Consider the following 57671-nt stretch of genomic DNA (forward strand, 5'->3'; position numbering starts at 1 on the left):
AGGATCAAAGGTTTCAACTTACTGACCCTGGTAGTCAATAATGTTGAGTTCAAGGATGGAGAACAGGTAAGGGATCAATCAGATAGGAATGCCGCCTGATCCCATACACCAGATTTGACAATAACTCTTAAATTACAGACCTCTTAGCTACTTACATTTAACCTCGACAGCCCTCAGAATTATTTATAAAACCATCAATTCAGCTTATTCCATAAATCACAATCCAACCGGTTTTCTTGCTCAACCTTAGAGAAAAACTCTTCACCTAGTTGTTTTTTAACTTCAACGATTTTTTGATCCAGATTTTTCTTACCACCCCTTGAAACATTCTTTTCTATAGGCTGAAGTTTAATATCATCAAACCCATTACTTTTTAATAGCGTCTCTAGCTTCTCTAAAGACTCAGAATAGCGTTCTACAACACCAACAAACGGAAGTTTCTCTATTGCCAGCCGAGCCCTGTAGCCTTCATCACCCACTTTCTCCCCAAACATTGTTGCTAAGCGGTGTGCGTGAAAATCTCTACACTGACGATCATTCACCAGCGACAGACGTGTTTCAATATAGCCCTTTAACGTAGTATTACGGGCTAATACAGGACCAAAACCATCACCACCCTGTTTTCTTTCGAAAGAGTACGCAGATGCTATTCTGTCGATCGGATGGCGTATAAAGATAACAGGAATTATCTTTATGCCCTCGATCTCAGGAACCGGAAAAATAGCGGTATGTGAAGAAAAACACTTTGCCTGAGGGTTATCGATAATCCATTGCTTTAACTGCTCGCGGTTTAAGGCAGGCTGAGCAGGAAACTCTTTTGTTACCCATTCACCATCTTCTTCACTGAAATTTTCCTTAAAGGCAGCATCCAGTGATGTGCCTGCATTTTTGAAAAGATGGTAATGCAAAATAACAGTCTTCATCTTATCCTCCTACTGCCGGATAGTTTCAATCTACATAATCTCATTTAGTTGAATAAATACCAACACTAGAAAAAATATCTTTAAACACTTTTTTACCATGTTCAAATGAATATTTCTCGGCCACTAGTGTATGACTGTTTTCTGCAAATTTATTCCACAAAAGCTGATCGTCATATAATCTGATAATTGCATCCACCCACTCCTGCGGCTCCTGGGCGATCAGGGTGCTGATACCGTGAGTCAGCCCCGTCCCCTCAGCAGCCACCTCGGTTAATACCGTTGGCAGGCCATACGCCATAGATTCCAGTACTTTACCTTTGATGCCCGCACCGGAAAGCAGTGGCGCAATAAACACCCGATGATCGTGATAGACACCATCCAGAGACTCCGCAAAGCCAACCATCCTGACATTATCGGTTTCCATCTCTTTATAGGCTTCCGGCATATTGCTGCCATAGACATAGAGCGTTATATCAGGTCGTTGCTTTGCTAACAGCGGCATAATGTCATTGACAAGATACTCTACCGCTTCGCCATTAGGGGTATGATTAAAGCCCCCCAAAAAGGCGATGCCATTGCGTTCATCAAACTCAGGGCCCTTTGGTTTCTGCTCAAGAACCCAGGGGGTGATATGCAGCTTGTCAGCTTCTAAAATATGACTGGTTATCACTGCATGTTCTGTCGCGTTATAGCATAGAATTGCATCAACCTGTCGACATACAGACAACTCCTGTTCACGTGTATTCAGTGCTTTTTCTAACAGCAACTGATCTTTTTCACCCTTTAATGCCGCCCGCATCTCCCGTAAGAAATGCAGATCGGCGTTATTGAAAATAATTTTTGCCCGGGAGTTTTCACGGATATAGGGGATGTAGTCTTTGGCAATATGATAGCGGGTAATATAGACCGCATCCATCTCCTGCAGACGTGTTTCAAGCACATGATTGACGCTGACATAAAATGGTGCGTAAAGTACTTCAATCCCCATCTTCTGCAACTCAAGGGTGTATTTACCAAAGTGCGCCAGATTCGCGGGCACAAAGGTAACTTTAAACCCGAGCGACTGAATCAGTTTCATCTCCTGAATAGCCGCATAACTACCTGCATCTTTATTTGGCATCGGAGATGCGTAATCAATCACCAGAATACGCTGATCGACATTCCTGTCCTTTTCAATTTTTAAATTCTCAAAACCGGGTGTCCCATTGTTTCGATATGCCTTAAACCACTTCTGGCGGAACGTCTTTTCATTGATCACCTGATAGCGCTTCAATCCCTTTGTTACATCTGTTCCATGGCTTTGCCCTTCAAAGTGGACAACAACGGAGTGGGGGGTATAGACCGTTTTATACCCCGCTTCTCTGACTTTAAAAGCAAGATCGGTATCTTCGTAGTAACAGGGCACCAGCTCTTCGCTGAACAGGCCTACCTCTTGCCATATTGTGCTGCGAATACACATTGCGGCACCGGTCAGGTAATCGACCTCTCGGGTGTAGTTGAATTCCGGTGTCATCGGGTTTTCATTGCGTCCGACATTCCATGGCTGGCCATTTTCCCAAACAATCCCCCCGGCCTCCTGTAAGGTGCCATCCAGGTTCAGTAATTTCGAACCTGTCATGCCAATAGTCGCATCCTGCTCCATTTTGCTGACAAGCTCATCGATCCAGAATGAGGTTACTTCTGTATCATTATTCAGAAAAATAAGGTATTCACCACGGGCTTTTTCACTGGCACGGTTACAACTTTTAAGGAAACGCAAATTTTCCGGATTTCGTGAAACAATCAGGTTTTCGATGATCCCCTCTGCTTCGGATGTTTTATCCGTTGAGCAATCATCAGCCAGAATCACCTCGTAAGAGGTTTTATTATACGCAAGCGCTATCGAAGCGATGCAGTGATAGGTCAGCTCAAACTTATTGTAGGCAGGAACGATAATGGATACGCGGGGATTATCAAATTCAGGCAGACTAAATACGGGATACCGGTCTCTTTTTTCATAGCCTTCAACCACCACTTTATGCGTGGTTAGCAGGTTCTCTACAGTGTTAGTGCCTGAACCCTCAGCCATCACTTCAAGCTGAAAATGTAACGATTCGTATCGGCTATCTGCCTGTTGGGGCATCGATAAAAAACCGGGTTTATTAAAACTCTCTTTGAGGTATTGCCAGGGGGTCTGAATAGCATGACAGGCAACCATCTCTGTTCCCAAAAGATTGGGAACACCGGTCATGCCAACTTTATAAAGTTTAGATCGCCCATCCTGCAAGCTTAACGGGATTGGCAGACGCACCTCAAAAATAGTTTGATCGGTTTCAATCAGGGTATGATTTATTAATTTATCTTCATTAAAGAGATTAATCTCTTTCTTTCCTATTGGGTTGCGGGACTGTAGCCGGATAACAATATGCCCATGCTCTTCACCCAATATTTTTGCAAAAATACGCTCACCATTCAGAGGAAAAACTTTCGCATCTTTAGTCACAGGCTTACCCGTTTCTGCATCAACAATTAACAGGCCTACCTCTTTTTTATCAATAGCCCAATCATCTGCCACATCGATCCGAAAACCATGTTTGCCTGATCCATACCCGGCCTTTTCAAGATCTGCACGATAAATATTTGCGATGCCTGATCCAATCACCCGATCATCACAAACAACATGAACAGATAATGGGGCTTCTGTATCTTCAATATTAACGCCCCAACCACTTACCGTTCCATTTTCAAACAGATCAATATTCCCTTGCAAAGGGTCTATTTTTTTCTCTTTAATTCCGACAGTTGCAATTGAAGTATCTTCCATGCTTTTCATAAAATATAACTCTAACCCATTCAACTAAAATATGACTTATCAGACTATTTCCCGAAAATACTTTACAGAAAATTAAACATCGACCTGACTTACTAATGCCTTACAAAAAAAGATTCAAACTAATCGTCAAAAACAGCACTTTGAATTATTCATATACACATCCCGCAATCCTTAGCTTCATAAACTTTTCCCAGGCCAATCTGCAAACAGCAGGAGTAGTCTTTACACTTGGCTCTCTTCAGTGCAGACATTCTCACCGCCCGCCGATCATACAATATATTAACTGCCAGTTCACTTATCCTGCTCATTATCGACATTCTCCAGGAGACTGTGTCTGCCTTTCTGGCTTCAGTTTTTTTAAAAGACAATCCGCTGTTATCAAACAGCAACGAACATCGCAGCAGCACAACCCTACTGATCAAAAATCAGGCAGTTCTGATCATTGATAAATTCCTTCCAAGTCTAACAGCATTTACTGGTATTTTTGATACACTATCTCACTGACCTGGAGGGGCAAACTTCCCATTTTGAAAGACTGACTCAAACACTCAAATCGCAGCAAGGCAAGAGTATGAACAGCTAATGCGCTTCTGTAGAATATGGTTGCCCCCATTAATAATTCGCTTAAACCACCCCAAGAAAACAGACCTCCAATGCCAAAAAAAATCGATACAGCGTCCCCTTCGCAACACACACCCATGATGCAGCAGTATCTTAAGATCAAGGCTGAACATCCGGATCAACTGGTGTTCTATCGGATGGGGGATTTCTATGAGCTGTTTTTTGAGGATGCGAAGAAAGCGTCTCAGTTGCTGGATATCTCTCTGACCGCCAGAGGCAAGTCTGCCGGGGAGCCAATTCCGATGGCGGGGATCCCTTACCACTCAGCTGATGGTTATATTGCAAAAATTGTCCGGGCGGGTGAGTCGGTGGCGATCTGCGAGCAGGTGGGAGACCCTGCCACCAGTAAGGGGCCGGTTGAGCGGAAGGTGATGCGTATTGTCACGCCCGGCACATTGAGCGATGAGGCGCTGCTGGATGAGCGCCGCGACAGCCTGCTGATTGCGGTCAATACCGATCTGCAGCGTTACGGTATTGCAATTGTCGATATCAGCACCGGGCGTTTCAGTTTGCTTGAGGTCACCGGTGAAGAAGCACTTCATGGAGAACTGGAGCGTATCAAGCCCGCCGAGATTCTGTTCAATGATGGCCACAACCTTGCCAGCCAGTTGCAGGGATATAAAGGACTCCGCCCGCAAGCCCCCTGGAACTTTGAACGCGAAACCGCTGAACGTCTGCTGTGCCAGCAGTTTCAGACCAAAGACCTGACCGGCTTTGGCTGCGATCACCTGCCGGTGGCGCTCGGCGCTGCGGGCTGCCTGCTGCAATACGCAAAGGACACCCAGCGCACCGCACTGCCGCATATTCGCCGTTTGCTGTTGGAACAGCGGGACGAAAGCGTGATTCTCGATGCCGCAACCCGTAAAAATCTGGAGATCGATACCAATCTGGCAGGTGGACGGGAAAACACTCTGGCCGCAGTGATCGATAAAACCGCCACCCCGATGGGCAGCCGTATGCTCAGACGCTGGCTTAACCGACCTCTGCGCTGCCGTAATACCCTGCAATCCCGGCAGGCTGCATTACAGTGGCTGATCAGTGACTATCGTTTTGAACAGCTGTCTCCTGCGCTAAAACAGATTGGTGATATCGAGCGGGTATTAGCCCGGGTCGCCCTGCGTTCTGCCCGCCCCCGTGATCTGGAACGTTTAAAGAGCGCATTTCAGGTATTACCTGAGCTGCAGGAGTATCTGGCTGCCACACAACCCGCCCTGCTCAAAGCGCTGGCACAAACCGCCGGCACCTTCCCGGATCTTTGTGACCTGCTCAACCGGGCAGTCATTGAGAACCCGCCCGTGGTTATCCGTGATGGCGGCGTGATCGCCACCGGTTACGATGCTGAGCTGGACGAGTTGCGCGGGCTCAGCGAAAACGCCGGCGACTATCTGGTACAACTGGAAACCCGTGAACGGGAGCGCACCGGTATTCCAACCCTTAAAGTCGGTTATAACCGGGTGCATGGCTATTTTATCGAGATAGGCAAAGCGCAGAAAGCCGAGGTGCCTGCTGACTATATCCGTCGCCAGACCCTGAAAAATGCAGAGCGCTATATTACCCCGGAACTGAAAGAGTTTGAGGACAAGGCCCTGAGTGCGAAAAGCCGGGCACTAACCCGCGAAAAAGCCCTCTATGAAGCCCTGGTTGAGACACTCGCGGAGCAACTGGCCCAGCTGCAGGACAGCGCTGCAGCGCTGGCAGAGCTGGATGTTCTGTGCAACCTTGCCGAACGTGCCGACAGTCTGGACTATGTTGCACCAACCCTGGCCGATGAGCCGCAAATTCAGATCGCTGGCGGGCGCCACCCGGTGGTGGAAGATGTACTGGATGATCCGTTCGTTGCCAACGATCTGAATCTATCGCCCGAACGGCAGATGCTGATTATCACCGGCCCTAACATGGGCGGTAAATCCACCTATATGCGTCAGGCAGCCCTGATTACACTGCTGGCCCATATCGGCAGTTATGTGCCCGCTCAGAGTGCGACCATCGGTCTGGTTGATCGGATATTCACCCGTATGGGGTCGTCCGATGATCTGGCCGGGGGCCGTTCGACCTTTATGGTTGAGATGACTGAAACGGCCAATATTCTGCATAACGCCACCGAACAGAGTCTGGTGCTGATGGATGAGGTCGGCCGCGGCACCAGCACCTTCGACGGTTTATCCCTGGCCTGGTCTGCAGCGGAATATCTGGCCAATGAAGTGAAGGCGATGACCCTGTTTGCCACCCACTATTTTGAGCTGACGGTACTGCCGGAACTCTGTCAGGGGGTGTTCAATGTTCATCTGACTGCGATGGAACACCAGGACCATATCGTCTTTATGCATGAGGTTCAGGAGGGGCCAGCCAGTCAGAGCTATGGTTTACAGGTGGCTCAACTGGCAGGCGTGCCCGCCAATGTCATCAGCCGGGCACGGCAGAAACTGATTCAGCTGGAAGAGGATACCGGGCAGACGGAACAACGACGCCAGCCGCCGCCAGTACAGGATGATCTGTTTGTCGCACCACGACCCCACCCGGCGCTGGTGCAGCTGCAAACACTGGAGCCGGACAACCTGACACCCCGTGAGGCACTGGATCTGATCTACAGCCTGAAAAAAGCAGCTGAGCGTAGCTAAACCGCCGGCCTGGGGTAACACACAGACAAAAAACGGGCGAGTCGCCCGTTTTTTTTCTGCTCGCGCTGACGATCAGCCTTTCAGCAGATCTTCTCCGCTCAGACCATTACGCTCTACGATTTCACGCAGCTTGCGCAACGCTTCAACCTGTATCTGGCGTACCCGCTCGCGGGTCAGGCCGATCTCTTTACCCACCTCTTCCAGCGTGCTCATCTCATAGCCTCTGAGGCCAAAGCGCCGTGACAGCACCTCAGCATGTTTTTCCGGCAGCATGCTGAGCCAGCCTTCCAGGTTTCCGCTGATGTTTGATTTTTGCAGCAAGGTTTCCGGGTCGGATGACTCCTCATCGGCAATCGTATCCAGCAACATCTTGTCGGAGTCTTTACCCACCGGCACGTCGATAGAGCTGACACGTTCATTCAGACCAAACATCTTCTCGACATTTTCAACCGGCTTATCAACGGCAGCTGCTATTTCATCAACGGTTGGCTCATGATCAAGCTTCTGCGCCAGTTCACGGGCGGCACGCAGATAAACATTCAGCTCTTTCACCACATGGATGGGCAAACGGATGGTGCGGGTCTGATTCATAATCGCCCGCTCTATGGTTTGTCTGATCCACCAGGTGGCATAGGTTGAGAAACGAAAGCCTCTCTCCGGGTCAAACTTTTCAACCGCCCTGATCAGACCGAGGTTACCCTCTTCGATCAGATCCAGCAGTGTCAGGCCACGGTTAATATAACGGCGGGCAATTTTCACCACCAGCCGCAGATTACTTTCGATCATCCGCTTGCGCGAGGCTTCATCACCCTTCAGCGCCCGGCGGGAGAAGTACACCTCCTCCTCCGCGGTCAGCAGCGGTGAGAAACCTATCTCATTCAGATATAACTGTGTTGCATCCAGTGTTTTAGCATTCAGCAGGTCATTATGGGCCATACTTCCCTTGCCCCGTCCACTGTTGAGAAACTCTGGCTCGTCGTCGGCAACATCATCAAGATCGGTCTCGGCATCGTCCATGTCGACAGACACCGTATCCAGATCCTGATCACTATTTTCAACATTTCCCATTTCTTTCTTCCCGAGTAACCTGTTGTTTTATAGATTGTTATCAGTTACTGCATAGTGACAATTGTTATGTATTCATCTTTTACGCGGCAGATACATCATTGGATCCACAGGCTGTCCATCCCTGCGTATCTCAAAATGCAGCATTGTTCGGGCGGCTCCACTATTACCAATTTCAGCAATTTTGTCACCTATTTTTACCTTATCATTTTCTTTCACCAGAATGCGACTGTTATGCGCATAAGCACTGAGAAATTTCTGATTATGATGAATAATAACAAGATTGCCATAGCCTAATAAGCCACTTCCGGCATACACCACTTTGCCCGATTCAGCAGCGAACACCGGCTCCCCCTTACTGCCTGCAAAGTTGATCCCTTTATTGATAGTGCCTTTATTACTAAACCGGTCAATAATCTTGCCTGACGCCGGCCAACGCCAGTTCAAAGTCCGGTCAGCGACCGGTTCAACCATTTTTTTTACAACCGCGGGCGCGGCTTTGGGGGTGCTTTTCTGAGTCGCTGGCGCGGGAGGTGAAACCCTTTTTTCCGCCGCTACCGCTTTAACCGGCTGAGCCGATTTTACAGGGGTCGCAGAGGAGGCAGGTTTAGCAACCGCGACGACCTGCTGCGGCCCCTTTGTATGCGGGGGCGTCTCTTTAAGTTCGAGAAGCTGGCCCGGGAAGATCTCATAGCGATCACTGATACCGTTAGTGCGGGCCAACTGCCTGAAATCAAGACCATAGCGAAACGCAATGGAATAGAGCGTATCTCCCCGACGTACCCGATACTGACCGGGACGCGTCTGGGTGCTGACCACTTTAACCGGGTGGCGGCCACTGATTGAACGTTCATCCACCGGCGTGTAGAGACTGGTTGAGCTGCAGGCAGACAGCATCAGCACCACAGCAAACAGTGCTGGGGCTGAGAGTATATCTGCAACTGCTCTCACCATAGTCTATCCCTTAGCGGCCTGATAACGCTCCATAACCACAACAATAACAATACCCACCAGGGTTAACCCTAGCGCCCAGAACATAAACGCCGACTGACCAGTAATGCTTTCAAAATTCCAGGGAAGAACATTATCCTGCAACAACGGCACCTGCTCACCATGCTGGTTGATTGTATAAGACAGGGTGTATTTCCAGGGCCAGACTTTATTCAGCGAGCCGAACATAAAGCCGGCCAGCAAGGCCAGGGTCACCTGCCGGTGATGGCTGAACATCCAGCTGAGCAATCGGGAAAAGCTCATGATACCAACCACACAGCCAACCACAAACAGGCCGATCAGTTGAAAATCAGCACCTTTCACGGCCGCCAGAATATGGGCATACATCCCCAGCAGCAACAGGATAAAGCTACCGGAGATACCAGGCAGGATCATTGCACAGATAGCAACAGCGCCGGACAGAAACACCATCAGCGCCGAAGGCTCAACACTCACCGGAGCGATGCTGGTAATGATATAGGCCACAATAGAGCCGATGATAAAGCTGGAGATCAGATTCATATCCCACCGCTCAATATGACTCATCACCAGCCATACAGAGGCCAGAATCAGGCCAAAAAAGAAGGCCCACAGCAGAACCGGATAGTTGGCCAGCAGAAACAACACCGCTCCGGCAATCGTGGCGATACTGGTGACAATGCCCGCCAGCAGTACCAACAGAAAGCTGCCATTCACCTGTTTCCAGAACGCCCCAGGGCCACGCTGAAACAACACCCGGACCGCCCCCGGATTGAAGCTCTTGATAGTATTGATCAGCTCTTCATATATACCGGTTATAAAAGCGATGGTGCCACCAGACACGCCAGGGACCACATCCGCCGCCCCCATCATGACACCCTTAAAAAACAGCCCAAGATACTCCCGGGTCGTACGCGTTGTATTCATTTAATATCCCGTCACATCCATCAATTCAGCGTATCGTTCCGCTTAACAGGGGGACAAACTTAACCCCTTCAAGTACTGTTGTTTCATACTCTGTTTCTGTGACCCGGATAACCAGCTTTAGTTGCTGATTTTGCGTGCCTCCCACCGGAATCACTAACCGCCCCCCCACGGACAGCTGAGCGAGCAGCTCTGGCGGCACCTCCTCCGGCGCGGCAGTGACCATGATGCCATCAAATGGTCCGCGATCAGCCCAGCCCATGCCGCCATCGCTGTGTCTCAGGGAGACATTCCGGATTTTGAGCAGGGCAAAACGCTGCCGGGCTTTGTCCTGTAACGGTTTAATCCGTTCGACACTGAACACCTTATCAACCAGCTGTGCCAACACGGTAGTCTGATACCCTGATCCGGTACCCACCTCGAGCACTTTTTCCAGGGGGCCTGCGGCCAGCAGAATTTCCGTCATACGGGCCACAATATAGGGCTGCGAGATCGTCTGGTTAAAGCCGATAGGCAGCGCAGTATCTTCATAGGCCCGATGGGACAGCGCCTCGTCGATAAAAATATGCCGGGGGGTGTTGCCCATAATATCCAGCACCTGCTGATCATTGATCCCCTGCTCTTTCAGCCGCTGCACCAGCCTGCTGCGGGTCCGCTGGGAGGTCATCCCGATCCCCTGCAACTGCAACTTATTCACTCTAAATCCTCAAGCCAGTTACTTAGATTATCCATGCCTGAATACTGAGTCATATCGATATTCAGCGGGGTTATTGACACATAGCCTGCTTTCACCGCATAAAAATCGGTGCCCGGACCACAGTCCGCTGCAACCCCCGCACCCGCAATCCAGAAACGCCGCGTGCCGCGGGGATCGATCGATTCGACCGGCGCATCTGCCACCACCCGATGCCCCAGACGGGTGACATGGATCCCTTTGAGCTGATCCAGTGGCAGATCCGGCACGTTGACATTCAACACGGTTCGGGGGGCCAGCACCAGACTCTGGATGTCCCGGATCAACTGACGCACCACTTCGGCAGCCGTGTCATAGTTCACCGGGTTACTGCCCGCCAGAGAAACCGCGATAGGCGGCAGATGTAGATGACGCCCTTCCATGGCTGCTGCGACCGTGCCCGAATAGAGCACATCATCGCCCAGATTAGAGCCGCAGTTAATGCCCGAGATCACCATATCGGGGGGTTCATGATAGATACCACCAATGCCCAGATGAACACAATCGGTCGGCGTACCATTGATACCGATAAAACCGTTCTGATGGTGGTGTGCTTCGAGGGGACGATCCAGCGTCAATGAGTTACTGGCTCCGCTGCGGTTGCGGTCCGGTGCGACCACTGCCAGCTCTGAGTCCTGAGCCAGAATACGCGCCAGTGCTTCCAGGCCCGGGGCGTACACCCCATCATCATTGGAGAGTAATAATCGCATCATTCAGACTCCGGTTCCGGTTGCCCTGATGCAGATGACACCTGTGCCAGCTCCCGCAGCACACTGGTGGCAAAGCTGCCGGCGGGAAGATTAAAGGCCAGGACAAACTGATCATCGGCTTCCTGTTCAATGGTCAGATTCGCTGGCATCAGCCGGGTTGAACGGCGCTCCTGATTCAGCCCCAGCCGCTCAAGTCCCTCCAGTTGCTCCTGCCAGGGGGTTAACTGCGCGATCTCCCAGGCGGCCGCTTCTGCGGTACAGATTGAGCGACCACGGCCCCACATCGCCGCTGTCAGATGCAGGTCAGCAGATTGCAGGCGACTCAGGATAGTGTCATCCTGCGGATCAAAGGGGAAGCAACTCTGGCTGCCATTGATCATCAGCACATCACCGGGCATCGGTTGCGAGAAGATCGCCTGGGCGATGCGCTGAGACACCAACTGATTAAACATATAGGAACGCACCGCTGAGATATACAGCCCTTTCTTGTGTCGCTGCCGCTCTTTCAGCTTCCCGGCGATCAGTAGTGCCCCCTTGTGAAGATTTCCCTGATGGTGCCCGAATCGCTGCTCACCAAAATAGTTGGGCACGCCGGCACGGATCTGTTCCGCCCGCCGGAGCAGTTCCACCGGTTCACTGACCTGACGCAGACGAATCTCAAACCGGTTGCCGTTAAGGCTGCCCAGCCGCAACTTACGGGTATGCTTAACCGCTTTAAGCACTTTAATCGTCTCGGTTTCAAACAGCGACCAGGTCAGCGGAGCACGCCCTGGCAGATGCACACTAAACCACTGTTCGGTCACCGCATGGCGATCTTTTTTGCCGGCGTAGCCAACCTCTTTAGGACTGACCTGGCAAAAGTGCGCCAGTTGCCGGGCTACCCAGTCAGTATTTTCACCGGTTTTACGGATATAGAGAAACACATGATCGCCGCTGCCTTCAGGCTCAAAAGAGAGATCTTCTGTTACCCTGAAATCATCGGCTTCGGTTCGGATAACCGCACGACTGGCAGGCTCACCGTAGAGATAGTTTAACTCGTTTGGAAAGTTCATTAACGCTAGGATTTCCGTTACTGACCGCTATCGGCCGGTGGCTTACCTGGCAACGCCGGAACCAGTTGAAAGAAGGATTCATCCTCTTTCACCATGCCCAGTTGATTTCGGGCCCGCTCTTCCAGTGCCTCCAGTCCCTGCTTGAGATCCTGGACCTCAGCATCTAACTGATGGTTACGACTCACCAGAAGATCATTTTCCGCCCGTTGCCGCTTGATCTCCTGCTGCAACGCCTGCACTTCGCCCAGGTTCGCTTCGCCAAACCACAGCCGGTACTGCAGCCCGATCAGACAGATCAGCAGCAACAACATAATCGAACGAAATAAACTCAGGCGAAACACAGTCCGACAGCACTCTTACTCTTTATATAGTCAAAAAAGGGGGCGTTAAGCCCCCTTAGTATTCCACAGATCGGTTAAAAATTAACCCTGACCCTTAATTTCTGACAAACCGTTATACACAGCAGCTGCGCCCAGTTCCTCCTCAATGCGCAGCAGACGGTTGTATTTGGCAACACGGTCTGAACGACACAGAGAGCCGGTCTTGATCTGACCCGCCGCAGTACCGACCGCCAGGTCAGCGATTGTGGTGTCTTCAGTTTCACCTGAACGGTGGGAGATCACCGCTGTGAAGCCGGCATCCTTGGCCATCTTGATCGCATCCAGGGTCTCAGACAGAGAACCGATCTGGTTAAATTTAATCAGGATGGAGTTACCAATACTCTGCTCGATACCCCGGCTGAGGATCTTAGTGTTGGTGACAAACAGATCGTCACCCACCAGCTGAATTTTATCACCGATCTTCTTAGTCAGGTACGCCCAGCCATCCCAGTCAGACTCATCCAGGCCATCCTCAATAGAAACAATCGGGTAGTTCTCTGTCAGTGCTGCCAGATAGTCACTAAAGCCTTCGGCATCGAATACTTTGCCTTCACCGGACAGGTCATACTTGCCATCTTTATAGAATTCAGACGCCGCACAGTCGAGCGCCAGAGTGACATCTTTACCCAGCTCGTATCCTGCATTGGAGATCGCTTCTTTGATCACCACCAGCGCTTCTTCGTTAGATGCCAGGTTGGGGGCAAAACCACCCTCATCACCGACAGCCGTACTCAGACCCCGGGCTTTCAATACCGCCTTCAGGGCATGGAAAATTTCAGCACCGCAACGCAGACCGTCAGAGAATCGGGTGAAGTTAACCGGCTGAACCATAAACTCCTGGATATCAACGTTGTTATCCGCGTGCTCACCACCGTTGAGGATATTCATCATCGGTACTGGCAGAGAGTACTGACCCGCAGTACCGTTAATCTCAGCAATATGCGCGTAAAGAGGGATACCTTTAACAATCGCAGCCGCTTTCGCCGCTGCCAGAGACACCGCCAGGATAGCGTTCGCACCCAGGTTCTCTTTATTCTCGGTACCATCCAGCTCCAGCATCCGGTTATCCAGAGCACGCTGATCGGTGACATCCATACCGGTCAGTGCTTCACGGATAACACCGTTCACAGCAGCAACTGCTTTCAGCACACCTTTCCCCAGATAGCGGCTCTTATCCCCATCACGCAACTCAAGGGCTTCGCGGGACCCGGTAGAGGCACCGGACGGTGCGCAGGCAGAACCGATTACACCGGAGTCCAGAATAACATCGGCTTCAACGGTTGGGTTACCACGGGAATCGAGAACTTCACGGGCTTTAATGTCAGCAATCTGTGCCATTGGCTAAACTCCAAAAATTATTTCTATTCTTTATTTCTCAAGGTCCTGATAGGCCAGGGAGGCTTCAATAAAGCCTGTAAACAATCCATGACCATCCCTTGGGGTAGAGGTAAACTCAGGGTGGAACTGACAGGCCACAAACCACGGATGATCCGGTGCCTCCACAACCTCAACCAGCTCTCCATCAACAGAGCGACCTGAGATAATCAGCCCCGCTTCTTCAAGCTGAGGAACATAGTTGTTGTTAACTTCATAACGATGACGATGACGCTCTTTGATCTCGGTTGCCCCATAGGCCTGATAAGCCCGGGTGCCCTCTTTGAGGGTACAGACCTGCGCCCCAAGGCGCATAGTACCGCCCAGATCATCGGTATAACCACGAATCTCTCTGGCACCCTCTTCGGTCATCCATTCGGTGATCAGACCCACCAGCGGAGAGGCCGCATTGGCATCAAACTCAGTACTGCTGGCATCGGTGATACCGGCAACGTGGCGGGCATATTCAATAACGGCCACCTGCATTCCCAGACAGATTCCCAGATATGGAACTTTGTTTTCCCGGGCGTATTTGACGGCTGCAATTTTGCCCTCTACACCACGCTCACCAAAACCACCCGGCACCAGAATGGCGGAGACATCTTCCAGCAGGCCGATACCATCGCGCTCGATCTGTTCTGAGTCGATATATTTAATATTGACTTTGGTGCGCAGCGAAATACCGGCATGGGAGATCGCTTCGATCAGCGATTTATAGGCGTCCAGCAACTCCATATATTTACCCACCATCGCAATGGTCACTTCACGATGAGGGTTCAGTTTGGCATCGGACACCCGGTCCCACTCAGTCAGATCGGCAGGCGGGCAATCCAGGTTAAACTGTTCGATGACGATCTGATCCAGCTTTTGCTCGCTGAGCATTCTTGGAATCTTGTAAATACAGTCAGCATCCGGCAACGAGATAACTGCCCGTTCTTCAACGTTGGTAAACAGGGAAAGTTTACGACGCGAGGACACCGGCAGCGCAAAGTCAGAGCGGCACACCAGAATATCAGGCTGAATACCGATAGAGCGCAGCTCTTTTACCGAGTGCTGGGAAGGCTTGGTCTTAATCTCACCGGCAGTGGCGATATAAGGCACCAGTGTCAGGTGCATAAACATCGCCCGGCGGGCACCCAGCTCAACTTTCAGCTGTCGCACCGCTTCCATAAACGGCAGCGATTCAATATCGCCCACGGTGCCACCGATCTCAACCAGTGCGATATCGGCATCACCGGCACCTTCGAGTACCCGGCGCTTGATCTCATCGGTAATATGCGGAATCACCTGAACGGTACCGCCGAGATAGTCACCGCGACGCTCTTTACGCAGCACATGCTGATAGACACGCCCGGCAGTAAAGTTGTTGCGCTTGGACATGGTGGTGCGGATAAAGCGCTCGTAGTGCCCCAGGTCCAGGTCGGTTTCTGCACCATCTTCGGTAACAAATACCTCACCATGCTGGATTGGGCTCATTGTCCCCGGATCAACGTTAATGTACGGATCCAGTTTCAGCATGGTGACTTTCAGCCCCCGGGCCTCAAGGATAGCTGCGAGTGATGCGGATGCGATGCCTTTCCCTAATGAGGAAACAACACCACCTGTGACGAAAATATATCGCGTCATGAGGAACCTGTATCTGGTCGTGAAAAGTGAGTCGAGCTGTTCCGAAAACAGCTACTAAAGATGGGGCTACAGGGTATCAGAATCACCCCGTGCAGACAATGCAGTTGGCAGCCATTTGAGTGCAAAACCGCTGCCTTTTTTTTCACTTTGCCAGCCCTCACAGATGCAGATTCCCGGCAACGCGACAATCTCATCGTCAACCACACATACCGGCCATGAGCTTCGCTGCCAGGCAGGAATATGATGCTCCTGAAATAATTTTTTCAAACTGCATGAACCACCCCGCCCGACGGGCCTGCAGCGATCCCCATCAGAACGGTTGCGCAGAGTCACACCAGTCAGACTTTTTAACCCGCCCGGGGCTTGACTGCGAACCACTTGCAGCACTCCCTGAGCGGTCTGCACGCTCTCTTCACTGAGTGACCGGTTGCCCCAATCAATGTCGGCCTGCTCCGGCTGCAGAACAATATCGCCCTGATAGCGCCGCACCTGAAACGCCCCCAACTGAACAACCGGCTGGCGGTCATGCGCCGCCGCAATCAGCTGCATAACACTCTGTATCTGCCGCTCGCCAATGGAGACTCCGGCCCTGAGACACCAGAAGCGCAGCAGATTTGCTCTTCGCGACCGGCTCAGGTCCAGCAGTGCCTGACACTCCAGCCCTTCACCAGAACCGACACTATGAAGATCAATCTCTGCCAGATCCCTGTGCAGTTGTTCAGCGTCTCGGAGATACCCCGCAGTATCCGCCCAGCGACGGGAAAAACCGGGCCAGCGGGTCTGCAACAAAGGCAGCACCTTATGTCTGAGGTAGTTGCGATCGTAGCTAAGATCGCTATTACTGGGATCGTCAATCCACTGCAGCTGTTGCGCCTGAGCCCAACTATGCAACTCCTGTCGGGTGATATTCAATAGCGGCCGGTAAAGCTCGGCCTGCCCCAGCCTGCGGCTATCGGGCATACCGGCCAGCCCTCGCACCCCCGCCCCCCGCAGTAAACGGAACAGCATGGTTTCCGCCTGGTCATCCAGATGGTGGGCCAGCAACAGGCAATCACCGGGCTGCAGCAACTGCCCGAATAGCTGATATCGGGCATTACGGGCAGCCTGCTCCAGACTGGAGCCCTCATCAACAACTACTTTATGACTGACAAAAGAGAGCTTCAGCGAGCCGGCAAGACGCCCACAAAAGTCGCTCCATTGCGCTGACTGAGACTGCAACTGGTGATCAATATTAACCACCAGCAGTTGCTCCGCGGGCACTGACCTGGCCGCCAGATGGAGCAGCACCACCGAATCCAGCCCACCACTCAGGCCAACCACCCAGCGGGTTACCCTGCTGCGCCGGTCTTTAAGCTGCTGATCGAAGTAGGACTGAAGATCTTTCATATCGGTTTTCTATCATTGCCCTGGCTCATGACTGACAGGCAAAAAAAACCGCCGGTGTCGCCGGCGGTTGCTGTATTACTGGCTAATGCCGTAGGACATAAGTCGCTGGTAGCGTCGCTCCAGCAAATCGTCCTGCTCAATATCTGACAATCGCTCCAGCGTCTCCAGCAGATGTTTCTTGAGGTTAGCTGCCATCAGCGCGTGATCCCGGTGAGCACCACCCAGAGGCTCATCAACAATCTGATCCACCAGCCCCAGCGCGTGCAGACGATCCGATGTCAGCCCCATCGCCCGGGCGGCATCGGGCGCTTTATCAGCGCTTTTCCACAGAATAGATGCACAGCCTTCCGGAGAGATAACAGAGTAGGTGGAGTATTGCAGCATCATCAATTCATCACAGACACCGATCGCCAGGGCCCCACCGGAACCGCCTTCGCCTACCACAGTGGCAACAATCGGCGTATTCAGTCGGGACATTGCCGCCAGGTTGAATGCGATCGCTTCAGACTGACCCCGCTCCTCAGCATCGATACCGGGATAGGCTCCGGGGGTATCAATAAAGGTAAGGATCGGCATCTTAAAACGTTCGGCCATCTCCATCAGACGCAGCGCTTTACGATAGCCCTCAGGACGCGGCATGCCGAAGTTGCGACGCACCTTTTCCTTCACTTCACGGCCTTTCTGATGGCCAATCACCATCACCGGACGCCCTTCCAGACGCGCAATACCACCCACCAGAGCCCGGTCATCTGCAAAGTGACGGTCACCGTGAATCTCTTCAAACTCGTCGAAAATCAGCTTAACGTAATCCAGAGTGTAAGGACGCTGCGGGTGACGGGCGATCTGGGAGATCTGCCATTCGCTCAGGTCGCTGAACAGGGATTTGGTCAGCGTGCGGCTTTTTGCCTGCAACTTTGAGATCTCTTCCTCAATGTTCAGTTCATTGTCATCGCCAACCAGACGCAGCTCTTCAATCTTGGCTTCCAGGTCTGCAATTGGCTGTTCGAAATCCAGATAGTTGGGATTCATGTATTGATATTCCGTAAGTTTGCTTCGTTCCGGCCGGGACGCAGTAGCAACTAAAGATCAGCCGACGATAAAAATTGGCCTAATTCTACCCTGTGTGGAGACTAAGAACCACCCTGATCAGTAGCGAATTCTGACTGCATCTCCGCCAAACTGGTCTTTCAGCTTGAGCAACAACTCGTCGCTGGGTTTCACCTGCCACGCCTCACCAAGACAGAGCGTTGCAGAGGCATTATCGCTGCTGTAACGCAACGCCACCGGCATATTCACATCACCTTTATGGGCCTGAAGCAGCTCGCCAAAGGATTTCAAAGGCCGCTCTTTCAACTGCGAGCTATCGCAGTCGATCTCAATCTGACGACCATACCGGGCGCGGCACTGGGTTATATCCACAACCTTATTACCCCGCACCTTGAGTTTATCGGTGCCGGAATAACTATCGATGGTAATCTCGCCTTCGATCAGCAGTATCGCATCCTTGTTGAGCATGGTGCGGTATTCGTCATACGCTTCACCGAACAGCGAGACCTCAATTCTTGAGGTGCGGTCATCCAGCGTGACAAAACAGAGCGAGTCCCCTTTTTTGGTTTTCTTCACCCGCACGTCCACCACCAGGCCCAGCATTTTCTGCTGCTGACCCCGCTGAGGCACCAGCTCTACGATCCGCCGGGAGATAAAGTTAGGCAGTTCCGCCTCATACTCATCGATCGGATGTCCGGTTACATAGAGCCCCAGAGTATCCTTTTCTCCCTGCAGACGCTCCTTATCGGTCCAGCTCCTGAGCTTCATATATTCTGCATAGGGATCACGGGGCTGTTCAGCTTCAACCTCACCAAAGAGGTCAAACATGCCCGCGCTCTGATTACGCTCGGACTGATCTGCTGCCTTCAGCGCTTCACCGATGGAGGCCCACAGCTGGGCACGATCCGGCCCCAGATGATCCAGCGCACCCGAGCGGACTAACGCTTCCAGCACCCGCTTATTAAGCTTTTTACTGCCGACACGCTTGCAGAAATCAAAGATATCGCTGAAGTGGCCACCCTGATTTCGCGCCTCGACAATCGCTTCAATGGGGCCTTCACCGACGCCTTTAATCGCCCCCAGACCGTATACAATCTCACCCTTATCATTCACGGTGAACATGTACTCGCCCCAGTTAACATCCGGCAACACCAGCGGCAACTTCATGGTGCGACACTCTTCGATAAAGATCACCACCTTATCGGTGTTCTGCATATCAGAGGAGAGTACCGCGGCCATGAATGGCGCAGGGTAGTGTGCTTTCAGCCAGGCGGTCTGATAGGAAACCAAAGCATAGGCAGCGGAGTGTGATTTGTTGAAACCGTAACCGGCGAACTTCTCTACCAGGTCAAAGATATTGCCGGCCAGATCCCGGTCGATACCATTAGTTTCACAGCCATCCAGGAATACCGCCCGCTGTTTAGCCATCTCTTCGGGTTTCTTCTTACCCATTGCCCGGCGCAACATATCCGCGCCACCGAGGGTATAACCTGCCATCACCTGGGCGATCTGCATGACCTGTTCCTGATACAGGATGATGCCGTAGGTCGGCTCCAGTACCGGTTGCAGAATATCCAGTTGATAATCGGCGTGGGGATAGGCCAGCTCTGCCTGCCCATGCTTACGCAGGATAAAGTCGTCCACCATCCCCGACTGCAGCGGGCCGGGCCGGAACAGCGCCACCAGCGCGACAATATCTTCAAAACGGTCAGGTTTCAGGCGTCGGACCAGATCCTTCATACCACTGGATTCCAGCTGGAATACTGCGGTGGTTTCTGCAGATTGCAGCAGATTAAAGGTGGCTCTGTCCTCCAGATCGATCAGCGCAATATCGAGAGGTTCTTCACCGTTCCTGGCGCGGATCCGGTCGATGGTTTTCACCGCCCAGTCGACGATTGTCAGTGTTCGCAGCCCGAGGAAGTCGAACTTAACCAGCCCGGCTTCCTCCACATCGCTCTTATCAAACTGAGTTACCAGGCCGTGACCAAACTCATCACAGTAGGTGGCCGAGAAATCGGTCAGTTTAGTCGGGGCAATCACCACACCACCGGCGTGTTTACCCACGTTACGGGTCAGTCCCTCCAGCTTGAGGGCCATCTCCATGATCTCCTGAGCCTCTTCACTGGAGTCGACAAACTCCTTCATCAGGGGCTCTTCCGCCATCGCCCGGCTCAGGGTAATACCCACCTCAAAGGGGATCAGCTTGGACAAACGGTCGGCCAGACCAAAGGCTTTACCCTGCACCCGGGCAACATCCCGCACCACCGCCTTAGCCGCCATAGTACCGAAGGTGACAATCTGCGATACCGCATCCCGACCATAAGTTTCAGCCACATAGTCGATAACCCGGTCACGGTTATCCATACAAAAGTCGATATCGAAGTCGGGCATCGATACCCGCTCCGGGTTGAGGAAACGTTCGAACAGCAGGTCGTACTCCAGCGGATCAAGGTCGGTAATCTTCTGCGCATAGGCGACCAGAGAACCAGCACCTGAACCCCGGCCTGGGCCCACCGGCACACCGTTATCCTTACCCCACTGAATAAAGTCCATAACGATCAGGAAGTAACCGGGAAAACCCATCTGGGTGATAATATCCAGTTCGAATCTCAGCCGCTCTTCGTATGGCCTGCGCTTCTCGGCATAATCCGGATCATTTTTATCCAGCAAAATATCCAGACGCTCTTCCAGCCCCTTCCAGGACACCTCGGCAAAAAACTGATCCATGGTCATCCCATCCGGGATGGGATATTTCGGCAGATAGTAGGTGCCCAGATCCAGCTCTACATTACAGCGCTTGGCGATCTCTACAGTGTTGCTAATCGCAGAGGGGATATCACTGAACAGCTCAGCCATCTCTTCGGCGGTGCGCAGATACTGCTGTTCGCTGTAGTATTTTGGTCGGTGAGGGTCTTCCAGAGTTCGCCCCTGGTTGATACACACCCGCACTTCATGTGCTTCAAAATCCTCCGGCTTGAGGAACATCACCTCATTGGTGGCAACCAGTGGGCAACCCGTCTCATGGGCCAGTTGGACCGAGGCATGGACACAGTTTTCATCACCCGGGCGTCCGGTACGCTGAATTTCCAGGTAGAAACGATCAGGAAATATTGCTTGCCACTGTTCCACTACGGCCCGGGCAGAATCATTGTCCGCCAGCGCCCGTCCCACTTCCCCATCTTTTGCGCCCGAAAGCGCGATAACTCCCTCGGCGCGCTCAGCGATCCAGCTTTTTTTCAGTAACGCCCGTTCAGGCTGAATGTTCTGACCTTTCTCATAGGCCAGGGAGATCAGCTCCATCAGATTGCGGTAGCCTTTCTCATTCATGGCTAGCAGCGTCATCCGATGGGGAGTTGCCTCCGGATCGGTCTCATTTTCGATCCAGATATCTGCGCCAAAAATCGGCTTTATTCCCGCCCCGGTAGTCGCTTTAAAGAATTTAACCAGCGCAAACAGGTTGACCTGATCGGTAATAGCGATAGCGGGGATCTGCTGATCTTTCGCAACACTCACCAGCTCTTTAATGCGCACCAGTCCATCAACCAGTGAATACTCAGTGTGCAGTCGAAGATGTACAAATGCCGGGTCTGTCATTTCAGCTCATTTATTCAGTGATAATTGTGGGTTAAAGCAACTCTGCTACGGGCCTGAAGCTGCGCCGGTGTTCCGGCAATGGGCCCAGCAGACGCAACCGTTCCATATGCAGCGCGGTCGGATAGCCCTTATGGCGGGCAAAACCATAATCCGGGTAACGCTGATCCAGCTCCGCCATCTCCCGGTCACGGTAAACCTTAGCCAGAATCGATGCAGCGCTGATAGCGGGCTCTTTGAGATCACCTTTGATAATCGCTTCAGACGCACAGGGTAAACCCGGCGGACAACGATTACCATCGATCAGGGCAAGCTCAGGCACAACACTCAGTTGAGTTACCGCCCTTTGCATCGCCAGCATCGTGGCATGGAGGATATTCAGTTCATCGATCTCCGCCGGGGTTGCCCAGGCAATTGACCAGGCCAGCGCCCGTTCCTGAATCAGCGGAAACAGCTGCTCCCGCTTCTTTTCGCTTAGCTTTTTGGAATCTGTCAGGCCATCGACAGGCCTGGCAGGGTCAAGGATAACCGCTGCGGCAACCACATTACCAATCAATGGCCCCCGCCCCACCTCATCGACGCCCGCGACCAGTCGTCCGGCAGAGAAATCAAACCCCAGCGTTTCCACTCAGCCTCCCTTTGGATTGCAGCAAGCGGACAATCGCATCGGCCGCTTTTTTACTGGCATCCTGACGCAGTTGCAGGTGAATCTCATAAAAACGCTGTTTCAGCGCACTCTGTTCTTCGCTATCGAACAACGCCTGCTCAATGGCCGGCCCCAGTATTTCGGGGCGCACATCCTTCTGCAGAATCTCAGGAACCAGAGGCGCATCTGCCAGCAGATTAGGCAGAGAGATATACTGACTGCTGAGCAAACGGGAGATAATCATATAGGTGAGCGGTGCCATCCGGTAAGCCACCACCATTGGCTTTTTCAACAGTAACGCTTCAAGGGTCGCGGTACCCGATGCGATCAGCACCGCATCCGCAGCAGTCAGCACCTCCCGGGAACGTTTCAGTACCAGTTTGATCGGCAGATCACTATAACTGCGGTCGAGCAGCGCTCTGAGGTGATCGTAACGCTGCTGATTAGCTGCCGGCATTACAAAGACCAGATCAGAGTTGCGCTTCAGTAACCAGCGAGCCGTATCGAGAAAGGGTTCAGCCAGATATTTCAGCTCACCACCACGGCTGCCGGGCATCAGCGCGACAATCTGTTGCTCAAACGGCAGACCCAGGTCTGCCCTGGCAGTTGCCTGATCCGGTTCAAGAGGGATCATGTTTGCCAGAGGATGGCCGACAAATTCTACGGGCATCGCATGTTGCTGATAAAACTTCGCTTCAAACGGAAACAGCGTCAGCATCAGATCGGTGGTTTTGAGGATTTTAAATACCCGTTTACTGCGCCAGGCCCAAACCGACGGACTGACATAATGGACCGTTGGAATACCGGCAAGACGCAACTTGCCTTCAAGATTGAGGGTAAAATCCGGGGCATCAATTCCGATAAAGATATCCGGGCGCTGCTGAGAAAAGTGCGCCACCAGTGATCTGCGGATCCTTAGCAGCTCCCGCAGCCGACCCAGCACCTCAACCAGCCCCATCACCGACAATTTCTCCATAGGATAAAGGCTGCGGCACCCCTCAGCCTGCATCAGCTCACCACCGATGCCTTCGATCTCAATCTCAGGAAAACGTTGTTGCAGTTCTGCCAGCAGCCCGGCACCCAGAATATCTCCCGATGCCTCTCCTGCTACGATACCGATGCGCAGGGTAGCCATACCCTAGCGAATGATGCCCCGACTGGAGGCTTTGAGTGAGTCCGACAACAGCTGAAGCTCGGGAGTTTCAGCCACCAGAGGATCGAGCTGAGCAATCGCCTGCTCCAGCTTCAGCCCCTGACGGTAGATAATCTTATAAGCACGCTTGATATTCTGAATAGCCCCGGCAGAGAACCCCCGCCGCCTCAGGCCTTCGGCATTAATACCGTGCGGCTGAGCGCTATTGCCATTAGACATTACAAAAGCAGGAATATCTTTCAGCACCACACTGCCGGCACCACACATACTGTGAGAACCGATCAGACAAAACTGATGCACCGCGGTGAAACCACCCAGAATAATGTAATCACCCAGATGGACATGCCCGGCCAGGGCACAGTTATTCGCCAGAATATTCTGGTCACCGACAATGCAGTCGTGCGCCACGTGAACATTCGCCATAAACAGATTATGGCTGCCAATCACGGTAATGCTATTGTCCTGGATGGTACCCCGGTGAACCGTACAGCCTTCACGGAAGACGTTATGATCCCCGATCAGCAGCTCTGTTGGCTCACCGTTATACTTTTTATCCTGGCAGTCTTCACCAATACTGGCGAACTGATAGATATGATTATGTGAACCGATTTTCGTCGGCCCCTTGATAACCACGTGAGAATGGATTTTAGTCCCGGGACCGACCTCTACATCGGGGCCGATAAAGGTCCAGGGCCCCACCTCAACATCATCGGCCAGCCGGGCCGACGGATCTATAATGGCGCTGGAGTGGATCAACTTTAAACCTTTCTATCTGCACAAAGAATAGTTGCTGAGCTTGCCAGCTCTCCATCAACTGTAGCACGAACATCGAATTTCCAGATACCCCGCTTTTCAGAAACGATGGTAGCTTCCAGCTGCAGTCTGTCACCTGGCACTACCGGCCGCTTGAAGCGGACCTTATCGGAACCAACAAAATAGTATATTGATCCATCCTGCGGGGTTTTATCCATGGTTTTAAAGCCGAGAATTCCGGCAGCCTGCGCCATCGCTTCAACGATAAGCACCCCCGGCATGACCGGGTGGTCCGGGAAGTGACCATTAAAGAAGTCTTCATTCACGGTAACGTTCTTATAAGCGACGATCGATTCACCAGGTACCAACTCCACCACCCGGTCTACCAGGAGGAAAGGGTAACGGTGAGGTAAATATTTGCGGATCTCTTTTACATCCATCATCATTCAGGCTGACCTTCAGTATGCTGCTTTACAATATTTTCTAAACACTTAACCCGACGAGACAGTTCATCCAACTGACGAAATCTCACCACATTACGTTTCCATTGCTGATGGGGTTCCATCACCGTACCGGAAGAGAAGACACCCGGCTGCAATATAGATTTACTGACCAGTGTCATCGCCGTGATATGGGTACCATCAGCGATCGTCAAATGCCCGGCAATGCCAACACCACCAGCGATAGTACAATTTTTCCCTATCCGGGCGCTACCTGCGATCGCTGTACAGGCGGCAATTGCCGTATTATCGCCGATATTGACGTTGTGACCGACCTGTATCTGGTTATCCAGTATCACGCCATCACCAATCACCGTATCATCCAGCGCGCCCCGGTCGACTGTCGTGCCGGCACCAATTTCGACCCGGTCACCCACTCGAACACTGCCCAACTGATAAATCTTAATCCATTCGCCATTATCGCTGGCAAAACCGAAACCATCGGCACCGATCACTGCACCACTGTGGATCACACACGACGCACCTAGCCGGACCTCATGATAGAGGGTCACATTGGCTGCAATACGGGTATTCTCTCCGATCACGCAGTTGCTACCGATGACACTATTTGCACCAATCGCCACTCCAGAACCGATCTGCGCACCGTCGGCGATAACCGCATTTGCGCCGATGGTCAGGTGATCACCCAGCAACGCAGTAGGACTGATCTGCGCCGCAGGACTAATTCCGCTGCCGGTCTCTGACAGGCCACAAAACAGCGCAGTGGCTCTGGCATAGGCTATATATGGGTCGGCAACTACCAGCGCAATACCGGCCACAGCATCACGATGCTCAGCCCGCACCAACACAGCACCAGCCCTGCAAGCAGAGAGCTGATGCTGATAACGACCACTGTGTAAAAATGACAGCTGATGCTCTGTTGCCGATTGCAGTGTTCCTATGCCTTCGATCAGGCGATCAGAGTCAACAGGCTCAGCCTCTAACAGAATGGCCAGTTGCGATACGGTAAAAGGAGGATGAACCATCGACCGCTTACTGCTTATCCAGCAGCTCTACAACCTTGGCGGTAATATCCAGCTCTGGCTTGACATAGTAAGTAGCCTCTTTGCTGACGATCATATCATAGTCCCCTGACCCAATCAGATCATCAATCACAGCATCCAGTTTCGGCCGCATCTGTTTCAGGAACTCTTCGTCACGCTGACGCTGCTTCTGCTGCAGCGCCTGCCCCAGGCGCTGGTATTCACCATAGGCTTTCTGAAACTGTACCCGCTGCTGATCCTGCACCTCTTTCGACTGAGTATCCTGGCCCTTTTTGATCTCATCCTGAATCTTTTTTACCTGGGCTTTGAGGTCTGACAACTGTTTCTGTTCACTGCTAAACTCTGAACTCAGTTTATCACGATAGGCTTGAGCCGCTTTGCTGTTCATAAGAGCCTGCTGCACACTGAGGGCCGCCACTTTTTCAGCCATGGCATTGAAGCTGAACACCAGCCCTACGATAAGTATCAGTGATCGAAACATAGTCATTCTCCTTAGAAGGTTCGTCCAAGAGCAAATTCAAAGAACCGCTCGTCATCTGTATCTTTAGCATTCAACGCCTTAGACAGGGCAATAGAGATCGGCCCGATTGGCGTCAGCCAGCTAAACCCGAAACCAGTAGTGAAACGCAGCTCATCCAGTTTGATGCCATTATCACAACCTGAATTTCCGACAGGACACTCCGTGAGGTAGACATTACCGGCATCAGCAAACAACAGTGTCCGCATCGAACTGGAGTCTTTTATAAAAGGAACAGGGAAGATCAGCTCGGCGCTCATATCAAGCGCCACATTGCCACCGAACGGATCATCTTTAGAATCACGAGGGCCCAGGGAGTTGGAGTCAAACCCACGAACAGAACTGAGACCACCGCTGTAATAGTTTTTAAAGAAAGGGTATTCGTTGTCGCCCAGTTTTCCGGCGAAGGCGATGCGTCCACGCACAGCTCCGATCAACCCCTCGTTGTCTTCGCTCAATGGGTAATAGATGCGTCCCTTATACTGCTCTTTATGGTAGGAGAGATCGCTACCGGGAATGCCTATCTCTATCGAAGCACTCTGCGAATACCCCTCGGTAGGGAAAATCTTCCGGTTCAGATGGTTATCACTCCAGCTAAGCTGGACGTTGAAAATATTAAAGCTGTCGCCTTCCAAATCTATATAGTCTGTTACTTCCTGTGAAACATCGTTCGAAGGCTTAACTTTGATCCCTTCATAGTTCAGACCGAAGTTGAGGCGCTGATAATCATCCATGGGATAACCGAAGTTAACCCCGGCCCCCAGGGTATCGGTGGAGTAGTTACTGACGTTCTCCTCGTCATAGTTGGTTTCGCGGGAGAAGATGTTATAGCCCCGACTAACACCATCAACGGTATAATAAGGCTCGACATAACTGAACTTGTATTCGGTAATCGTATCACTCTGAGTGATACCAAAGCCGACACTGTTACCAGACCCCAGAAAGTTATCCTGCTCGACACTCAGGTTGAGAATCGCGCCGCTGGTCTGGGAGAAACCGACACTGGCAGAGAAGTTACCGGTATTGTCTTCAATAACACTGTATTCCAGATCCACCTGATCATCGGTACCGGGTACCGGTGCGGTTTCCACATTTACATCTTTAAAATAACCGGTCTGCGCAATACGCTGTTTGGAGCGTTCGATGGCAGCAGAAGACACCAGACCACCTTCCATCTGCGACATGGAGCGGCGGGCTACCACATCTGCGGTTTTTGTATTCCCTTTTATCGAGATGCGGCGCACATAGGTCAGCTTACCCGGGGCGATAAAAAACTGCAGATTAACGGTATTATCATCATTAATCTTAGGCACCGGGCTGACATTGGCAAACAGATAGCCTTTATCGCCCAGCTTACGGACCAGCGCATCCTGAGACTCGGTCATTTCGCGGCGGGAGAAGGTAGCCCCCTTAGCGATGGTGATCGTATCCAGCAACTCCTGTTCATCCAGCACCAGATCACCGGCAACAGCCACATCGCCAACGGAAAACTTCTCACCCTCGGTCACACTGACCGTGATGAAGACGTGTTTCTTATCCGGTGACAACGAAACCTGAGAGGAATCGATAGTAAAGTTGATATAGCCCCGATCCAGATAATAGGAACGCAGACGTTCCAGATCGCCGGCCAGTTTTTCCCGCGCGTATTTATCAGAGTCACTGAAAAAGTCCCAGAACCCGGGCAGCTTGAGAGAAAACTCATCTTTCAGTTCCTCATCGCTGAACACCGTATTGCCAACGATATTGACATGCTGGATGGTCGCTACCTTGCCTTCCTTGATATCAATATTCAGCGCCACACGATTTTCAGACAGTGGCTCTACCTCTGCTTCTATCGCCGCACCATAGCGCCCCTGTCCCGCATACATGCGCAGCAGATCCTGACGAATTTTTTCCAGGGTTGCCCGCTTAAAGACATCGCCCTCACGCAGGCCGTTTTGCTTCAACCCCTCCAGCAACGCGTCATCTTCAAGCACCTTATTCCCTTCCAGGCGTATCAGACTGACAGCGGGACGCTCCTGAACCCTGACGATCAGCACATTACCATCACGGGCGATGCGGATATCATCAAAATAACCGGTGCGAAATACCCTTCGGGTCGCCTCGGCAATCTCGCTCTGATCGACATTCTGCCCCGAGTCGATATCAAGGTTTCGCAGCACCAGGCCGGGTTCCACCCGTTGCAGCCCTTCCAGGCGCACATCTTCCACAGTGAATGATTGCGCACTAACAACCGCTGAAAACAGTGCCAGGGAAAAGAGAAGTCCGATTCTGATCTTCATGAACTGGTTCTTATATTGGATAGAAAATTTAAAGTCGCATTAGATCATTAAAAATAGCGACGCCCATAAGCGAAAACAAAACTGCCATTCCGATTCTTAAGCCAATCATCTGCACCTTCTCAGAGACTGGCCGCCCCCGTAGAAGCTCTACTGAATAATACAGCAGATGCCCACCATCCAGCATGGGGATTGGCAACAGGTTAAGAATACCGAGACTGATACTCAGGTATGCCAGAAATCCGGCAAACGCCTCTACGCCCGAAGCCGCAGAAGCGCCTGCCACTTTAGCAATGGTTATCGGTCCACTCAAGTTTTTTACCGACAGAACCCCTTCCAGCATCTTCCAGATTGAATCGAGGGTGAGGCTGATCATCTGCCAGGTTTGTGAAAACGCTCTGCCAATCGATTCGACAACACCGTAACGCACCTGACGTAACATTTCGGGCGGCCATTTAACCGGCATAACCCCCGCGCCAACATAGCCGACCACACCCTCTGCTTCAGACTTTTCATCCGGAGTAACCGTTATACTGAATCGCTGTCCCTCACGCTGCAGCTCCAGTTCAAGTGCCCGACCGGGATTCTCACGAATAATATCGACCAGTTGCCCCCACTCAGTCACTGGCTGATTATCAATTGCGACAACCCGGTCACCCACAAGCAGGCCCGCTTTTGCTGCCGCACCTGCCTCCACCACTTGCCCAATAACAGCAGGATGAACCGGCCGATAGGGCTGAATACCCAGTGCCGACAGAGGGCTTTGCGTTTCCGGATTAAAATGCCAGTCAATCAGGCTCAACTGATAGCCCTGCGGCTGACCGCTGAGCCCCTTCCGGGCCGTCAACGGAACAGATATCGATTCACCGATATAGGTTGCCATCGCCAGATTAATCTCATCCCAGGAATGGATTTTTCGCCCGGCTATGGTGAGAATCTCATCGCCCGGTTGCAACCCGGCCCGCTCCGCCACACTACCGGCGGCAATACTACCGATGACGGGTGCTACTTTTTCAACACCTGAAACCAGCATCGCCCAGTATACGATCACTGCAAACAGAAGATTGACCACAGGGCCTGCCGCCACGATGGCGATGCGCTGCAGAACAGGTTTGCGATTGAACGCCTGATCCAGAAGTTCAGGCTCAACTTCGGTTTCACGTTCATCCAGCATCGACACATAACCGCCGAGAGGAATCATAGCAATCACATATTCCGTATCGCGACGATCACGCCAACTGACCAGTGGCTTACCGAAGCCGACAGAGAAACGTAAAACTTTGACGCCACAACGTCTGGCCACCCAGAAGTGGCCATATTCATGGATGGTTACCAGAATCCCCAGGGTAACAATCAGTGCCAGTACCGTATTTATAATTTCCATCATTCCTCAGAATCAGCCAATCGCTAACAGCTGCAGCCCCACGACAAACACCGGTGCAGCTGCGGTAATACTGTCGATACGATCCAGTATCCCCCCATGACCGGGCAGCAAGCGACTGCTATCTTTAATGCCCCGATGCCGCTTGAGCATACTTTCAAACAGATCACCCAGCACCGAGGCCAACCCGGCAATCATCGCCATCAGCAACAGATAGACTCCGGTTAGCAGATCAAGTTCAAGATAGAAAACAAAACAGAGTGATATCAGGGCACAGGAGGCCAGCCCGCCCCACAAACCCGCCCTGGTTTTACCGGGACTGACATTGGGAGCCAGCTTAGCACGCCCCCAGGTTTTACCGGCGAAATATGCACCGATATCAGCCCCCCAGACCAGCAACAACAGCATCAGCAACAACACCCCACCTCTGGGTAGATGATGCAGACTGACCAGCGCCATCCAGCTGGAGGTTAACACCAGAATACCGATCAGCGCCCGCTGCCAGGTAGCTTGCCAGCCTTTCGCGGAGGGGTATTGCACAACCCAGTAGGCAGCGAGCCCCCAGAAGATCACGGCGACAGGAAGAACCCCGCCAAAGAGTGCATCCGGCGAATAATAATTAAGGGTAGCCATCAGGGCTGCAATAAGAGAGGTATATGCAAAGCGCACAGCAGGTGCAGCCAGAGCAGACAGATTAGCCCACTCCCAGGCAGCCAAAAGAATAATCGCCGCTACAAACAGTTTAAACACTTCAAAGCTGGAGAGGAAAAGCCCCGCCAAAACCAACGGTGCCAGCAGGACAGCGGTCCAGACCCTCTCTTTAAGCATTATCAGCCTCTATCTGTTCACTGGTTTTACCAAAGCGACGCTCCCGGGTTGCATAGCTTTGAATCGCAGCACCCAGAGCATTTTTGTCGAAATCAGGCCACAGCAGATCACTGAAAAAATACTCACTGTAAGCCATCTGCCAGATCAGGAAGTTACTGATGCGCTGCTCCCCGGCGGTGCGGATACACAGATCAGGGGGCGGCAGATCACTCAGACACACCATCGAGCCAAGCAGCTCGGCATCGAGATGCTCCGGGGTAAACTGCCCGTCAACACAACCCTGTGCAAAGCGTTTCGCCGCCTGAACAATATCCCACCGTCCCCCGTAGTTGGCAGCCACATTGACGATCAGCCCTGTATTAGCAGCGGTCAGCAGCTCAGCTTTATCAATCTTCTTCTGCAACGAACTGCTGAAGCGACTCTTATCACCGATAACCCGCAAACGGATATTGTGCTTATGAAGTTTCTTCACCTCGCGATCAAGCGCCAGGGCAAATAACTCCATTAACCCTTTTACTTCGAGCGGGGGGCGCTGCCAGTTCTCACTACTGAAAGCAAACAGCGTCAGCACTTCCACGCCCAGTTCAGCGCACCCCTGTACCACACTGCGGACGCTTTCTACACCGGCCCGGTGACCCGCCAGACTACCTTTTCCATGCTTTTTCGCCCACCGGTTATTGCCATCCATAATGATCGCAATATGTCGCGGGACAGACTTCCCCACAGGCAGACTGAGCTGTAATTTTTCCGACATATCAGACGCCAGCGACATCCCTACAGGAGCCACCGGCTATTCCCTATTAAATTTCCATCAGGTCCGCTTCTTTATCCTGAAGCAGTTGGTCAACCTCAGCAATAAATTTATCAGTCAGCTTCTGAATCTGATCTTCACCACGGCGGGCATCGTCTTCAGTGATCTCTTTTTCTTTCAGCAGATCTTTAATATCACCATTGGCATCGCGACGGATATTACGAATCGATACACGACCACTTTCAGCTTCCTGACGTGCCTGACGGATATACCCTTTACGGGTTTCTTCGGTCAGTGCTGGCATTGGCACACGAATCACTGCGCCTGCTGTAGAAGGGTTCAGGCCCAGATCAGACTTCATAATCGCCTTTTCAATATCGGGAACAAGATTGGACTCCCATGGGGAGATCGACAGCGTCCGACCATCCTCAACACTGATATTGGCTACCTGACTCAGCGGCACAGCTGAACCGTAATAATTCACATGTACGGTTTCCAGAATACTCGGATGCGCCCGACCTGTTCGGATCTTCTTCAGGTTTGTGGCCAGAGCTTCCAGACTTTTACCCATTCGATTCTGGGCATCCTGAGCGATCTCATTCAGCATATATATCTCCTACCGTCTCATTATTATCGATGACGGTTCCCTCGTCGCTACCAACAATCAGGTTGGCTAACGCACCTGGTTTGTTCATATTGAAAACCCTGACCGGCATATCATGGTCACGGGCCAGACAGATTGCAGTCAGATCCATGACACCCAGCTGCTTATCCAGCGCTTCATCAAAAGTCAGATGCAGATAGCGCTTGGCAGAAGGGTCTTTCATTGGATCTGCGGTATACACACCATCAACCTTGGTGGCTTTTATTACCACATCAGCATCGATCTCGATGCCCCGCAGACATGCGGCAGAGTCAGTAGTAAAAAACGGGTTACCGGTACCCGCAGAAAAAATCACAACATCACCCTGATTCAGGTAACGGACCGCATTACGGCGATCATAATCATCCACCACACCGCGCATCGGTATAGCAGACATCACCCGGGTAGCAATATTACAACGTTCCAGGGCATCACGCATCGCTAATGCATTCATCACCGTTGCCAGCATCCCCATGTGGTCTCCGGTCACCCGGTCAAGGCCCGCTGCACTCAGCGCTGCACCACGGAACAGGTTACCACCACCAATAACCATACCGACCTGAACACCTATACCGACCAGTTGACCTATCTCCAGCGCCATCCGGTTCAGCACCTTAGGATCGATGCCGAAATTTGCTTCACCCATCAGGGCTTCGCCACTTAATTTGAGCAGTATACGTTTGTATTTGGAATGTTTATTTGAGGCAGGCATCGGTATCGTCTCCACCCGGACTGAGTTCGCACCAGTGTAACAAGAAAGAAATAGATTGCGCACCCAGAACAGGCGCGCAATCTGCGCAGGATCAGTGTTTAACCTTTCAACTGCTCAGCAACTTCAGCAGCGAAGTCTTTATGCTCGACCTCGACACCTTCACCTACTGCAATGCGGATGAAAGATGCAACAGAAGCGCCCGCATCCTTAACCAGCTGACCCACTTTAACATCGGGGTTTTTAACGAATGGCTGTTCAACCAGGCTGTTTTCAGCCAGGAACTTGTTGATACGCCCAACAACCATCTTTTCTGCGATCTCTGCAGGCTTGCTGGCCATATCAGGCTGAGCCAGAATGATCTCTTTCTCTTTCGCAACCACTTCAGCAGGCATATCTTCTTTGCTAACCACTTGAGGGTTAACCGCAGTCACATGCATTGCGACATCTTTAGCCAGCTCAGCATCGCCACCGTTCAGAGCAACAATTGCCGCCAGGGTACCCGTACCATGAACGTAAGCTGCTACTGTTTCACCTTCAACAATGAAGGCACGACGTACACCGATATTCTCACCGATCTTCTGCACCAGCGCATCACGAACATCAGTCAGCTCACCAGCCATCAGTGCGGCAACGTCTGTCTGCTTATCAGCAAAAGCCTTTTCCAGAACCGTTTGAGTGAAGGCCAGGAAGTTGTCATCACGGGCTGCAAAGTCAGTTTCAGAGTTAACTTCAACTGCAACGGCATAGCTGCTGTCATCAGCAACTTTAACCGCAACAACACCCTCAGCTGCAGTACGACCAGCCTTTTTAGCCGCTTTCATACCTGATGCTTTGCGCAGCTCTTCGATCGCCTTATCCACATCGCCATCAGCAGCAGCCAGCGCTTTCTTACACTCCATCATACCCAGACCGGTACGATCGCGCAGTTCTTTTACCTGCTTAGCGGAGAAGTTTGCCATTTGGTTTTACCCCATTAACAATCTATTGATTCAAATTCAAAAAAAGGGGAGCAACTCAGCTCCCCCTCCCGCGTGTCTGAATAGTCTATCCAAACCGCTTGACAGTCTGATTACTCAGCAGCAGCGTCGTCTTCAACTTCAACGAATTCGCTCTTGTCACCAGCATTAACTTCCGCGCCTTCAGAGCATGCATCAGCAACCGCTTTAACGTAGATCTGAATTGCACGCAGGGCATCGTCGTTACCCGGAATAACGTAGTCAACACCATCAGGGTTGCTGTTAGTATCAACGATACCAATGACAGGGATACCCAGCTTGTTAGCTTCATTGATAGCGATGCGTTCGTGATCAACGTCAACCACAAACAGCGCGTCTGGCAGACCACCCATATCCTTAATACCACCGATAGACAGCTCCAGCTTTTCCATCTCACGCTGACGCATCAGCGCTTCTTTCTTGGTCAGCTGAGCGAAAGTACCATCCTGGCTCTGTGCTTCAAGATCACGGAAACGACGGATAGACTGACGGATAGTCTTGTAGTTAGTCAGCATACCACCCAACCAGCGGTGGTTAACGTACGGCATATTCGCACGAATTGCTTCTTCTTTGATGGTCTTGCTGGCAGCACGCTTAGTACCAACGAACAGAATTTTGTTCTTGTTGACAGCCATGCCTTTAACAACATCCAGCGCACCATTCAGTGCTGGCAGGGTGTGTTCCAGGTTGATGATATGAATCTTGTTACGGGCACCAAAAATGTATTTACCCATTTTCGGATTCCAGTAACGGGTCTGGTGACCGAAGTGAACACCTGCTTTAAGCAGGTCACGCATTGTAACTTTTGCCATTATATTTTCCTAAGTATCAGGGTTAGACGTCCATGCACCCCAGCCCCCAACCGCAAGCGGCACCCAAGGGGATGTGTCGGTAACATGTGTGGATTTATGAAACCTGCGTTTGCAAACCCTGCGGATTCAGAAACTCAAATTTCGAGCGCGATTTTATACCATAAACGCCCCCTGTTTTGAAGTATGAATTACAATCTATTTATTCGCAGTGTTTTGTTCTTGGTCGGTAAATTCGCTACAATCCACTGATATCTTCTTACGCCCCAAAGGCTTACAAATATAAGGGTTTATATGAGTATCACGATTAAAACGCCGGAAGAGATCGAAAAAATGCGCGTCGCAGGACGTCTGGCTGCAGAAGTCCTGGAAATGATCGCCCCCTTTGTCAAGCCAGGCGTAACCACAGAAGAACTGAATACCATCTGCCATAACTATATGGTCAACGAGCAGCAGGTAATCCCGGCTCCGCTCAACTACCACGGCTTTCCCAAGTCGATCTGCACCTCGGTCAACCACGTTGTCTGTCACGGTATTCCGAATGACAAGCCACTCAAAAACGGTGACATTATCAATATCGATGTCACCGTGATTAAAGATGGCTACCACGGCGACACCAGCCAGATGTTCTATGTCGGCAATGTTCCTCTCCATGCACAACGGCTGTGCGAAATCACTCAGGAATGCCTGTATAAAGGGATGGCCCTGGTCAAACCCGGCGCCCGCCTGGGCGATATAGGCCATGTGATCCAGCAATACGCCGAAGCCAATCACTATTCAGTGGTACGGGAATACTGTGGCCACGGCATCGGCATCGGTTTTCACGAAGACCCGCAAGTGGTGCATTATGGTAACCCAGGCACCGGCGTCGAACTGCAGGAGGGAATGTGCTTTACCATTGAACCGATGATCAATGCTGGCAAACGCCACGTTAAATTGCTAAAACGGGACGGCTGGACAGTCGAAACCGTCGACAAACGCCTGTCGGCACAATGGGAACATACTATTCTGGTCACCGCTGATGGTTATGAAACATTAACCAGACGTAAGGATGAAACTTTCTAATCTGGCGCTGCCGAGGGCTCTCCATGTCGCATACCGCTTTTGCTGCCGATGAAACGCTCTTCTCTGCCAGCGAGTTTAGCGCTGCCCTGGCGCAATCAAACTCCCCGATACCGGTTTTTAAAGACGCACTGAAAGCGGCCCAGGAGAAGATGGACGCCCGCTTCCGGGAAGGCGAGGATATTCGCAAGCTGATCTATGGTCGCGCCTGGCTGATCGATCAGTTGCTACTGCAGGCCTGGCAACTGTTTGACTGGCCAGACGACAAACATATCTGCCTGATGGCCGTCGGTGGTTATGGCCGGGGCGAACTGCACCCCCGCTCCGATGTGGATATTCTGATTCTGCTGGATAACATCAGTGACAGTGAAGTACAGGACAGTATCAGCCGCTTTCTCACCCTGCTATGGGATATCAATCTCGACATCGGTTCCAGCGTCCGCACCCTTGACGAATGCTACAACGAAGCCCAAAGCGATATCACTATCGCGACCAATCTGATCGAATCGCGCCCGCTGGTCGGCAATGCCGATCTGCATATTCAGATGTACCTGCGGGTAACGTCAGAAGGCGCATGGACCGATAAAGAGTTCTTCCTCGCCAAGGTGAATGAACAAAACAGCCGGCACGACAAAACCAACGATACCGAGTACAACCTGGAACCCAACCTGAAAAACTCCCCCGGAGGATTACGGGATCTGCAGACTATCGGCTGGGTGGCAAAACGCCACTTTGGTGCAACCTATATACGGGATCTGGTGGACCACGGCTTTCTCACCGAGCTGGAGCTGGACACTCTGAACAAGGGTGAACTTTACCTCTGGACGGTACGCTACGCCCTGCATATGCTCTGCCAGCGCCGCGAAGACCGGCTGCTGTTCGATCACCAGCGCAGCCTCGCGGACCTGTTTGGCTATACCGATCAGAGCGGCGCACTGGCCGTTGAGCAGTTCATGAGCAAGTACTACCGGGTGGCTAAGGCGATGTCCGAGTTCAACGGCATGCTGCTGCAGTATTTTGATGAGGTCATTCTGCGCCGTGAAGAGGAGCAGGTTATCGAACCACTGAATAACCGCTTCAACCTGCACAACGGTTTTATCCGGGTCGCCTATGAGTCAGTTTTTGAACACCACCCGTTCGCGATGCTGGAAATGTTTGTACTGCTGGCGCAAAACCCTGAGATCAAAGGGGTGCGGGCATCCACCATCCGTCTGATCCGCAACAACCGGCACCGGATCGACGACGAGTTCCGTAACGATATTCGCAACACCTCCCTGTTTATGGAACTGTTAAAGCAGGATAAAGGGGTCTCTACCGAACTTAAGCGGATGAACCGGTTTGGTATTCTCGGTCTCTACCTGCCTGAATTTGGTGATATCGTCGGGCAGATGCAACACGACCTGTTTCATATCTATACAGTCGATGCCCACACCCTGAAAGTGATCCAGAAGATCCGCAAGTTCCGTCACAAGGATCAGCGGGAGAAGTTCCCGATCGCTTACCGCATCATCAATCAGTTGCCCAAGCTGGAGCTGATCTACATTGCCGGGCTTTACCACGATATCGCCAAAGGGCGTGGCGGCGACCACTCAGAGCTGGGCGCGGAAGACGTCATAGCGTTCTGTCTGCGGCACCATCTGGGTAAATGGGATACCCATATGGTGCAATGGCTGGTGCGCAACCACCTGCTGATGTCGATGACTGCGCAGCGCAAAGATATCTCTGACCCGGATGTGATTCTGCACTTTGCTAAACAGGTACGGGATATCGCCCACCTGGATTATCTCTACATCCTGACGGTGGCCGACATCAACGCCACCAACCACAGCCTCTGGAACAGCTGGCGGGCAACCCTGATGCGTCAGCTGTATACCGAAACCAAACGCGCACTCCGCCGGGGACTGGAAAACCCGGTTAATAAAGATGACCGGGTCGAGCAGATTCAGAATGAAGCCCTGGCGATTATGCAGCGCAAAGGCTTCAACGAGCAGGAGGTCATCGAGTTCTGGAATCTCCTCGGCGACGATTACTTCCTGCGCGAACAGCCACAGCATATTGCCTGGCAAACCCAGGGCATACTGGAGCACGGAGACTCTGATCTGCCACTGGTCATGATCCGCAAAACCTCCTACCGGGCTTTCGAAGGGGCCACGGAGATCTTTGTCTATATGCCAGACCTGCCCAGCCTGTTTGCCGCCGCCGCCTCGGCCCTGGACCAGCTCAACCTGAACATCCAGGATGCACGCATTATGGTGGCCGACAACAATCAGGCACTCAACACCTATACCGTGCTGGCAGAAGATAACCTGCCATTGCCGGATGACGAAGCCTTTCTGGAACAGATCCGCAACCACCTGGTGGAAGAGCTGGATGACCCCGACGATTTCCCAGCCATCATTCAGCGTCGCATTCCACGACAGATGAAACTGTTTGCCTATCCCACCCAGGTCAACATGAGCACCGACCCGGCCACTCAACTGACCACTCTGGAGATTATCACACCAGACCGCCCCGGACTGCTGGCCCGACTGGGAGGCATCTTTGTTGATTTCGGCATCTCGGTACGCAAAGCCAAGATCGCCAGTATCGGCGAACGGGTAGAAGACTTTTTCTTTATCAGCGACGATCAGGGCCGGCCTATCAGCGACCCTGAGGTCTGCATGAAGCTTCAGCAGACCATCTGTCAGCAACTTGACGAGTACAGTAAGTCCGCCTGATGACGGTGAACTTACTGACATAAGGATAAACTATGGATAAACAGACACAGACCGAACTCGAAGCGGCAGCCTTTCGCCGCCTGGTACAACATCTGGACCAACGCAAAGATGTACAGAATATCGATCTGATGATTCTGGCAGGCTTCTGCCGCAACTGCCTGTCCAAGTGGTACAAAGCCGCTGCCGACGAACGGGGAGTAGAACTGAGTTACGAAGCAGCCTGCGAGCAGGTCTACGGCATGCCATACTCCGAGTGGAAAGAGAAACATCAGAAAAAGGCAACCCCTGAACAACTGGCTGCCTACGAAGCGACTCAGAAGCCGGGATAACACCTCACTTCCCAGGCTTTACCAGAGCAACGCAGAAAAAAAACGCCGGTCTGATTTGACCGGCGTTTTTTCTATTCAGACGACCATCACACACCGTAACTATTGACTGGCCTGCCAGGCACGCTGTACCTGATTCAGATCGATCTCCAGAATCGTGGCGTAAACATCGGTCTGCACCGGATAACTTTTCACCACCCTTGCGCCGCGGACAATGCCGGCTACCGCCCCCTGAAACTGGTTGTTCTTCAAGACCATATCCTTCACCGATGTCGTCCCGGCCAGATATTGCCCATGCACCAGCGCAGTCAGCTCACGATAAGCATCCAGCTTTGAGGCTTTCATCGCCATCAGCACCTTATGCTGCTGGGTTTGCCCCTCCTGCAGACTGATAGGAGCATAACCTGTCACCTGAACCCAGTTGGGCTCAATCGGCGTTTCATCCACCCTGGGCGGCAGATCCGGTAGCGCCGAAACAATATCTTTTGTGGACTCAACAAAGGTCTCGCAGCCCGTCAGCGAGATCACCAGCAACATTGTCAGCATCGCCTGTGTCAGGCATTTAAGCCCCTTGCTGAAACGCCAGACGCCCGTAATCATTGTTTACTCTCCGAAGCCGGTTGACGTGTCCCATTCTCAATAATCATACCTTCATCCATCGCTTTGATCGGGTCATAGCCCGGCAGGGCACCTTCCAGACGCACAGAAGGAATATTGGTCTGGGCCGACGCCATAATCTGGCGACTGGTAGTGTCCAGCACCCGGGCATTGACAATGATGCCATCCGGGTGCTGACTGTAGGTGCCGGTCAGCACAAAATGGATTCTGAAACGGTTACGAATACCCGACAGGTTCTCTGTGGAGAGTGGATCTTTCACCGTAGTATTCAGACTCACAGCACGAAAATCGACCAGATTATAACCATGCTGCTGTAACTGAAAAATAAAGTTCTCACTCAGTCGCTCACCGGTCGGCGTTCCTGAGGCTTTGTTACCCAGTTGCACAAAGGGGAGAATCGCAATCGGCAGCCGCTTAATACGATTCTCAGCCAGGCCAACATTCAACTGCACCGCCATCTGCGCCACCGCTTCGCTTAGCGGATCAGCGCCCGAAGGCTGATCTCCCACCACCTGAACTTCATGTTTGGCTAACTCACGCTGCGCTTCAAGATTCGCCGCTTCCGCTGCACGCATCTGCTCCAGCGCCTGCGGATCTACACTCTGCACCGCCACAGGAACCGGCTCATTCAGCGCACAGCCGGCCAGCAAAACAGACCAAAGCAGTAAAGAATATCTCATCGACACCCGACACCCAGAATTAAATATCCGTTTAAACTAACATAAATCAGGCACTTAAACAGTCCCTGCCGTATTGCAACAGATCAATAATTTGCATACCTTAGTGTATTATCGGTCAGCCAGAAAGTATGTTTAGCCCTATGATTCGTATCGCCGCAGCACTCTTGTTCAGCCTTCTCAGCCTGTCACTGCATGCCGTTACGATGGAAGCAGAGGGACGCGCACTGATATTCGACAAGGATATTGATTCTGCCCGCCAGGCCGCCATCAAGAATGCCACCCAACAAGCCTCTCTGCAGGCCAGCGCCATTGTCAGCAGCACCCAGAGCATCGATCAGGGGGTATTAAGCATCGACAATATGCAGGTCAGCACGCTGGGAATGGTGAGCAACGTTGAGATTCTGGATGAAAAAATTCAGGGGCGGATGCTGTGGGTCAAAGTCCGCGCCGATATCGATTTCGAAGAGGGTTGCGCCGCGGGCGTCTCCGGACACGGCTACCAGAAATCGGTGGCGGTAACCGCCTTTCCCCTGCTCTATCCACAACAGGCCAGTCTTGGCGCACTCAGTAATATGCCAACAGAACTGAGCAGCCTGCTCAGCAATCAGATCAACCAGACCAGCAACCTGAGGGCACTCAACGCCGGTATGCTCAATGTACTTGAAGCCCCGGCCACCGCCCCCACCCGCCAGCTCAGCGCCGGTGCCCTGACCACCGTACTGGACTACACCCGCCAACTGGATGTGCAATATATCGTCTCCGGGGTCATCCGTGATATCAGCCTGTACGACTCCTCCGTCATCGATCCACAGCGCAATATTCTGGTCGACCTCTACAACCGCCTCGATTACCGCAGCAAACGCCACCTGCGTACACTGGTGCTGGACCTGTATATCCACGATGGTTTTTCCGGTGCCCTGCTCTTCAGCAAACAATACGCCACCGCCGGACGCTGGAACCTTGAACCAGAAGCCCGACCCGGCTTTGCCAGCGCCGAATTCTGGCGTCAGGACTACGGCAAGCAAACCCGGGAACTGCTGAATCAGGTGGCTGCCGACCTCAATGATGAACTGCGCTGCATGCCTTTCTCTGCACGCATCACCAAAAGCGAGGACAACCTGCTCTGGTTCAATGCCGGAGCCCTGGCGGGTATAAAAGTGGGCGATAAACTCACGGTGTATCGCAAATCAAACTTCTACACTGACGATATGCGCAGCCACATACAACTGACCAACACCCGCAAAACCATGACCGTCACCGAAGTACAACCGATGTTCGCCATCGGCCGGCTGGCGGAGGATGGTGCAATCTACAATATACAGCCGGATGATGTCGTGATTTCCTGGTAAGCGCGAAGCGCTTAACAGGCAGACCGCCGCGAAGCGGCTAGCTAGACGCGACTGCGTCGCTTGCTAGGAGCTAGACGAAAAACTTCGTTTTTCTTGCTAGAAAAAGCAAAGAAGAGATAACTTTATTGCTCGCTCTGTTAGAACTGCTTTGAGCTATAAAGTCAGTGGATCATTGCAATAACTTGAATCAGAAACTGAACTGAGTCAAATTGCCCGCTACAATAATGGCAAATCCTTCTCAAAGGATTGTCCAGAGAGCTGCTTAGGAAAATTTATGACATGGAATTTGTTTTTTTATTTGCTTACCTGTCGTTGTACTGGGCTATTAGAATTAATCAGGCATTAACCCCAGAAGATTTAATGTTACATGATGAACGACTTGGCCATTTAGTTATTATGCTTCTAATTGCCATGCCTGTTGTGATTCTCAGAGTGATAGTAGGAAACAGGTACTACAGGAAGAAATTTCATGGCCTTTACCCTTCTATAAACGTCAAGAATCTTATGCAGCATGACATCTCATACTCTGCTCTCTGTACGATAGTTGTCGGTATCATTTATGTCTCTGAACGGGATTATTTTGATGCTGGTTTTCGTGAGTTTGGAGTGTCAATATTTATATATTGGTTTGCATCTATGCTGCTTGGCTTTCTTCGATGGCTTCCTGCCACCAAGAATGGCTTTAGGTAACAAATGGCAGTTGTATAAAGTTATCAAAAGCATCTTCTTAATGTCGTTAGTTAACCCTATGAATCCTCATTGAAAACATGACACAAAAAAACCGCCAAATGACGGTTCTTTTTTATGCTTTTTCTAGCAAGGAAACGAAGTTTCCGTCTAGCGAGTGACGAAGTCACGTTCTAGCGAGCCGCGAAGCGGCGGTCTTGAAATAATTGCTCCGCAATTATTTCTGCGTCCCGCGAATATTTACTTCCACCCGGCGGTTCATCGCCCGGCCGCCGGCGGTATCATTACTGGCCACCGGATAGCGCTCACCATAGCCGCGGGATTGCAGGCGCAGCGGGGCAACTCCTTTGCTGGACAGATACTGGGCTACGCTGGCAGCGCGACGCTCAGACAGGGTCTGATTGGTTTCAAAAGAGCCGGTGCTGTCGGTAAAACCATCGACATTGACGACGGTCTTATCAAATTTGATCAGCACCTTGGCGACAGAGCTCAGGGTCGGATAGAAGCCCTGATCAATATTGTATGAGCCGGTTGGGAAGGTCACATTACCCGGCATAATCAGCCGGATTGAGTCGCCTATACGCTCCACCCGTACGCCAGTGCCTTCCAGCTCCTGCCGCAGTAGCATCTCCTGCTGGTCCATGTAGTAACCGATGCCGCCACCCACGGCGCCACCCAATAGAGCACCGGCAATCGCACCTTCCGTTCTTTTACCTTTGCCTGCCACTGCATTCCCCAGAACCGCACCGGCAACCGCGCCGATTCCGGCACCTGTTGTGGCGTTGCTGGTTTTTGCTTCCTGGGTGTATGGATCCATTGTCTGGCATCCCGCCAGTGCTATTGCACCAGCTAAAACAATAATTTTTTTCATTATCACTCCTTTGAGGATCTGTGAAAAAGTTCAGCCTGATTCAGACGATACTGTGAATTGACAAAACCTGTGATGATCTCGTTTATCTTAACCGGGGTTAGTTTCTATTCTGCCAACTAAGTTCCCCCTTAGCCAATCTGATTGGTAAATTATCGTTTTTTAAGCTGAATATCACCTGAGCGAGGCATTTTTCCCGAGATAGATCTGGCCTCAGGTTACAACAACTTATAGAATCTCTTCTTAACACATAAGTACGACCTTTGTATTGCGATCGAATCATTCTGCCCGAGGATTATCACTTGTCTCAGCTACCAGTCATCGTGGGGTTTGGCGGCATCAGCCCAGCCGGACGCAGTTCCTTTCACCATGGCTATCGTCGCCTGATCCTCGATAAACTCAGCAGCGATAAGCGCAACGAAACCCTGCTTGACCTGGCGACCCTGACAGGACTGGCTGGCTATCGGGACAACAGCTATGTCGATCAGAAGGGAAACCCGACGCCTGTCAGCGAACTGCTGGAGGCGATCACCCCACAGGTGTGTAATAACACCCTGATTCGCCGGATTGAAAAAGAGTGTTTCGATGTTCATAACGTCACATTCAATAAACCCGCTACGATCAATGCTGCCGAGCCGATCACTTTTACCCTGCGCAAACGCCAACTGCCGCAGAACATTCCCGCTAACTGGTCGTTAAAGCCTCTGTCTGCCACTCAGATTGAAGTGACACTGACAGGTGATCTGGAGGTTATTTTTCCGGACTTTAAAGAAGCGTTGGTACAGTCAGCCGGCCAGTTGCCCAGCGGTTTCCAGCCCGGCAAGCTATACCAGTCGCGCAACCATCCCCGCAATATCCAGATGACCGTATTTGGGGCTTCCGATGCTCTCAACTCTGCCGGAATCCCCTGGGATAAAATTGCCGCCGCCGTCAGCCCTGATCAGATCGGTGTTTACGCCAGCAACTCCATCGGTCAGCTTGATGATCTGGGGTTTGGCGGTCTGACTAAATATCCATCTATCGGCAAGCGCACAACCTCAAAACAGATGCCACTGGGCTACGCACAGATGCCCGCGGATTTTGTCAACGCTTACATACTGGGCAGCGTGGGCGTAACCGGCGGTTCACTGGGGGCCTGTGCGACCTTTCTTTACAACCTGCGCAACGCTGTAAACGATATCCGTTCCGGGCGCCGCAAAGTGGTCTTAGTGGGTGGCAGTGATGCTCCGGTGACCCAGGAAGTTATTGAAGGCTTTCGCTCAATGGGGGCATTGGCAGAGGATAAAGACCTTCTGGCACTGGATAACCTTGCCGAACTGAGTGGCGATGATTACCGTAAAGCCTGTCGCCCCTTTGGCAATAACTGTGGTTTTACGATCGCCGAATCTTCCCAGTTCACCCTGCTGATGAGCGATGATCTGGCTATTGAGCTGGGTGCAGATATCTATGGGGCAGTTCCTGAAGTGTTCGTCAACGCAGATGGCCACAAGAAATCGATCTCGGCCCCCGGTATCGGCAACTATATCACCATGGGCAAAGCAGCATCGCTGGTACAAAGCATGCTGGGACAGACCTCCCTGCATCAGCGCAGTTTCGTACAGGCCCATGGTACCAGCACACCGCAGAACAGAGTCACTGAGTCCCATGTCATCAATGAGACCGCGAAAGCCTTTGGAATTCAGAACTGGACAGTGGCTGCACTAAAATGCTTTATCGGTCATTCACAGGGAACCGCCGGTGGCGATCAGATGAACCTGTCTCTGGGGGTATGGCAGTATGGCTATATTCCCGGCATCACTACCACACCTGAGTTTGCCAGCGATATCCACAACAGCAATCTTAACCTGAGTAACCAGCATATTGATGTTGGCCCACAAGGCATGGACTCGATAATTCTGAACTCCAAAGGGTTTGGTGGTAATAATGCCAGCGCGGTTGTCCTGGCTCCCCACATTACTGAGCAGATGCTACTGAAACGTCATGGCCAGGAAGCGATCAATCGCTACCAGGATAAACGTGCTATCACACGGGAGATGGCTAACCGCTATGATCAGGACAGCATTAAGGGGCTGACCCGACCAATCTATCTCTATGATCACAATGTGCTGGCCGGTGAAGACCTTGAGATCAGTAACCGGGTGATCAGGCTTCCAGGCTATAACCAGCCAGTCAGCCTGGATATTGAGAATCCGTTTGACGATATGAACTGAACCGGCACTCAGGCTTCAGCCTTATAACAACAGACCATCAGGAAATCACATGTTCAGAGTTATCACCGCACTGCTTATAACCCTGGCCCTGACCGGATGCATGGACAGCATAAGTAAACTGTCTGAACCGGTGGACACCAGTTACTACACTGTTGACCTGAAAGATTATGAATACTGCCGGGGGAATACAAAACAATGCCTTAGCATGACACTCATTGGCACAGGGCTACCCTACTTCAAACCGATCGAAGAGGCATACAGTCAGAAATTATCTGGGAAAAACTCTCTAAAAGCCCTGATTCACATGCTACTTACCTCTGAGAATGCTAAATACCCGATAGTAAAAGACAGCGAAAACGGTCGTTACTATAGGCTTGGGGCCAACAAACAGACCGATACTGTATGGAAAACCCTCAAACATATTGAAGAATCTCTCTACAACCCTAAAAGGTTAATTGACTGAGCACTGGTCACCCCGATCACTTCAGCCAGCGGTTCCTGCCTGAGTTTAGCAACCACCGCGGCAACCTTTGCCACCCGCTCGGGGTAGTTCAGCTGTCCCTGATACCCCAGTAACGGCATATCCGGGCTGTCGGTCTCGAAGACAAAACTTTCCAGCGGCAGCTCTGCCACCAGCCGTCTGAGTTTTGTCGCACGATCATAGGTGACCGCGCCACCGATCCCAAGCTTATACCCCAGTTTCAGATACTCACGGGCCTGCTGTTCACTACCCGAAAAGGCATGCACCAGCCCTGCCCGCTTCAGTTTGATCTGTCGCAACTGTTTCAACACCTGATCATGGGCTTTCCGAACATGTAACAGTACCGGTTTATCAAACTGATCTGCCAGCTGTAATTGGGGGACAAAAATCGCAAGTTGCTGTTGCAGATCAGCCTGAGGGATAAACAGATCCAGCCCTGTCTCACCGACCGCAACCAACTCGGGATGATTCTGAAGCTCCCGTTCCAGCCGCTGCAGATCATGCTCTGCAGCAGGATGATCGAAGCAGGGGTGCAAACCCAGCGCGGGGTATAACGCGGAATACCGGACACACAGCGTTAATAGACGGTTCCAGTGGGGCTCGGATACACCAGGCACCACAAACCCCGTCACACCCTTGTCCCGGGCACGTTTAAGAACACTGTCTATGTCGTCTGCCAGTTCCGGAAAATCCAGATGGCAGTGGGTATCAATAAGCGGCATAGAATAAATCGCTGCCTGACGAGAATTAGTGGCTAGTGGCTAGTGGCTAGTGGCTAGTGGCTAGTGGCTAGTGGCTAGTGGCTAGTGGCTAGTGGCTAGTGGCTAGTGAAAGTTTAAGAGCCTTCCTCAAGAGTATCAAGTTTATAAGTCGGTATATCTATTTGTAGAACGCTCTTTCTGGCCACCCAAAAAGTATTCTTGCGTGTTATGGGGAAGGATACAGAAAGCATTGATACCTTCCCGGTTCAGGTCTGGTTGGTGCCCTCTCCAGATATTTAAAATCGCGGCAAAGCGACCTTTGTCGGCGGTAAAAGCAAAAACTCCTGACGTTGCAGGATGCCGCGCCACAACCGGCGGGCGAAGGTATGGATATTTGACGCTGAAAAGCATAAGGCAGTGTTTTACCAGAGTACCCAGAGAGCATGCTAAGTACAGGGTCCAGAGAACGCCGAGAAACGCTATTTATAAGCTTTCCTCTGTGTCCTCTGTGGTGAGTCTCTTTTAAGCTGTTGTATCGATCCACAGAAGATCAAATATGCTGGCATCCTTTCCCGATAAAGCGCGATGAACCTAAAAAACGCGCCAGTGGCGCGTTTTCCTGTTTAATGCTCCCGGGTCGCCCGGAAACGCATATCCGGCCAGCGCTCCTCAGTGAGACTCAGGTTTACCCGCGTCGGTGCCAGGTAGGTTAGCAAACCACCACCGTCCAGGGCCAGGTTATCCCCCCCTTTACGGCGGAACTCTTCCAGCTTGCGGGCATCATCACACTCAACCCAGCGGGCGGTTGCGATGGTCACCGGCTCATACATACACTCAACCTTGTACTCATCTTTAAGACGGTACACCACCACCTCAAACTGCAACTGGCCCACCGCCCCGAGAATCAGGTCGTTCTTGTTGATCGGCTGGAACAGCTGTACCGCCCCCTCTTCCGACAGCTGTTGCAAACCTTTCTGCAACTGTTTCATCTTCAGGGGGTCTTTAGCCCGTACCCGACGGAACATCTCCGGTGCAAAGTGGGGAATACCGGTAAACTTCAGATCTTCTCCTTCGGTAAAGGTATCACCTATCTGGATCGTACCGTGGTTGTGCAAACCGATAATATCACCAGACCAGGCTTCCTCTACATTGGAACGGTCACCGGCGAGAAAAGTCACCGCGTCGGCGATCTTCACATCTTTGTTGATCCGCACATGGCGCATCTTCATACCCCGGGTATAACTCCCCGAGCAAACCCGCATAAAGGCGATCCGGTCACGGTGTTTAGGGTCCATATTGGCCTGAATCTTAAACACGAAGCCAGAAAACGCCTCTTCATCCGCAGCAACTGTCCGGCTAATGGTTTCCCGCGCGATCGGAGAGGGAGCAAACTCCACAAAACCATCCAGCATTTCACGCACGCCAAAGTTTGACAGTGCCGTTCCAAAATATACAGGCGTCTGACGACCCGCCAGATACTCTTCCTGATCATATTCGTGACTCGCGCCCCGTACCAGGTCGATCTCCTCCAGAAAATCTTCGTAGAGGTTGCCCAGTAACGCCTCAGCTTCGCTGCTTGCCAGCCCTTTAACCTGGATATCATCCGGAATAATACTGCCCTGTCCCGGCGTAAACACATGGATCGTATCGGTATAAAGGTTATATACCCCGCGAAAATCCTTACCCATCCCAATTGGCCAGGTAATCGGCGCAGCCGCAATTTTCAGCACCTCTTCGATCTCATCCAGCAACTCAATCGGATCACGGATATCCCGGTCCATCTTGTTGACAAAGGAGAGAATCGGCGTATCGCGAAGACGACAGACTTCCATCAGTTTAATCGTCCGGTCCTCGACACCCTTAGCACCATCCACCACCATCAGCGCCGAGTCGACAGCCGTCAGTGTGCGGTAGGTATCTTCCGAAAAGTCTTCGTGTCCGGGAGTATCCAGCAGATTAACAATACGACCGTTATGGGGAAACTGCATCACCGATGATGTCACCGAGATACCCCGCTCCTGTTCCATGCTCATCCAGTCAGACGTCGCATGACGATCAGATTTCTTACCTTTGACCGTTCCTGCTTTCTGAATCAGGTTTCCGAACAGCAGCAGTTTTTCGGTAATGGTGGTTTTACCCGCATCCGGGTGAGAGATAATCGCGAAAGTCCGACGAATCGACACTTCCTTAGAGATACTAGACATAGAGATCCGGTTACTTTGGAAACAGCCCTGCACACTACACGGCAGAAGCCAGAAAATATCATTGGGCGCTATTTTCCCTGATATGCCCCAAATCCACAACTGAAAGCTATTGACTCAGTCCAGATTCCTGAGAAACTGCCAGTTAAAGCTAAGGATCAGCATGTGAGTCAGATGATGAAATCAGCCATTCCGAACATCCCGTCTATCAGAGGCCACCAACCCTCCGCGGAGGGTCGAATCAGTCAATACAATCCGTATCACCGGATACTACCCGGGTCTTTCTCAGTTCATTTCCACCGGAATAACCTGATACTAAGCCCAACAACGCTAAGTGACGAAGCAGCTTAGCGATTCAACCGCTCAAACGACAAGCGCAGTTATAAAAGGAATCAAGATGCCCAGTGTTTATCAACTTAAAAGTGCCTTTTCAGACCTGCTACGCCCACTGACCAATCAACTAGCCAACAAGGGCGTCACAGCCAACCAGGTTACTGTGACCGCAATGCTCGGCTCCGTTTTACTGGCGGGATCGCTCTATTTTTCCACCGCGAATAGCCTGATAACGCCACTGCTATGGCTGTCAGTCCCTCTCTGGATGTTTATCCGCATGGCGCTGAATAATATCGATGGTATGCTCGCCCGCGAGCACAATATGTCGACTCCCCAAGGGGCCATTCTCAATGAGATGGGCGATGTCGTGTCCGACAGCGCGCTGTTTCTGGCGTTTGCCGCCCTGCCGGGTATCAATATTCCGCTGCTGGTGATGCTGACATTGCTGGCGGTGATGAGTGAGATGATCGGCGTTGTGGCTGTGCAGATCGGTGCCAGCCGCCGTTATGATGGACCTTCCGGCAAAAGCGACCGGGCACTGTTCTTTGGTGTGCTGGGATTACTCTATGCGCTGGGCATTAACCCTGGCACCTGGAGTACGCTGGTTTTATTACTGATTACCGTTTTGCTTGTTGCCACCATTGTTAACCGCGCTAAATCAGCCCTGCGCGAAGTTAACGGCAACACCGCAGCTGAGGCTGATTAAACCGCCACATCATCGGCGTCAGCCGCAGGCAGGGTCAGACAATAGGCGGATAACTGCTTAAATGATTCGGCCGCCGAGTTCATAAAACCGGCGGCAGTCTGGCGTTCGGTCAGGCTTTCACCCACAACCACGTCACAATTAAAGGGGACCAGCAACGCTTCCCCTTTCGGCAGCGCCCGGCCAAGACCATGCAACATCGCAGGCACCACCGGGATATCTCCGCGCTCTTTGATCAGATAGTACACCCCTTTTTTCAGTCGACTGAGCTGTTCCGGCTTACCCCGGCTACCCTCTGGAAACAGCACCAGAATATCCCCCGCATTCAATGCCCGGGTACAACCGCTGAACAGTGTTTCGCGATCCGCACCACCACTGCGATCCAGGGGAATAATACCGATGCATTTCAACGCTACCCAGGCCAGAATACCACCATTACCCAGAAAATAATCGGCCGCCGCCACCGGTCTCACTCTATGGATCATCGATAACGGAAACAGGCTGAGCAGCACCAGCGTATCCAGATGGCTGTTATGGTTAGCAATCACGATGGCTGGGCCGCTATCTGGCAGGTTATTCCTGCCGCGGACATTTAACCCCAATAACAGCAATACCACCGGCTTAACCAGCAAAGCAAAAAACAGCACCTTAATCAGTCTATCCATGGGCATTTCTCCGCCGTTCAATAGTGGCTATAAAACAGAAAGTGAAAAAATAGCGGCGCAGTAAACAGCAGACTATCCATCCGGTCCAAAATCCCCCCATGCCCGGGGATCAGATTACCGGTATCTTTTATCTGCAGATCCCGCTTAACCGAAGAGATCACCACATCACCAAAGAAACCGCTGACACTGATCAGTAATCCGGCCATCAACCCCTGCCACCAGAGCAACGGCGTCAGCAACGGCGCAGTCAGACCCGCCAACAGAGTGATGGACGCAACCCCGCCAAGAAACCCCTCCCAGGTTTTATTCGGACTGACCTTTGGAATAATCTTATGACGGCCGAATCGCTTACCCCAGATATACTGACAGACATCGTTAAACTGCGTCATAAACAGCAGAAACAATACCGGACCGATATAACCGGCCATCTCATTCTTCACCGGCAACACCAGCAGATAAGCGATATGACTAATGGCAAAGACGGTCAGCATGGTTGCCCAGTGAAGAATCCCCACCGAACGAATGAACCCTTTTGTTTCCCCCAGCAGCACCATCCGCACCGGCAGCAACAGAAAGATGTACACCGGGATAAAGATAATAAACATGCCGTACCAGCCAATAGACACCCAGTAGTACTGCACGGGAATTGACAGATAGGCCCAGAATATCACTCTCCGGTCTGTTTGCCGGGTAGGTACAATCGAAAGAAACTCTTTGAGGGCCAGAAAACTGAGAAAGCCAAAAAAGACAATGGCCAGGACCTGATTAAACAGTAGAGCCGCAAACAGAATACCGATCATCATCCACCAGGACTGCACCCGCTGTCGGAGTTCAGTGTAATCTTTATCAGGATGCTTCTGTTGCATACGATAGCTAATCAGGCTACCGCTCATCAGTAGAATAACCACCAGCAGGATCAGATAAAACGAGTGAGTCGGTACACCAAACATATGCTTTCAAAATCCTTTTAAATAAATGCGTAAAGTACCTAATATTGAAAGGCTAAATTCTACCCGCGTAACAGTATACTGTAATCAAAACATAACTTAATACTGTGGCAATCACGCCTGATCTCTTTAGCCAGATTTTCGACAAGTCCTGTAGCTAAACTATAGTTAAACTGTAGTTTCAGCCGCCTTATTCGGAAAACTTCCAGGGCTTGTCTTCAGGTACATATACGCTTTCTTTCTTGACGCAGCGCTGACTGATGTCAGTCGCTTCGGACAACAGAATGTCCCGTTCCTGGGCCATCTTTCGCGTATAAAGAGGGATTACCCAACCGTAAAAAACGGCTTCGCATCGCTGCGTCGTCTGTATCCCGGCCATATCCTCCTCACTCCAGTTGCACTGATAATCTGCGATTGTCCGTACAGGATCTTTATCAGATAGCAGCGCATAAGGGGTAAGGTTCTTTTCAGTCACCGGATGCATCCGGACTCTGGCAATATTGCCTACAGAGAGATAGGTGTACTCCGCATCAGAGGTTTCCCAGCGCTGTTTACGATAGGGGATGTAGGTTATTTCACCCCGCTGCCGGGCCTGCATAGTGAGCATCCCGCCCGTTTCTTCAAAATAGCTGGTGTCGGCTGTTGCTATAACAACCTGACGCCCCTTCCTGTCGGGCTGCTCATCGATCAGACGGGTAACAAAATGATCATAGGTAATCACATAAGCAGGCGCTTCATCGACAGCACAGTCCAGAGAAACCTGAGCATTGCTTTTCGATACCATCAGCACAGCGATAAACCAGAGAGATCGCTGAAAGATTGTTCTCAGTTTCATGGTTGTATACAGGCCCTCTCTAAAGAGTTGAAGAGTAGCATCAAGATTGTCTGTACAACAATCAGGTAGCCATAAAAACAAATCCCCTTGAAAAGGGGATGGGCCTCTGCTCTTCTATCTTTATCGCCATTTAAGCTTAAATCATATCTATTGCGACTTTATAAATATCGACACAGGATCAGCAATAAGCCCGAGATGGAGAACAAAATTTAATGATTGCCGATATTTTCAAACAACAACCCGATGGTTAAGGCCGCCTGCTGCGGCAGTATCTCCCCCAACGGCATATTTCCAGAAGCCCGTGAACCTCTCCCCCAATACAGCATCCACAGTAATTTTAAGAATCAAATCATGAAAATCAGATCGTACTATCTGTTATGGCGTTGGCCACATCAGTAATTGACAGCTTTCCATTCAAGAAATACTCTGGCGTTAGTCGCATATCAAATCTGTCTTCCAGCTCAATTGCCATCGTCACTGCGTCTATCGAATCTAAGTCAAAGATTTTAATCGGATCGCTAACGCTGATATCGTCAGCCGTTTCTCCCAATAAAGTAGCAAGATATAACTGCATCCAACGAATCAATGAGGAATGCAACTCAGGGAGGCTTTCAGTGTGCATAGATATAGCATCTCAAAATGAAAATTAATAAAACAAGCCCACTAATTGAACCAAAATGCCTATAAAGTGCAAGCGTATAATTGCGTTTGTTTTGGCTGCAGGTAGAATCGTTTGAAGCACTGAAAATACAGGAAAGAGCCTTCAGTATGAACCTTGGCATTCTTTACTTCAGGGATGAGCCACTACAAGTTATTCCCGCGTTACGTCTACGGGCTTTAATTGCCGAAGCCAGATTACAAGGTGTCACTCTAACGCTCTTACAATCCGATTTCTTCGATTTAGACAGAGAACAGATCAGCGCATATTGCTGGGAGGGCGAAAACAATTGGGTAACCCGCCTCATTCATATCCCTGAACTCGTTATTATTCAAGGAATGACTATTAGCCAGGAACAAATCAGCCTGAGCAAGTGGTTGACTAAGAACAGAACGATTATCGCCGATAGCGGCTTGAATAAGGACAGACTATCTGAACTGGTTGCTGCATCAACTCTTAGTGAATATATAATTCCGACATTAACGATTGATAAAGCAAATCCTACAGAGTTTATAACGCGGTCTCTCAAGCACTGGGGAGGAGGCGTTATCAAAAGAGCGGACAGCAACCGCGGCATCGGCTTATTATTTATCTCTGAAAATGATGGCGTTTGGAAACTTGATTCTGAACGACAAAAACTTCAGGGTAGCCTTAGCGAGATTGTTTTGCACGCTAATAGAATGATAGCGGCCAGACTCAAGTACCGTGATTACATCATTCAGCCCTTTTTAAACTCCTCTGCTAAAGATGGCCGGCCTGTTGATATCAGAGCCCATGTACAAAAAAGGCGTGATGGAAACTGGGCGCTTACAAGGGCGTATGTACGGGTAGCTGAAGCGGGCTCTCTGCTACCCAATTTCAGCAAAGGAGGCTATCAAGGAGAACTAATGCCCTTCCTCTTGCAGCATAACGCTCTTTGCGCTGAAAACATTAAGGAAGAGCTGATTTCAGTATCTATAGCAATAGCAGAGTTACAAGACACGGTAGCTGCACTCCCTCTGTCAGAGCTTGGCCTGGACTTCTTATTGGATGAGAATAGTAAACTGTGGTTAGTAGAAACAAATGCCCTGCCGCAAAGTGCTTTGCATGAAATGGAACGAGCCAGACATACTATCGGTTATGCCATTCACCTTTATGAGAAACAGAATAATCAACCAGTGCAATTATCATCGGAAGTCTAAGCGTTTTAACCGCAGCTGAAATATCAACAATGCTTCTTAAATTAGGATACCGAATGCAGCAACCTCCAATTTTCTTAATTAGTTCTGGAAGATGTGGCTCAACGTTCTTTTCAGACTCCATCCATTCTCATCCAGAGATGCTTTCTGTATCGGAATTAATAGAGCCCGTTATGCCCGTCCCGTTTTTAGAAAACCAGAATAAAATCTCGGGGGCTGACTTTTTCACACTTCTGGCTGCGCCAACTATGGAAGAAAGAATCGATATCTGGCAGTCCGGCATTACCCGTGAATGTCTGTTCATGCCTCAGGAAAGAGATAAAGTATCACTTTTGCTTTGCTATGCTTTACCACTTTTATCACAACAACCAGACAAGTACCTTAATAAATTAAGACAGATAGTTAGTGATTTTCCTGAGGCCTGTGCGACAGAACATTTCATTCGCTTTTGCGAATACCTGAAATCAGCTCATGACAAAACCATCTGGATTGAGAGAAGTGGCGGCTCACTTGCCCATTGTGAAAGTATTTTACGGTGTTGGCCGAACGCCAAAATCATACATTTTTACCGTGATGGCAGAGACGTTGCGTGTTCTATGCGAGCACACCCCATTTTCAGGATGTTTGTGATGAAACGACTAGGCAAAGACTGGAGGGAGAATGAAACCCCCGACATTACAGAGTTTGGCAAGCTCTGGTCCGAATGGGTATGCAATGCGATACCCGCCCTTAGAGAACCGAATGCGCGCGTACTTAACCTGAGTTATGAAGAGATGATGTCCTCTCCAGACAACGCTCTTGAATCATTTCTGCGCTTTGTCTTCGACAAAGAACTGCTTAATGAGCAGGATTTACAGTGGATAAATCAGGTAAAAAAAGAGATCTCACCGGCAAAGAGTCATTTTCATGCGCTCAATGAAAAAGATAAAGCAAGGTTAACGCTAGCTTGTCAGCCTGGACTAGAAGAGTTGGGCTACTTAAACAGCAGCTCACCGATATTAACCAACGCCTAAAACAGGGTAACCATAATATGTCTGACGCTACAACTACTTACCTTGATGCCCAAATGGACAAACATCAAGCGCTGATAAATGACCTGCTGGCAACCTTTGGCCAGCCCCTGCATATTTTCTTTGTTGAAGAGATGGCCCGACAGGTAAGCCAGTACCAGGCAATATCAAACAAGCTGTATCCTCCCTTACAGATAGCGTTTGCAGTTAAATCAAATCCATGCAGAGGTGCACTCCGCGCAGCATCGACTCTCGGTTTGGGAGCAGATTGTGCGTCAGAATATGAACTCCAGGCTGCATTACAGGAAGGGATTACAGGTAACCTGATTACTTGTAATGGCAATGCAAAAACCAATTTTTATCTTGAGTTAGCTGTTGAAAATGATGCCTTAATAGTGGTGGACAACGCTGATGAGCTAGATGCATTACGCAGGGTTTGCCAGGAGCACCATAAGAGAGCAAATATATTATTGCGTTTTAGCGGTATGCCACTGGCGGGCTTTACAGCCGATGATCAATCTACTGCCGCAGACTGGACAAAGTTTGGCTTTCATATTGATGAGGCTGAGGCTCTGTTCAAGCTGGTAGACAAGTCAGATGAACTGCGTTTCCTAGGAATCAGCGCCCACATTGGTACGCAGTTATGCAAGCCCGAGGTGTTCACACGGTTATTCGAATGTTTATTTGCACTGATCAGCATAGCGAACAGAAACCAGCTGGATGTGTCTATGATCAACATTGGCGGAGGGTTTCCTGCTCAGTTTATCGATGCAGATAACGCGCAACAATTCCAGGACAGGCTTTATAAACAGATAATCAATAACGTGAACAGTACTACTGACGTTACCTGGAATGGTTTAGGTTATGGTTTTGAATATCTTCGCTTAGCATCGACAACCAGCCGTGAACAGAAATGGCAGGGCAAAGCATATTGGACCGACTATCCCGGTGCCGCAATGCTAAACCATGTATTACAGACCCCAATGAGTAACGGAGTCAGTCCTCTTGAAACGTTAAACAATCTTGGGACACCCAGACTGATTGTCGAACCCGGACGCTCTATGATGGCTCCATCAGGAATCACTGTTTGCGAAGTAATGGGAACAAAATCAGTGATGAACCACGACCTGGTTATGCTAGACCTGGGCATAAACAATCACAGCACCAATCTGATTGCACCGGATATGTTTCCAGCTCAAGTCATTCCGCCAAGACCCGGTGATAGCGAACGAGAAGTATTTCTTGCAGGAAGGTTATGCTTTACTGGCGATATGATTAGCAAAAATAAAGTGACGCTTAACAGATTGCCTGAACGCGGAGACGCCTTGGTGATCTATCATACCGGAGGGTATAGCGCCGACCACTTTGCCTCTCATAGCTGCGGTTATCCCAAACCGGCAAAAGTCGCAATATTACAAAACGGGGCAGTTGAAATCTGGCGCGAAAAAGAAAGTTTCGTCGATGTATTTGGTACGCCAGACACTTCACTGTCAGTCCGCGAATATACAACCAAGAATCACGTTAGCCTATGAATCATCTGAATAAAAAGCTTGCGCTACTTGAAGCTGATCCTCATGCCTACTTTATAGCTCTTGCCCTCGAAGATCGCTCAATTGAATGGCACATCAATACCACTAACACCGATAGTGAACCATTACATTGGTTGTGTTTCAAGATAAACGGGCAGGATCTTGTATATAGAAAAAGCATATTCTTTGAGCCGGGAAAAGGCCGCTGGAATGATACCGGTAAAAAGATCAACCAGCAGGCGCAACTTATTGTTGCCGATAAGCATGCAACGAAAACACTCCTCAGAAAACAGGGTATTAATACACCGAGGGGAGAGAAATTCCGCCGCAGAGATCTACAAAAAGCTCTCAGTTATTACAAACAATTATCAGGGCTGATCTGTGTAAAACCCAATAGTGGTAACAGAGGTCGCTGCGTGACTTCCGCTATCTCAAGTTACGAACGATATGAACAGGCAATACATGCCGTAGCGGACGAATTTGTTCACATTGTTGCAGAGGAACACGTTGAAGGTGAGCACTTTCGCTTTTTCTATGTTGAGCCAGAGGTTATTGGAGTTAGGCGGGGTGTCCCTTTAAGTGTTGTCGGTGATGGGCAATGTACAATTGCTGAATTGCTTGAGCAAAAGAATAAAGAACGACGCAAAAGAGCACTGATCACTCATCCTGAAGTTGCCATAGACAACAAGATAATCGAATACCTCAAAGCACAGAATCTGACAATCGAATCAGTACTACCATCCGGCGAACGAGTCTTTTTACGCTCTTCCGCTGGATACCCTGAGGGAGCAGACACGATCTTACTGGATAAAGATGAGGTTCACCCTGATTATTTAAATATTGTAGCCAGGGCCTGCCAGTCAGTGCCTGGATTACATTTCTCGGGGGTGGATATTGTGATAAGAGATGTCACTCAGCCAGCAACAGATAATAATTATTGGATTCTTGAACTCAACTCCGATCCGGCTTTCATCCCATTCTACTATCCCTGGAAAGGCAAAGTCGTTGATGTGGCGGGCTTGACCATCGATATGATGATTGAACGATTTCCGTTCAGATAAATTATTCTTACAGAACAGGCTCACATAAATACTTACCACTGGAATAAGCA

51 protein-coding genes are annotated in these 57671 nt (G+C 51.0%); 14 read left to right on the forward strand and 37 right to left on the reverse strand.

Going from position 1 to position 57671, the window contains the following annotated elements:
* Positions 1 to 194: 194 nt before the first annotated feature.
* Both JW499_RS06845 and JW499_RS06850 read right to left on the reverse strand, forming a co-directional pair.
* Positions 195 to 923, reverse strand: coding sequence for a sulfotransferase family 2 domain-containing protein (locus JW499_RS06845; RefSeq protein ID WP_205209902.1), 729 nt, complete (start codon positions 921 to 923; stop codon positions 195 to 197).
* A 40-nt stretch (positions 924 to 963) separates the two neighbouring features.
* Positions 964 to 3735 carry a glycosyltransferase gene (locus tag JW499_RS06850; RefSeq protein WP_232846273.1) on the reverse strand — a complete coding sequence of 924 codons (2772 nt, stop codon included), beginning with the start codon at positions 3733 to 3735 and terminating at the stop codon, positions 964 to 966.
* A gap of 228 nt (positions 3736 to 3963) precedes the next feature.
* On the opposite strand from JW499_RS06850, the gene JW499_RS06855 reads away from it, so the two are divergent.
* The gene (locus tag JW499_RS06855; protein WP_205209903.1) at positions 3964 to 4239 is read left to right on the forward strand and encodes a hypothetical protein; all 276 of its coding nucleotides are present in this window, start codon (positions 3964 to 3966) and stop codon (positions 4237 to 4239) included.
* A 149-nt stretch (positions 4240 to 4388) separates the two neighbouring features.
* The gene (mutS, locus tag JW499_RS06860; protein ID WP_205209904.1) at positions 4389 to 6974 is read left to right on the forward strand and encodes a DNA mismatch repair protein MutS; all 2586 of its coding nucleotides are present in this window, start codon (positions 4389 to 4391) and stop codon (positions 6972 to 6974) included.
* A 72-nt stretch (positions 6975 to 7046) separates the two neighbouring features.
* Here mutS and rpoS read toward each other — a convergent pair whose 3' ends face one another.
* From rpoS to rpsB, 26 genes are all read right to left on the reverse strand, one after another.
* Entirely contained in the window at positions 7047 to 8042 is a 996-nt protein-coding gene (gene rpoS, locus JW499_RS06865) for an RNA polymerase sigma factor RpoS (protein ID WP_205209905.1), read from the reverse strand.
* A gap of 72 nt (positions 8043 to 8114) precedes the next feature.
* Positions 8115 to 8993, reverse strand: coding sequence for a peptidoglycan DD-metalloendopeptidase family protein (locus tag JW499_RS06870; protein ID WP_205209906.1), 879 nt, complete (start codon positions 8991 to 8993; stop codon positions 8115 to 8117).
* Between the two features lie 3 nt (positions 8994 to 8996).
* Entirely contained in the window at positions 8997 to 9935 is a 939-nt protein-coding gene (locus JW499_RS06875; RefSeq protein WP_205209907.1) for a polyprenyl-phosphate transporter, read from the reverse strand.
* Positions 9936 to 9960: 25 nt separating this feature from the next.
* A complete protein-coding gene (locus tag JW499_RS06880) occupies positions 9961 to 10629 on the reverse strand; it encodes a protein-L-isoaspartate(D-aspartate) O-methyltransferase (RefSeq protein WP_456298296.1) in 669 nt (222 codons plus the stop codon).
* Positions 10626 to 11375 carry a 5'/3'-nucleotidase SurE gene (gene surE, locus JW499_RS06885; RefSeq protein ID WP_205210009.1) on the reverse strand — a complete coding sequence of 250 codons (750 nt, stop codon included), beginning with the start codon at positions 11373 to 11375 and terminating at the stop codon, positions 10626 to 10628. Before surE ends, JW499_RS06880 begins: the two co-directional genes overlap by 4 nt.
* Complete coding sequence (truD, locus tag JW499_RS06890; protein WP_205209908.1) at positions 11375 to 12427, reverse strand: tRNA pseudouridine(13) synthase TruD; 1053 nt, start codon at positions 12425 to 12427, stop codon at positions 11375 to 11377. The genes surE and truD overlap by 1 nt, the downstream gene beginning before the upstream one ends.
* A gap of 17 nt (positions 12428 to 12444) precedes the next feature.
* Entirely contained in the window at positions 12445 to 12768 is a 324-nt protein-coding gene (ftsB, locus tag JW499_RS06895) for a cell division protein FtsB (RefSeq protein ID WP_456298297.1), read from the reverse strand.
* Positions 12769 to 12849: 81 nt separating this feature from the next.
* Positions 12850 to 14145 (reverse strand): phosphopyruvate hydratase, encoded by a 1296-nt coding sequence (eno, locus tag JW499_RS06900; protein WP_205209909.1) that lies wholly within the window; start codon positions 14143 to 14145, stop codon positions 12850 to 12852.
* A 30-nt stretch (positions 14146 to 14175) separates the two neighbouring features.
* Positions 14176 to 15807: a CTP synthase gene (locus tag JW499_RS06905; RefSeq protein WP_205209910.1), complete on the reverse strand. Its 1632-nt coding sequence runs from the start codon at positions 15805 to 15807 to the stop codon at positions 14176 to 14178.
* Positions 15808 to 15873: 66 nt separating this feature from the next.
* On the reverse strand, positions 15874 to 17193 hold the full coding sequence (gene tilS, locus JW499_RS06910) for a tRNA lysidine(34) synthetase TilS (protein ID WP_205209911.1): 1320 nt from the start codon (positions 17191 to 17193) through the stop codon (positions 15874 to 15876).
* 75 nt (positions 17194 to 17268) lie between these two features.
* Positions 17269 to 18222: an acetyl-CoA carboxylase carboxyl transferase subunit alpha gene (gene accA / locus JW499_RS06915; protein ID WP_091360597.1), complete on the reverse strand. Its 954-nt coding sequence runs from the start codon at positions 18220 to 18222 to the stop codon at positions 17269 to 17271.
* 117 nt (positions 18223 to 18339) lie between these two features.
* A complete protein-coding gene (dnaE, locus tag JW499_RS06920; RefSeq protein ID WP_205209912.1) occupies positions 18340 to 21834 on the reverse strand; it encodes a DNA polymerase III subunit alpha in 3495 nt (1164 codons plus the stop codon).
* Between the two features lie 31 nt (positions 21835 to 21865).
* Positions 21866 to 22459: a ribonuclease HII gene (gene rnhB, locus JW499_RS06925; RefSeq protein ID WP_205209913.1), complete on the reverse strand. Its 594-nt coding sequence runs from the start codon at positions 22457 to 22459 to the stop codon at positions 21866 to 21868.
* Positions 22440 to 23612, reverse strand: coding sequence for a lipid-A-disaccharide synthase (gene lpxB, locus JW499_RS06930; protein ID WP_205209914.1), 1173 nt, complete (start codon positions 23610 to 23612; stop codon positions 22440 to 22442). Before lpxB ends, rnhB begins: the two co-directional genes overlap by 20 nt.
* Positions 23613 to 23615: 3 nt before the next feature.
* The gene (gene lpxA / locus JW499_RS06935; protein ID WP_205209915.1) at positions 23616 to 24386 is read right to left on the reverse strand and encodes an acyl-ACP--UDP-N-acetylglucosamine O-acyltransferase; all 771 of its coding nucleotides are present in this window, start codon (positions 24384 to 24386) and stop codon (positions 23616 to 23618) included.
* A gap of 2 nt (positions 24387 to 24388) precedes the next feature.
* Entirely contained in the window at positions 24389 to 24829 is a 441-nt protein-coding gene (gene fabZ, locus JW499_RS06940; protein ID WP_205209916.1) for a 3-hydroxyacyl-ACP dehydratase FabZ, read from the reverse strand.
* Positions 24826 to 25869 (reverse strand): UDP-3-O-(3-hydroxymyristoyl)glucosamine N-acyltransferase, encoded by a 1044-nt coding sequence (gene lpxD, locus JW499_RS06945; protein WP_205209917.1) that lies wholly within the window; start codon positions 25867 to 25869, stop codon positions 24826 to 24828. The genes fabZ and lpxD overlap by 4 nt, the downstream gene beginning before the upstream one ends.
* Positions 25870 to 25876: 7 nt before the next feature.
* Positions 25877 to 26368, reverse strand: coding sequence for an OmpH/Skp family outer membrane protein (locus tag JW499_RS06950; protein ID WP_205209918.1), 492 nt, complete (start codon positions 26366 to 26368; stop codon positions 25877 to 25879).
* Between the two features lie 11 nt (positions 26369 to 26379).
* Positions 26380 to 28686: an outer membrane protein assembly factor BamA gene (gene bamA / locus JW499_RS06955; protein ID WP_205209919.1), complete on the reverse strand. Its 2307-nt coding sequence runs from the start codon at positions 28684 to 28686 to the stop codon at positions 26380 to 26382.
* Between the two features lie 28 nt (positions 28687 to 28714).
* The gene (gene rseP / locus JW499_RS06960; protein WP_205210012.1) at positions 28715 to 30067 is read right to left on the reverse strand and encodes a sigma E protease regulator RseP; all 1353 of its coding nucleotides are present in this window, start codon (positions 30065 to 30067) and stop codon (positions 28715 to 28717) included.
* A gap of 12 nt (positions 30068 to 30079) precedes the next feature.
* Complete coding sequence (locus tag JW499_RS06965; protein WP_205209920.1) at positions 30080 to 30892, reverse strand: phosphatidate cytidylyltransferase; 813 nt, start codon at positions 30890 to 30892, stop codon at positions 30080 to 30082.
* Positions 30885 to 31646 (reverse strand): polyprenyl diphosphate synthase, encoded by a 762-nt coding sequence (gene uppS, locus JW499_RS06970; RefSeq protein WP_205209921.1) that lies wholly within the window; start codon positions 31644 to 31646, stop codon positions 30885 to 30887. The genes JW499_RS06965 and uppS overlap by 8 nt, the downstream gene beginning before the upstream one ends.
* Positions 31647 to 31692: 46 nt before the next feature.
* Positions 31693 to 32250 carry a ribosome recycling factor gene (gene frr / locus JW499_RS06975; RefSeq protein ID WP_205209922.1) on the reverse strand — a complete coding sequence of 186 codons (558 nt, stop codon included), beginning with the start codon at positions 32248 to 32250 and terminating at the stop codon, positions 31693 to 31695.
* Entirely contained in the window at positions 32240 to 32998 is a 759-nt protein-coding gene (gene pyrH / locus JW499_RS06980; RefSeq protein ID WP_091360617.1) for a UMP kinase, read from the reverse strand. The genes frr and pyrH overlap by 11 nt, the downstream gene beginning before the upstream one ends.
* 98 nt (positions 32999 to 33096) lie before the next feature.
* Positions 33097 to 33957, reverse strand: coding sequence for a translation elongation factor Ts (gene tsf, locus JW499_RS06985; RefSeq protein ID WP_205209923.1), 861 nt, complete (start codon positions 33955 to 33957; stop codon positions 33097 to 33099).
* 110 nt (positions 33958 to 34067) lie between these two features.
* Positions 34068 to 34805, reverse strand: coding sequence for a 30S ribosomal protein S2 (rpsB, locus tag JW499_RS06990; protein ID WP_205209924.1), 738 nt, complete (start codon positions 34803 to 34805; stop codon positions 34068 to 34070).
* A gap of 291 nt (positions 34806 to 35096) precedes the next feature.
* On the opposite strand from rpsB, the gene map reads away from it, so the two are divergent.
* Genes map through JW499_RS07005 form a run of 3 tightly spaced genes read left to right on the forward strand, consistent with a single transcriptional unit; the run spans position 35097 to position 38910 of the window.
* The gene (map, locus tag JW499_RS06995) at positions 35097 to 35867 is read left to right on the forward strand and encodes a type I methionyl aminopeptidase (protein WP_205209925.1); all 771 of its coding nucleotides are present in this window, start codon (positions 35097 to 35099) and stop codon (positions 35865 to 35867) included.
* A 23-nt stretch (positions 35868 to 35890) separates the two neighbouring features.
* Positions 35891 to 38581 carry a [protein-PII] uridylyltransferase gene (locus JW499_RS07000; protein ID WP_205209926.1) on the forward strand — a complete coding sequence of 897 codons (2691 nt, stop codon included), beginning with the start codon at positions 35891 to 35893 and terminating at the stop codon, positions 38579 to 38581.
* A gap of 32 nt (positions 38582 to 38613) precedes the next feature.
* Positions 38614 to 38910 carry a DUF1244 domain-containing protein gene (locus tag JW499_RS07005; protein ID WP_091360627.1) on the forward strand — a complete coding sequence of 99 codons (297 nt, stop codon included), beginning with the start codon at positions 38614 to 38616 and terminating at the stop codon, positions 38908 to 38910.
* Positions 38911 to 39009: 99 nt separating this feature from the next.
* Here the strand turns inward: JW499_RS07005 and JW499_RS07010 are convergent, their stop codons facing one another.
* Together JW499_RS07010 and JW499_RS07015 are read right to left on the reverse strand one after the other, a co-directional pair.
* Complete coding sequence (locus tag JW499_RS07010) at positions 39010 to 39507, reverse strand: LPP20 family lipoprotein (protein WP_205209927.1); 498 nt, start codon at positions 39505 to 39507, stop codon at positions 39010 to 39012.
* Complete coding sequence (locus JW499_RS07015) at positions 39504 to 40205, reverse strand: FlgO family outer membrane protein (protein ID WP_205209928.1); 702 nt, start codon at positions 40203 to 40205, stop codon at positions 39504 to 39506. Before JW499_RS07015 ends, JW499_RS07010 begins: the two co-directional genes overlap by 4 nt.
* A gap of 128 nt (positions 40206 to 40333) precedes the next feature.
* On the opposite strand from JW499_RS07015, the gene JW499_RS07020 reads away from it, so the two are divergent.
* The gene (locus tag JW499_RS07020; RefSeq protein ID WP_205209929.1) at positions 40334 to 41554 is read left to right on the forward strand and encodes a flagella assembly protein FlgT; all 1221 of its coding nucleotides are present in this window, start codon (positions 40334 to 40336) and stop codon (positions 41552 to 41554) included.
* Between the two features lie 279 nt (positions 41555 to 41833).
* Complete coding sequence (locus tag JW499_RS07025; protein ID WP_205209930.1) at positions 41834 to 42244, forward strand: hypothetical protein; 411 nt, start codon at positions 41834 to 41836, stop codon at positions 42242 to 42244.
* Positions 42245 to 42458: 214 nt separating this feature from the next.
* Here JW499_RS07025 and JW499_RS07030 read toward each other — a convergent pair whose 3' ends face one another.
* A complete protein-coding gene (locus tag JW499_RS07030; RefSeq protein ID WP_091360633.1) occupies positions 42459 to 43112 on the reverse strand; it encodes a YiaD family glycine zipper/OmpA-like lipoprotein in 654 nt (217 codons plus the stop codon).
* Between the two features lie 299 nt (positions 43113 to 43411).
* Between JW499_RS07030 and JW499_RS07035 the strand changes: the two genes are divergently transcribed.
* Positions 43412 to 45319 carry a beta-ketoacyl synthase gene (locus tag JW499_RS07035; protein ID WP_205209931.1) on the forward strand — a complete coding sequence of 636 codons (1908 nt, stop codon included), beginning with the start codon at positions 43412 to 43414 and terminating at the stop codon, positions 45317 to 45319.
* Between the two features lie 49 nt (positions 45320 to 45368).
* A complete protein-coding gene (locus tag JW499_RS07040) occupies positions 45369 to 45782 on the forward strand; it encodes a hypothetical protein (protein ID WP_205209932.1) in 414 nt (137 codons plus the stop codon).
* Here JW499_RS07040 and JW499_RS07045 read toward each other — a convergent pair.
* Both JW499_RS07045 and JW499_RS07050 read right to left on the reverse strand, forming a co-directional pair.
* Positions 45755 to 46522 (reverse strand): TatD family hydrolase, encoded by a 768-nt coding sequence (locus JW499_RS07045; protein WP_205209933.1) that lies wholly within the window; start codon positions 46520 to 46522, stop codon positions 45755 to 45757. The genes JW499_RS07040 and JW499_RS07045 overlap by 28 nt on opposite strands.
* Before the next feature lie 602 nt (positions 46523 to 47124).
* Positions 47125 to 48705 (reverse strand): peptide chain release factor 3, encoded by a 1581-nt coding sequence (locus JW499_RS07050; RefSeq protein WP_205209934.1) that lies wholly within the window; start codon positions 48703 to 48705, stop codon positions 47125 to 47127.
* A gap of 394 nt (positions 48706 to 49099) precedes the next feature.
* On the opposite strand from JW499_RS07050, the gene JW499_RS07055 reads away from it, so the two are divergent.
* Positions 49100 to 49741 carry a CDP-alcohol phosphatidyltransferase family protein gene (locus tag JW499_RS07055; protein WP_205209935.1) on the forward strand — a complete coding sequence of 214 codons (642 nt, stop codon included), beginning with the start codon at positions 49100 to 49102 and terminating at the stop codon, positions 49739 to 49741.
* On the opposite strand, the gene JW499_RS07060 is transcribed toward JW499_RS07055, so the two are convergent.
* From JW499_RS07060 to JW499_RS07075, 4 genes are all read right to left on the reverse strand, one after another.
* Entirely contained in the window at positions 49738 to 50403 is a 666-nt protein-coding gene (locus JW499_RS07060) for a lysophospholipid acyltransferase family protein (RefSeq protein WP_205209936.1), read from the reverse strand. The genes JW499_RS07055 and JW499_RS07060 overlap by 4 nt on opposite strands.
* Positions 50404 to 50420: 17 nt before the next feature.
* Entirely contained in the window at positions 50421 to 51353 is a 933-nt protein-coding gene (locus JW499_RS07065) for a phosphatidate cytidylyltransferase (RefSeq protein WP_205209937.1), read from the reverse strand.
* Between the two features lie 187 nt (positions 51354 to 51540).
* Positions 51541 to 52185, reverse strand: coding sequence for a hypothetical protein (locus JW499_RS07070; protein ID WP_205209938.1), 645 nt, complete (start codon positions 52183 to 52185; stop codon positions 51541 to 51543).
* Positions 52186 to 52543: 358 nt separating this feature from the next.
* Positions 52544 to 52807: an acyl carrier protein gene (locus JW499_RS07075; protein WP_205209939.1), complete on the reverse strand. Its 264-nt coding sequence runs from the start codon at positions 52805 to 52807 to the stop codon at positions 52544 to 52546.
* A gap of 146 nt (positions 52808 to 52953) precedes the next feature.
* Here JW499_RS07075 and JW499_RS07080 point away from each other — a divergent pair, with 146 nt between their 5' ends.
* From JW499_RS07080 to JW499_RS07095, 4 genes are read left to right on the forward strand one after another with little or no spacing between them, the layout of a single operon-like run.
* Positions 52954 to 54024, forward strand: a complete 1071-nt coding sequence (locus JW499_RS07080) for a YheC/YheD family protein (RefSeq protein ID WP_205209940.1) — start codon at positions 52954 to 52956, stop codon at positions 54022 to 54024.
* 53 nt (positions 54025 to 54077) lie between these two features.
* Positions 54078 to 55034, forward strand: coding sequence for a sulfotransferase (locus tag JW499_RS07085; protein WP_205209941.1), 957 nt, complete (start codon positions 54078 to 54080; stop codon positions 55032 to 55034).
* Between the two features lie 17 nt (positions 55035 to 55051).
* Positions 55052 to 56563, forward strand: coding sequence for a diaminopimelate decarboxylase family protein (locus JW499_RS07090; protein ID WP_205209942.1), 1512 nt, complete (start codon positions 55052 to 55054; stop codon positions 56561 to 56563).
* Complete coding sequence (locus tag JW499_RS07095) at positions 56560 to 57621, forward strand: hypothetical protein (RefSeq protein ID WP_205209943.1); 1062 nt, start codon at positions 56560 to 56562, stop codon at positions 57619 to 57621. The genes JW499_RS07090 and JW499_RS07095 overlap by 4 nt, the downstream gene beginning before the upstream one ends.
* Positions 57622 to 57671: the final 50 nt, after the last annotated feature.

It is taken from the genome of Amphritea pacifica, from assembly GCF_016924145.1.
GTDB classification, from domain to species: Bacteria; Pseudomonadota; Gammaproteobacteria; order Pseudomonadales; family Balneatricaceae; genus Amphritea; species Amphritea pacifica.

Excerpts from the sequence above, each read along its gene's own strand:
- JW499_RS07050 (WP_205209934.1), bottom strand. The coding sequence starts at position 48,705 with ATGTCTAGTATCTCTAAGGAAGTGTCGATTCGTCGGACTTTCGCGATT.
- dnaE (WP_205209912.1), bottom strand. The coding sequence starts at position 21,834 with ATGACAGACCCGGCATTTGTACATCTTCGACTGCACACTGAGTATTCA.
- JW499_RS06845 (WP_205209902.1), bottom strand. The coding sequence starts at position 923 with ATGAAGACTGTTATTTTGCATTACCATCTTTTCAAAAATGCAGGCACA.
- pyrH (WP_091360617.1), bottom strand. The coding sequence starts at position 32,998 with ATGCCTGCCTCAAATAAACATTCCAAATACAAACGTATACTGCTCAAA.
- JW499_RS07080 (WP_205209940.1), top strand. The coding sequence starts at position 52,954 with ATGAACCTTGGCATTCTTTACTTCAGGGATGAGCCACTACAAGTTATT.
- JW499_RS07025 (WP_205209930.1), top strand. The coding sequence starts at position 41,834 with ATGGAATTTGTTTTTTTATTTGCTTACCTGTCGTTGTACTGGGCTATT.
- JW499_RS07055 (WP_205209935.1), top strand. The coding sequence starts at position 49,100 with ATGCCCAGTGTTTATCAACTTAAAAGTGCCTTTTCAGACCTGCTACGC.
- JW499_RS07070 (WP_205209938.1), bottom strand. The coding sequence starts at position 52,185 with ATGAAACTGAGAACAATCTTTCAGCGATCTCTCTGGTTTATCGCTGTG.
- JW499_RS07015 (WP_205209928.1), bottom strand. The coding sequence starts at position 40,205 with ATGAGATATTCTTTACTGCTTTGGTCTGTTTTGCTGGCCGGCTGTGCG.
- JW499_RS07000 (WP_205209926.1), top strand. The coding sequence starts at position 35,891 with ATGTCGCATACCGCTTTTGCTGCCGATGAAACGCTCTTCTCTGCCAGC.
- lpxD (WP_205209917.1), bottom strand. The coding sequence starts at position 25,869 with ATGGTTCATCCTCCTTTTACCGTATCGCAACTGGCCATTCTGTTAGAG.
- bamA (WP_205209919.1), bottom strand. The coding sequence starts at position 28,686 with ATGAAGATCAGAATCGGACTTCTCTTTTCCCTGGCACTGTTTTCAGCG.
- JW499_RS06875 (WP_205209907.1), bottom strand. The coding sequence starts at position 9,935 with ATGAATACAACGCGTACGACCCGGGAGTATCTTGGGCTGTTTTTTAAG.
- JW499_RS07040 (WP_205209932.1), top strand. The coding sequence starts at position 45,369 with ATGTTCAGAGTTATCACCGCACTGCTTATAACCCTGGCCCTGACCGGA.
- JW499_RS07030 (WP_091360633.1), bottom strand. The coding sequence starts at position 43,112 with ATGAAAAAAATTATTGTTTTAGCTGGTGCAATAGCACTGGCGGGATGC.
- frr (WP_205209922.1), bottom strand. The coding sequence starts at position 32,250 with ATGCTGAATGAGATCGCTCAGGATGCCCAGAATCGAATGGGTAAAAGT.
- uppS (WP_205209921.1), bottom strand. The coding sequence starts at position 31,646 with ATGTCGGAAAAATTACAGCTCAGTCTGCCTGTGGGGAAGTCTGTCCCG.
- eno (WP_205209909.1), bottom strand. The coding sequence starts at position 14,145 with ATGGCACAGATTGCTGACATTAAAGCCCGTGAAGTTCTCGATTCCCGT.
- JW499_RS06850 (WP_232846273.1), bottom strand. The coding sequence starts at position 3,735 with ATGAAAAGCATGGAAGATACTTCAATTGCAACTGTCGGAATTAAAGAG.
- JW499_RS07020 (WP_205209929.1), top strand. The coding sequence starts at position 40,334 with ATGTTTAGCCCTATGATTCGTATCGCCGCAGCACTCTTGTTCAGCCTT.
- map (WP_205209925.1), top strand. The coding sequence starts at position 35,097 with ATGAGTATCACGATTAAAACGCCGGAAGAGATCGAAAAAATGCGCGTC.
- accA (WP_091360597.1), bottom strand. The coding sequence starts at position 18,222 with ATGAATCCCAACTATCTGGATTTCGAACAGCCAATTGCAGACCTGGAA.
- JW499_RS07065 (WP_205209937.1), bottom strand. The coding sequence starts at position 51,353 with ATGTTTGGTGTACCGACTCACTCGTTTTATCTGATCCTGCTGGTGGTT.
- JW499_RS07075 (WP_205209939.1), bottom strand. The coding sequence starts at position 52,807 with ATGCACACTGAAAGCCTCCCTGAGTTGCATTCCTCATTGATTCGTTGG.
- rpsB (WP_205209924.1), bottom strand. The coding sequence starts at position 34,805 with ATGGCAAAAGTTACAATGCGTGACCTGCTTAAAGCAGGTGTTCACTTC.
- JW499_RS07010 (WP_205209927.1), bottom strand. The coding sequence starts at position 39,507 with ATGATTACGGGCGTCTGGCGTTTCAGCAAGGGGCTTAAATGCCTGACA.
- JW499_RS07060 (WP_205209936.1), bottom strand. The coding sequence starts at position 50,403 with ATGGATAGACTGATTAAGGTGCTGTTTTTTGCTTTGCTGGTTAAGCCG.
- JW499_RS07090 (WP_205209942.1), top strand. The coding sequence starts at position 55,052 with ATGTCTGACGCTACAACTACTTACCTTGATGCCCAAATGGACAAACAT.
- lpxB (WP_205209914.1), bottom strand. The coding sequence starts at position 23,612 with ATGGCTACCCTGCGCATCGGTATCGTAGCAGGAGAGGCATCGGGAGAT.
- mutS (WP_205209904.1), top strand. The coding sequence starts at position 4,389 with ATGCCAAAAAAAATCGATACAGCGTCCCCTTCGCAACACACACCCATG.
- rpoS (WP_205209905.1), bottom strand. The coding sequence starts at position 8,042 with ATGGGAAATGTTGAAAATAGTGATCAGGATCTGGATACGGTGTCTGTC.
- rseP (WP_205210012.1), bottom strand. The coding sequence starts at position 30,067 with ATGGAAATTATAAATACGGTACTGGCACTGATTGTTACCCTGGGGATT.
- JW499_RS06950 (WP_205209918.1), bottom strand. The coding sequence starts at position 26,368 with ATGTTTCGATCACTGATACTTATCGTAGGGCTGGTGTTCAGCTTCAAT.
- JW499_RS06965 (WP_205209920.1), bottom strand. The coding sequence starts at position 30,892 with ATGCTTAAAGAGAGGGTCTGGACCGCTGTCCTGCTGGCACCGTTGGTT.
- JW499_RS07095 (WP_205209943.1), top strand. The coding sequence starts at position 56,560 with ATGAATCATCTGAATAAAAAGCTTGCGCTACTTGAAGCTGATCCTCAT.
- JW499_RS06870 (WP_205209906.1), bottom strand. The coding sequence starts at position 8,993 with ATGGTGAGAGCAGTTGCAGATATACTCTCAGCCCCAGCACTGTTTGCT.
- truD (WP_205209908.1), bottom strand. The coding sequence starts at position 12,427 with ATGAACTTTCCAAACGAGTTAAACTATCTCTACGGTGAGCCTGCCAGT.
- tsf (WP_205209923.1), bottom strand. The coding sequence starts at position 33,957 with ATGGCAAACTTCTCCGCTAAGCAGGTAAAAGAACTGCGCGATCGTACC.
- JW499_RS06905 (WP_205209910.1), bottom strand. The coding sequence starts at position 15,807 with ATGACGCGATATATTTTCGTCACAGGTGGTGTTGTTTCCTCATTAGGG.
- tilS (WP_205209911.1), bottom strand. The coding sequence starts at position 17,193 with ATGAAAGATCTTCAGTCCTACTTCGATCAGCAGCTTAAAGACCGGCGC.
- JW499_RS07045 (WP_205209933.1), bottom strand. The coding sequence starts at position 46,522 with ATGCCGCTTATTGATACCCACTGCCATCTGGATTTTCCGGAACTGGCA.
- surE (WP_205210009.1), bottom strand. The coding sequence starts at position 11,375 with ATGCGATTATTACTCTCCAATGATGATGGGGTGTACGCCCCGGGCCTG.
- JW499_RS07085 (WP_205209941.1), top strand. The coding sequence starts at position 54,078 with ATGCAGCAACCTCCAATTTTCTTAATTAGTTCTGGAAGATGTGGCTCA.
- fabZ (WP_205209916.1), bottom strand. The coding sequence starts at position 24,829 with ATGATGATGGATGTAAAAGAGATCCGCAAATATTTACCTCACCGTTAC.
- JW499_RS07005 (WP_091360627.1), top strand. The coding sequence starts at position 38,614 with ATGGATAAACAGACACAGACCGAACTCGAAGCGGCAGCCTTTCGCCGC.